Raw genomic sequence first — 42,373 nt, forward strand, 5'->3', positions numbered from 1 at the left:
ATCGCTCGATTGCTTCGGCTGTTGCCATCGCGGAGCGGGCCATGGAATAAAATAAAAAGCCGATAACGTCAGCGCTTTGCGGTTGTGAGCGCGTCCTTATCGGCTTTTTCATTTATTTTTTCGCTGCCAGCCATGCCGCCAATCCGGCGATTTGTTCATCCGTCAGCCGATCCTTATACCCCTTCATCGTGCCGTTATTCGGCGAGCCCTCTTCAATTTGCTTGCGAATATCGGTTTCATTCATTCTTGCGCCGACCTTCTGCAAATTAGTCGCTTCGCCAATTCTTCCTTGCAGGTCGGAGCCGTGACAGCTGACGCAATTGGCTTTGTATACGGCTGCGGTATCGCCGGTGGCATCCATATGAGTCTTGGGAGCTGTGCTGCTGCCGCTTGGGCCTCCGCAACCTGCTAAAACGGCCGCTAAGGAAATGACAGCCATAATTGATACATATTTGAATATTTTATTGAAATTCACCGTATGCTCACCTTTTCCATATGATTTTTAACGACGAGTCTATATAATAGAATATGGTTTAATAAGATTATACAGGAGCAACAATGAAACCTACAAATGTACGAATTTTGCAGCATCAATTTACGCAATACCATGCTGAGGTCATCATGGCCGGGCAATCCGCATTTGCGGCGAGATGGTCGGACAAACGGTCCCAGCATAATTTTTTTCGCCTATGTTATATCGAGAAAGGCAGTGCCCGCTTGGTCATTGACGGTCAGACCCATACGCTGCATCCGGGAAAGCTTTATTTGCTGTGGCCGGAAGTCGAGCAATCGATCGTCAATACGGGAAAAGGAGCTTTGAACGCGTCCTGGTGCCATTTCCGCTTAACGAACCAGGATCAGCTTCCCGCTTACCGGATGCAGCTGCCGCTTAGTATTGATGTCCCGGATGAACAGCATGTTATTGACTTGTTTCGGAAAATGGTTGTGTCGCAAGCCTCTTTGACCTTGTCCAAGCAGCTGGTTATGCATGCTGCGCTGCTGGAACTGGTCGCCTGCTTTTTAGATGAGAGCATAAATGTATTCGATTCCATTAAGATCGCCCCTGATACGAAAAAGTGGCAGGAGGTTCTCGGCTATATCGACGAGAATTTGCACCGCAACATTCAGATTGAGGAATTAGCGAAGGTAGCCTACTTGCATCCCAATTATTTCATTACGGCATTCCGAAGTCTGATGGGCTGCTCGCCTATTCAATATGTAACGGAGCAGAGGCTGAGTTTAGCCAAGCAGCTGCTGGCCGATACGACGATGCCCATCGCCGATGTAGCTATTCGAGCGGGAATGCTCAATCATTATTTGTCGAGGCTGTTCAAGCGGCGGACCGGAATTACTCCGATGCAATACCGCCGGATTATGCAAAATCACAAGAAAGCTCAGATTAAGGATTTAACTGCAAAAGGAAGTGAAGGACGATGAGTAGCGTAGCAGAGCAGCATTTCAGCAGGGAGCTGTTGTCCTGGTACCGGGCGAACAAGCGAACGCTCCCATGGCGGGCGAACCGTGATCCTTACCGCATTTGGGTATCGGAAATTATGCTCCAGCAAACCCGGGTAGACACGGTTATTCCGTATTATGAGCGATTTATGGACCGTTTCCCGACGATCCGCGCGCTGGCTGAAGCGCCCGAACCCGAAGTGCTGAAATGCTGGGAAGGGCTCGGCTATTATTCTCGTGCCCGAAACCTGCAAGCAGGCGCTCGAATGGTGATGGAGCTGTACGGCGGCGAGGTGCCGGATGATAAAACGTCAGTTGCCGGACTTAAGGGTGTCGGTCCCTACACGAGCGGAGCGATAATGAGCATCGCCTTTAACCGTCCTGAGCCGGCTGTGGACGGCAATGTCATGCGGGTGTTGTCCCGTTATTTCTGCCTGGAGGAAGACATCGCCAAGCCCAAGACGCGTATTGGCATCGAGAAACTGGCCGTTTCGCTTATTCCGGAAGGGGCAGCTGGCGATTTCAATCAAGGGCTGATGGAGCTGGGGGCGCTCGTATGTACGCCAAAGTCGCCTAGCTGCTTGCTGTGTCCGGTGATGGAACACTGTGCCGGACGTATTGCGGGCAAAGAGCATGAGCTCCCTATCAAGACGAAGGCCAAGCCGCCGCGTCCTGAGCATCGTGTTGCGGCGATTATCTCCGGATCGGGAGCGAACACGGGCAAGGTGCTGGTTCGTCAACGGCCGGAAACCGGACTGCTGGCGCAAATGTGGGAGCTGCCGCATTTGCTGCTGTCCAAAGAGCAAACCTATCTGCTCGCTATTGACGGAGCTGCTGCAAGTGAGCAGGCAGCTGCCGGCGAGCTGCTGACGAAAGCAGTAGAAGCGGAAACTGGACTGCTGATCCGTCCCCGCAAATGGTTTATGGATGCAGAGCATGTATTTAGCCATATACATTGGACGATGCGTTTTTATCTCGCTGATCTCGGTGCAGAAGATTACAGTCTGGCGGCAGAATCGGCAGCAGCTTATGAGGCAGTCGGCGAAGCTTCTTCAGAGGCCGTACAGCAGCCATACCGCTGGATTGGGCCGGAGGATATGGAGACACTCGCTTTTCCAAATTTATTTTTACGTATTTTGCGAGAATATTGGGATTAAAGAGTGAAGGAAGCGGGGGAGCGTAATGACAACGGGAAGTATGCTGGAGCAACTGCTGGAGCATAAAATCGTCGCGATTCTTCGCGGCATTGAGGACCGGCATGCAGATGCAGCCGGACAAGCGCTAATTGACGGCGGTATCCGTTTAATGGAGATTACGATGAATACGCCGGGAGCAAGCGTCATGATTGAGCGCTGGCGTACTCTATTCGACGGCAAAGCATTCATCGGCGCGGGAACCGTGCTTGACTTGGAGATGGCGAAGATCGCCGTAGACGCCGGTGCACAATATTTGATTACGCCGAATTTAGATGAAGCAGTTGTGGCTTACGGCCGTGAGCGCGGTCTGTCGGTATGGCCGGGCGTAATGACGCCAACGGAAATTGTGAAGGCTTGGAAGGCAGGCGCAGATGCGGTAAAGATTTTCCCAATGGGGACACTGGGCACAAAATACTTAAGCGAAATTCGCGGGCCGCTTGATCAGATTCCGATGATGGCGACGGGCGGAGCAGACCTCAGCAATCTCGCTGAATATTTCAAGGCAGGCGCCAACGCTGTAGGCTTAGGCAGTAAGTTAGTGAACCTGGAATGGATTCGCGAAGGGAAATTTGATCAGGTGACGGAGCGGGCGCGGCAGTTTGTCGATGCCGTTCGGGACCTGTAAGAAAGAAGGGCGCGAGCGATGGCGGGAGCGGCAATTATCGGCGCTGGAGTAGCAATAGCGCTGGCGGGCGCAGCAGCGGCAGGGATATGGCGGGTCGGGGCTCGGAGTCAGAGCCCGAAGCGCAAAGAGGTGACGGGAATTGTGGATTCCCGGCTGATCGTGGACGATGTTGCTTTTGAAAGCGCGGGTTCGAAGCTGGCCGGCTGGCTGATTCGTCTGCCTTCTGCCGATGCGGATCGTCCGCTGCCGGTAGTCATCGTTGCTCACGGCTGGGGCTCGAACCGTTCGAGGGTGCTGCGGTATGCGAAGCCCCTGTATGAAGCGGGCTATGGTGTTTTCTTATACGATGCGCGAAGCCATGGCGACAGCGAAGACATTAAAGCGCCGTCGGCTCTTATGTTCCGCGATGATGTGCTTGCAGCTGTACAAGCTGTAAGCACGCTTCCTGGGATCGATAGGGACCGGATCGTGGTGCTAGGCCATTCATTGGGCGGATTTGGTGCCGTGTTATCGCTTGCGCAAGGGATGAAGGTTCGAGCTGTCGTAACGGATTCCATGCCGGTTCATTTCGATACAATGGTCCGGTCGCAGCTCAAGGCTAAGGGACTGCCGTTCTTCCCGCTGGGTTATTTCATTCCTGCGATATGGCTGCTTCGCGCCAAAATTCCCCGTGCCGTCGTGCGGGAGGCTAATGTCCCCGATATATTGCGGCAATATGCCGGGGCATCTGAAGCGGCGGCTTTACATAAAACGCCAGTCTATATGGTTCACTCGTTAGGCGACAGCTTTATTCCCGCCCAGGATTTGCAGAAGCTGAAGGATACGCTCGCTCCGGGCACAATTGATACGCTGTTCGTTCAATCTGATGGACACAGCGCTTCAGAGCAGGATCCGAAGTTTTGGGAGCATGTGCTGCCTTTCATTGAGCGCTCTATGAAATGACAAATGACCCTATACAAACAAAGGTGCCTGCAGCACGAAGCCGCAGGCGCAAGAGAGAATATATAATAAAGGGGGGTCATGTGTCTATTATAGAAGCGCAAGATGAAGCCAAGCTGAGTGGAATGTTACAATTGGATTACAAACTTTGCAGCGCTTTCAATTGAGAGTGATTCCGGTACAGCGATTTGCATCCTCGTAGGTAAATCAGGCAGGCTTGTATTCTAAACGCTAATGAGCCTGAATAAACTATACCGAACAGAATACTCCTCATGGGAGAGGCGGGTCCGGATGAAGAGTCATCTTATCAGGATCGGAGGAGATAGCATGAGCTTTCTGGAAATTGTTGCATTGCTCACGCTTCTATTAAAGATCATTGAGCTGACTCAGAAAAAGGACTAATTATTTTGTTCGAAAAATGGAGGGGCTTACAAGAGCGCCCTCCATTTTTAATTTGCACAGGCCGTCATTCATTACGATGAAGGCCTGTTTGCCGTTTCATCGGCTGCCGTCACTCTTACCCGCAGCAATGGAGGTAAACCAATCAAATAGGTAGTGCTGACGACGATCGTGCACAGGCCGAGAATATAATGGAGCCAGGTGATCGTGATGAAAGCAGGGAAGGCGAGTGCGACAAAACCAAGCGCCAGGGAATGGCCGAGCATCATGACCGGCTCGATCAGCGCATTGACTTTCCCGATGTTCTGCGGCGTAACGAGCTCGGGCATCCAGCTTCCGAGCGCTATATTGACTGGAGCAATCGTTATGCCAGCGAGCAGCACGATCGGCAGGTAGAACCAGATCCCGTTCGTAGAACCAAGCGTGATAATGATGATACTGGACATAAACAGTCCGGCGATCAGAACGTTGGCCCGTGAGAACCGCTTGATAAATAAAGGCCCGATGATGCTGCCGATTAAAAAACCGATGCCCAGAAAAATCGTAATGAGCGAGGAATGAACGATGTAGTTGTCCGGGCTAAGCTTATATTTCATTGTAAAGATGGGGAGTACGGAAAAAACGCCGTTGATGATGCCGAAGAAAAGAAAGCCGGAGACGAGCATGAGGAGCAGCTTGAACTTGATGATATAATCCAGCCCTTGCCGAAAATCTTTGATCACCATCGCGAACCGCAAATCACGGAGCCGTTTCTTTCCGTTTGGCATTAGCGCTGTCTCCGGAAACTGGCAGAGAGACAATAGAATGCCAGAAAGAATAAAGCTTAAGCAGTCGACGATAATTGCGCCTTCGATTCCTAAATAATAGTAAGCCATTCCCCCGAGGCTCATGCCAAACAGCAGGAACACGCCTGTAATCATCTGGTTGAGCCCTGACGCCTGAACGTATTGCTCCGTTCTGATACTGCCTTGCAGAAGCCCCATCTCGGCAGGGCCGAAAAATTTCGACACTGCGCTGCGCAGGAACAGGATGAGGAAGCACATGAAGATGACATCATAGTGTACAAACAAGAGGAGCAGCAGTGTCAGCCCTGCGCGAATCCAATCACTATTGACAGCAATCCATTTCCGGTTGATCAAATCCGCGATCACGCCCACAATCCAGAACACAGCCAGAGTAGGCAAAGAATACATCAGCTCTGCCATCGTCGCTAAGGAGGGGCGTGTACTGAACCGGTCCACTAAGTAATAAGCGAAAGCCATGTTTCCAACGACGGTACCTAACTGGGACAGGAAATTTGCTGCAAACAGCTTCGAAAAGGTAGGGTTGCGAAATAGCGCAATCATATTCGGATTTCCTCCTCTATGTATCATTTCATTAGCGGACTTGCAGCAGCTGTTTTAAATACTTGAGCATCTCACTTAGTTGAAGCTTCGTATCGGCGATTTCCGTACCAACTGCAATTGCATGCATCATAATGCCTTCCTGAAAGGAAGCGATTAACCGAACGATGGCATTCACAGGCAAAACAGGGGTAAACTCGCCGCGGTCAATGCCCAGCTGCAGCAATTTTGCCAGCCTTTCAATACCGTTCTCAAACCGAGTAGTCAAAATTTCTCTTCGTGCAGCATCACGCCATCCCGTCAGAAAATATTCGTAGAAAGGGGGAAGGAAGCTGTCTGTAACGGAAATAAGCGGCTCCATCTGCTGCGGCGAGTAGACCTCCAATAAGACATCCCATATGGAAGCATGGCGGGCCATAAGCTCTTCCAAATACCGTTCATAATCCGAGTCCGACTGCTGAAGCAGCGCTTCGAATATTTCTTCCTTGGTCTGAAAATATAAATAAATCCATCCCCGGCTCATGCCGGTTTCTTCCACGATATCCTTCAAGGTAGCAGGCTCATAGCCTTTTTGAACAAAAACCCGTTTGGCAGCTTGTAAAATTTCTTGTCTTCGCTGCTCTTTTTGCTGTTTGGAAATACGGGGCGACACGATGATCTCCTCCTTTTTCTGTAAAATGAACCGTGTGTCATTTTAAATTATAATGACATGCGGTTCATTTTACAATAGCGAAAAGAAAAATCTACCACAGCCAATAGGGCTGGGATACAATATGACAAGATAGGATGATATTTTGCATTGCGGGAGCTAGTGAAGATGAACAAAAGCTGGATGATTAAAATAGCGGTTATGCTGCTCGCGGTTAGCTTGCCAGGCTATTTGCTGGTTCAATTTGCGATGACCGGCGCCAATTCGAAGGTTGAAGCGAAGGAAGGCTTGCTGGATTTAAGCCATTGGAGCTTCGAGCAGGAAGGCAGTGTCGAGCTGAAAGGCGAGTGGGCCTTCTATTGGAACCAGCTGCTTACGCCAGACAATGTGGAAGCCGGGTCTGCTGCGCAGACCATGATCCAGGTGCCGGACAAATGGAACGGCTATTTGCAGGAAGTCGAGGGGGTTGACCGGGCAACCGGATACGCGACTTATCGTCTCAAAATCAAATTAAGCGAGGATCAGGCCGGCATATACGGCCTTCGGACTTCGAACATTCGGATGGCCAACCGCATATTCGTAAACGGCCAAGAAATCGGAGCCAGCGGATCACCTTCTGTAATTGAGAGAGAGAGCAAGCAGGGGAACGTGCCCTACACCCGGTTTTTCCCGCTAACAGGGGGGACGGCCGATATTTTGGTCCAGGTGTCGAATACGATGTATTCCAGTGGAGGGATGATTTATCCCATTACCTTCGGGGATCAGGCTTCCATACTAAACATAAGAGATCATGCCGTGTTTAAGGAAGCCATTATGATTACCGGTTTTTTAATACCGGCTGCTTATTTTCTAATTCTGTACAAGCTCAGGCGGCAGGAGCGGGGCATGCTGTATTTGGGGCTTTACTGCCTTGTCGTTCTGCTCTACATTCTAACGCATGGAGAGAAACTGCTTGCGTTGCTCATTCCTTCTTTTTCCTATGTGCTATTGATGAAGCTGCAGTTTATCTCTTCAACACTCAGCTACTATTTTCTGCTTCTGGCTGCCGCTGCGCTTAATCCTAGAGCTGTACATAAGAAGGCGATGCTGTTCTTCCATTCGCTGGCTGCTCTGCTGATGACGTGCGGCATATTCCTTCCTACGATGATTTTGTCCGTATGGGAGCTAGAGCTGATTGGCGCCGGCTTTTTAATGCTGCTGTTTTTGATGTATGTAATGATCAGAGGAATGCGGGGCAGCAAAGCGGACGCCCTATTCATGCTTATGAGCATGCAAAGCGTGGTGGCCGTTATTGTCGTCAGCGTGCTGCAGGTGCTTGGCATTTATAACGATCAAGTGCTTATTCCGTACGAAATGCTCGTATTCGTTGTCGCGCAAGCCCTGTTGCTTGCCCAGCGCTTTACAGGCTCTATCCGTGCAGTTGAAGAGCTGTCAAGCAGGCTGATGACTCTGGACGGGTTAAAGGATGAATTTATGGCCAATACGTCGCATGAATTGCGGACACCGCTGCATGGCATGATCAATATCGCCCAATCGATGCTGGAGGGGGCTGCCGGAGCTGTCGGAAGCCAGAAGCATAAGGACAATTTGGCCATGATCGTTACGACGGGCAAACAGCTGTCCCTGTTGATCAATGACATTCTGGACTTCTCCAAGCTGAAGAACGGCGAGATTGAGCTGCAGAGACGTGCAGTACATTTGCCTTCCGTTGCTCAATCCGTACTGGAGGTCATTCCTTATTTGCTGAAAAAAAAGGAGATCGTGATCGTTCAGCATTGGCCGGAGCCGTTGTCTCTTCTAGATACGGATGAGGACCGGCTGAGACAAATTTTGTACAACCTGCTGGGTAATGCTGCAAAGTTCACAAACAAGGGGCAAATTACGCTTTCAGCCCGGGAAGCGGGCGGCTTCATTACGATAACGGTTGAGGATACCGGGATCGGCATTGCGGCTGATCGTCTGGAGTCGATATTTAACGCGTTTGATCAAGGGGGCTCCGCTGCTCATCGCGAATATGCGGGAACGGGACTTGGACTCAGCATTACGAAGAAGCTGATCGAGTTGAACGGAGGGCGGATCAAGGTAGAGTCAGTGCTTGGTCATGGCTCCAGCTTTACTTTCACCTTGCCGGTTGCGAAGCTGTCAGCGCTGCCTGCTCCGGCGCATGCCGAAATGTTGCAGCAGGCGGCTGAGACTGCTCTAGGGGCCATACCGCAGCAAGCTGGACTTACCCATAATAATGACGAATCGGATCACTCTATTCGAAGCCGGAGCCATGAAGGGTTCCGGGTGCTGGTCGTCGATGATGATCCGGTCAATTTGCAGGTGCTCATTAACTTGCTCACATTGGAGCAATATGAGGTGACGGCGGTAAGCGGTGCGGAGGAGGCGCTGGCGTCTCTGGCGGGCGCTCAGACTTATGATCTGGTCATTACCGATTGGATGATGCCGGGCATGTCGGGGCTGGAGCTGTCCCGCGCTATTCGCGAGCGGTTTATGCTGTCAGAGCTTCCCGTCCTGCTGCTGACTGCAAGAAGCCGGCCGGATGATATCCGCACAGGCTTTGAAGCGGGAATCAACGATTATTTAAGCAAGCCGGTAGACGCTGGAGAGCTGAAAGCGAGAGTCCGGACGCTGCTGGAGCTGCGCCAATCGGTTCGGATAGCGGTGCAGTCCGAGCTCGCATTCTTGCAGGCACAGATCAAGCCTCATTTTTTATACAATGCATTGAACACGATTATTGCCTTTTGTCCGACGGAGCCTTATAAAGCAATGGATTTGCTGATCGAGCTAAGCCAGTATTTGCGCAGCAGCTTCGACTTCCGCAATCGCGACCGTCTGATTTCCTTGGATAAGGAGCTGGAGCTGGTCCAATCTTACTTGACGCTTGAAAAGGCGAGATTCGATGAGAGGCTGAAGGTAGAGCTGGATCTGGAGGGAGATATGCATACACGGATACCTCCGTTATGCATTCAGCCGCTAGTGGAGAATGCGATTAATCATGGCGTTATGAAAAAAGAACGTGGCGGTACAGTTACAATAAAGGTTCGCCAGACGGAAAGCATCATTAACATTGAGGTTGCCGACGACGGGGTAGGGGTAGACGCGGAACGGCTGTCCCGTGCTCTATCGGATGGGGGAAGGGTTGGGCTTAAAAATATTAATCGCCGGCTGCGTATGCTGTATGGCGAGGAATTGCATGTGGACAGCCAGCCGATGAAGGGGACGACAGTCAGCTTCGGGATTCCCAAGACACATAGGCATTAAAAGCGGCTGCGCGATTGGACGGGAAGAAGCATCTCCCGTTCTCCCTGTGAGCCACTGAGTTATGCCGCTATTATGCTGCGATGCTCCCGACCGCATTTTCCGCATTGTGAAGGCTGTAAAAGGTGCTTGGTACTGTCGTGTTAATGCCGGTTACAGAGCTGCCGTCTTTGATAGGCGTGACGTCGGTCATAAATTCCGTATCCGCATTATCGGTGACGGCTGCGCCGGGATCTGCAGTTTCGGCTCCGTACTTTACCAATCGTTCCATAGAGCCGTTTAGTGACATAACAGGCTTTTTGGTGTCTGGGGCTAAGCCCTCATTGTATTCTGGGGCCGCCACGATGTTGTTGCCGCGAGAAAAGTAGGCTTTGCCATTCGGTAAAAAAGCAATTGAGTTCAGCGAAGAAATCGGCGAGCTGCTCTTCCTCGTGATCTGACTGCCGTCTGGTTTTACTGTGTAGAGGTGCAGATCATTCTCGCCAACGATGTAAATCATACCGTTAGGATCAACGCTTAAGCCGTATAAAGGCGTGCTGAACTGATCTATAAGTTTAGTGGCTTGGCCTTGTCCTGGCGTGAGCTTATAAATGCCTTTACTGGCATAGTCGGTAAAATATAAATTGTCCGCTGCATCAAAGCTGATTCCATAAACGTAGCTTAAGTTGGTTGCGTAATAATTTGTGCTTACAGCAGCTGCGGCGGAGGAAGAGAGCGGCAGGCTGGCCAGATCGCTTTTAGCGATTTTTTTGATAACCGCGTTGTTATCATCGACTGTATAGAATAAATCTCCCGCTTGATTGAGAGCGACGGACATCGTCCTGTTTAACTCCAGCACTTTAGTCACAATCCCGGTATGGATGTCTGCCCGGTAAATGCCGCCTGGATTGTCTCTTTGTGCTGCGTAGATATAGCCGTCATGGTAAGTGATAGCTCTCGCGCCGGTGAGTTGTACGCTATTGAATTCGCCGCCTGCAGTTGTCGACGGATCAGGTGCCGCTAAAGCGCCGGACAGCGGAAATGCTCCGGTGAGCATGAACACGATCAATAGTACAGCTGTTATTCTTTTCATGCCAAGTAACCCACTCCTACTCGTCGTTGTTAAACAGAAACGAATCTATCGTATACAACAACGCTGAACCAATTCTGAGCAATTTCGACATCATTCAACGTTTTTTCGCCTAATAAAAAGTCCGGCAGCGGGATCAGACCTCGCACTGCCGGACTTTTTGTTAGGACAAATCTAATTTTGTATGAGTGCTTGATAGAGAGCTGTCGTTTCCTGATCAGGCTCTGTGCCAAGCTCCTTGTTCAGCAGATTGACGAATGACCGGTAATGGCGCTGTACCGCTTCCGCATCATTCAGTTTGGCGCTAGCCTCTAACAGATGACGGCAAATTTCTTCCGAGTAGGGATCCCTTTGCTGGGCGGACAATAGCCGGGTTATCGCATGCGTCTCGCGGCCTGCGCTTGTTTCCTGTCTGGCAATTGCGAGTACAAACTCCATGTATTGCCGCCGCAGCTGCTCCTGCCGCGGCTTGGCCCACCAATAATCATTTTCCTCCAGATAATGGCCGGTATAGAGACGCAATATGCTGTCATAATGGGGGTGTGCGGCTGCCAAAAAGGCAGAATCGCCAACGGGCGCACTGGTTTCTGCAATAGCCCTCTCGAACAGCTCGACATCCGTAAAGGCGTCTTCGCTTGTAAGCGACAGCCGGTAGCAATCTTGCGAGAAATCAATGACGGCCTCTTCACTCCACTCCCGCAGCAGCTTGCGAATTTGATAGATAGAAGTATGCAAGTGGGTCATCCCTTTATCGGGAGCATAGTCGGGCCACAAGCAATCCAGCAATTGTTCCTTGCTGATCCATTGCTCCTTCAGATGCAGCAGATAGGCGAACAGCTCTTGTGCTTTAGAGGTCCGCCACTTCAGCTTGGAGCTCGGCGTTTTGCCGGTGCGAAGCTCCAGCCGGCGAAAGCAGACGATTGCTGGCTCATTCTCGATCCGGGCAACCGGCTCTGGCAGCTGCCTTTTATAATTCGACAGCTCGATCATGCGGTTGACTGTTTTGGAGAAGCGGGCCGAGCTGACCGGCTTTAGCAAATAATCGAGCGCATTAAGCTCGAAGGCCTCAATGGCATGTTCGGAGAAGGCCGTGACAAAGATAATGCGGATGTCAGGATCTGTCTGCAAAATATATTCAGCGGCAGTCAAGCCGCTCATTTCAGGCATGCCGATATCGAGGAAGACGAAGTCGGTTTTGGACGTGCGCAAATGCTCCAGGCTTTCTCTAACTGTCGTATAGGCCCCAGTTACTTCGATCCGTCCGTCGTCCTTGATTAATCGTTCCATCTGGATCAACGCTGCTTTCTCATCATCAATTAATAGGGCTTTCATTTGTCTGAAGGAAGCTCCTTCCATGAAGGGATAGTTTATTTATTCATAATTGCATTTTAATCCTGCTTTTGTCCAGAAATGGTTCATTGACTTTTTGTATACTAGGAAAAATGAACGAAGGCGTGGAGGCTGAAGCTATGGCGAACATTGTAATTGCCGATCACTCGATTGAAACCCGGATGATGCTGAGAAACCTGCTGGAGCATGACAATCACCTGATCGTTGGCGAAGCTGCCGACGGAGAAGAAGCATATAGAGAATACGAACGGACAAAGCCGGATTTAATTATACTGGACATTCCCGGCTTAGACGGAATGGCTGTTCTGCGTAAAATTTTATATTATTATCCTCACGCACACATCCTTATGATCAGCACAGATAATGATACGAACACAGTGCTGCGGGCCATTCGGCTTGGAGTGAAGCAGTTTCTAGTCAAACCGCTTGAAGCCGAATCACTGAGCAGAGCGGTGCAAGAAACGCTGGAGCAGCTGGCGCAGTTAGAGCAGCGGCAGGCCAAGGTGGTGGAATCCAAGCTGGCTGCCTTTTTGAACAGTTTGGATTAGACCGGACTGCAGCTAGCTGTCAGATCAAAAGCGAGAAACAAAGGCGTCAACCTGCGGGTTGGCGCCTTTCAGTTGTTCGCCAAAGCGAATATCAAATGCAATGTGCATTTCAAAGTGAAGGATTATGGAAGCTTGCAGCAGCGGCTGCCGCCATCTGGACATTCTCTCTTGCGGAGCGGGAAGACTAGTTAGCATCTTGATTAATCGGGTAGAATAGATTAAGAAGAGTATGTTTTCCAGTTTGCCATCGTTAATGGTGAAAGGGGGCGGCACATGCGAAAACACGGAGGCAAGCTGCTTGTCTTGACGCTTGTCGTAATTATTGCGTTCAGCTTGGAGAAAAAGCTGGATTTGTTCTCGGTTCTGGCCGATGCCGGTCAAAGCTCGACGATGGATCAGCTGGGGTCTGCGATGGCGAAGCAATTCCAGAGCCGGTCGGAGCATTTTACACTGCAATATGCAGGGGATAAAAAGCAGCTTTCCGACACGCTGCAGACGACGATTCGCAGTTCTCTTGCCGAGGATGACTATACGGCTTATATTCTCGATTCCTATCTGTATACCATTCGCAGCTGGGGAGACCGTTCTACGATAAAGATTGAGGCAAGATACAGGGAGACGCCGGAGCAGACGGCGCAGGTTGACGAGACAGTCAAGCAAGCGCTGGCCGGATTGCTGACGCCTTCTATGAATGACCACCAGAAGGTGAAGGTTATCCATGACTGGATTGTTACCAGATTGGATTACGATCAATCCTTAACCCGTTATACCGCTTATGAGGCTTTAGCCACAGGGAAGGCGGTATGTCAGGGCTATTCACTGCTTGGTTATAAAATGCTGAAGGAAGCCGGCATTCCCGTATTGATAGCGGAAGGTTCGGTCAAAACAGGCGATCATGCCTGGAACATGGTGCAGTTGGACGGCGAGTGGTACCATCTCGATCTGACGTGGGATGATCCCGTCGTACAAGGCACGGAGCAAGCCGGAAGCGCTTCCTCGCGACTGCAGCCGATCCGGTACACCTACTATTTGAAGACAGACAAAGAAATGAAGGCTGATCATGATTGGGTCAAAAGCTATCCGGCTGCAACAGCGAGCTACAGTGAAAAGCTGCAGAAGCTGGGAAGCGGGGACGCGGCTGAAGCGAAGGCATTCGTCCAGTTGAAAGAGGACTTAGGGCTAGGATGGCTTGAAGCCGGCCGGACGATTGCTGATCGTAAAGCGCTGTCTCAGGCTGTATCGAAGCAGCTTGCGGTGAAAAACGACAAGTTCCAGTTCCGTTACATCCCCGGCGATCTATTGTCGGAAGATCTGAAGGATGCATTCCTCGAAGCGGGCATCCCCGTCGGGTATTCCGCCAGCTATGAGCCGTACGGCAATGACGGCTCGATGCTCGTCAGTGTTGAGGTGAGTTATAGTAACTGAGTGGTCAAAATGTAAAAGTACATTTTGATTAGCCTCATATGGCGGGAAAAAGCGTTCAAAATGCAAAAGTGCAGTTGAAATCGCTCGATTTCACTCTTTAAGGGCATTCTAGGCCGATCAAACTGCATATTTGCATTTTGATGCGAGAATTCGCCCGAAAAGCACGTTTCTACATGTATTTTTGCATTTTGATTGGTTGCACTCTATATAGCAAGCGAGGCGTGGCTTGTCGACAGGGGCGGCGAGGCAGGAGCGGGAACATCTCGGTAGACCTTAAAAGCAGCGGTTAAGAGAAACTGTCGAGCTTATAAAAATCGGCAGTAAAAAGCCCGGCACGATGGATGTGCCGGGCTTTGTTTGTGAAAGAGCGGCTAGTGTGCAGCGTTGAAGCTATAGCTAGCTAATTGCTATTGCTGCTCGCGTGCGCGGGCTGCGGTCATTTGCTGCCATACCGAACCGGCGGCTTCTTCGCCGCGTTCGATCCGCTCCAGCGCCATTTGCGCTTGAAGCTGAATTTCGAACTCCGTGTCCTGTGCTGCTGTACGAAGCGCCTCAATCGCACTTTCGTCGCCCACTTCATATAGGAAACGGGCAGCACGCCAGCGGACAAGCTTATTCGTATCACGGAGCGCTTCGATCATCGGGCCGGTTGCCGCAGCGTTGCCCCAATCGGACAACGTGTCGCCGGCTGTACGGCGGACAGCCGCAGATTTGTCGCGCAACGCCTCGATCATGTAAGGCATTGCCTCCGGCGTATCGCGAAGGTCGCCGAGATAGACGACGGAGAGCCTGCGCACGGACATATTGTCATCGCGCAGCGCTTGCGCGAGAACAGGAAGCAGCTCCGGCTCGGCATTGCCAATGCGCTCGAGAGCGGCATAGCGGACCTGCCATTCCGGCGATTGCAGCCGTTCCGCGATTTCTTCTGCGGACAGCGGCGCAGGTCTTTCCGGGACAACAGTCTCCTCGCCGGGACCAAGCGCTTGCGCTGCTTCAATCAGGGCGCGTAGCCGCTCATCTGTATAAGCTGCGTCCAGTTCCTTCACAATATCGGCAGCGATTTCTTCCAACTCGCCGTAGCGTATGCCAAGCTCCTCCAGCCGCCGTTCGCGAATCATAGAGGCGCCAGCCGCCTCCGCTACTGCCTCACCGAATTTCGGCGGCAGGGCGGAGCGGGCTTCGCGCTCGCCGGTTTTGACCCGGACCTGCATCGGAATGCCGCGGAACATTTGGACGAATACATGCGCTTCGCCGTAGCTTTCCGCAGAAGGCACGGCAGCGTCGGCTTCGGCACCCGCTTCGCCGCCAGAGAGCAGCGTACGGGCTTCAGCGAGAATCCGCGCCCAATCCGCGTTGCTTACGCGGTCCAGCGCGATGAAATCGGCTGTGCGGAACACGCTCCGCACGCCTTCGATCGCAAGAAGGCTGCGCAGCGGCTCAGGAGCGCTGTCAGCTTCCTTTTTCGTATACGATTGCTGCAAGCCGCGCGGAAGCGGCTCGTCAACATTAAGTTTCATGGAATTAGGACTTGGCGTTGGTTCAATCGAAATTAGCTTCATAGCTCGTTGATGACCTCCCATTCAATAAGCGATATGCATATAAATACTGTACACAAATAGTGTACATGAAATCGCGCTTCGATGCGAATGGCGATTGCTCTGGAGAATTGCAGTTTTTGATCGTCTTGTTGCTTCTGTCTGGCGTAGTTGATATCTTTACAGTATAGCTTTTTTCTGTAAACAAATATTCCGTCAAAGATATGATGAACATCCACAACTACGCATACGAAGCGAGGGATGCAGCATTGAGGCCTAAGAAGTTTGTAAATATCGAGCCGATCGAGCAGCACAATTCGTTCAAACAATTTTCGAGATGGCGTCAGGAACGAATGAGCCGGGTTAAACAGAAGGATTACTCGTATACTGTGCCTAACGTTGAGCCGGAGCTTTCCTTTCTGCATAATTGCCGCAGCCATAAACAGCCTTCCATTACATGGGTGGGTCATTCGACTTTTCTCCTGCAAGTGGCAGGGCTTAATTTGATTACCGATCCGGTGTGGTCGGGACAGATGGCTTTTCAAAAAAGACTGGCGCCGCCGGGCATTCCGATTGAGGATGTGCCTCCGATTGACGTTGTCTTAATTTCGCACTCCCATTATGACCATTTGAATATTCAATCACTCCGCCGTCTTGGCGGTCGCAAGCAGCTGCTCGTCCCGGCAGGACTGAGCTCCAAGCTCAAGCTGAAGGGATTTACGAATGTCAAAGAGCTGCACTGGTGGGAATCCGTCCATATCCATGGCGTCAAATTCACATTCGTCCCTTCGCAGCATTGGACCCGCCGCAATCCTTGGGATGCGAACAGCTCCCACTGGGGCGGTTGGGTAATCGAGCCTTATGCCTCGTCTATGCCGAATTCGGCGGGTCCATCTCAAGGGACCACGACAGTTCAAACAGATGGAAAAACGGGAAGGCCGATCGTTTGCGAGGCGCCGACGATTTATTTTGCCGGGGACAGCGGTTATTTCCAAGGGTTTAAGGAAATCGGCCGGCGGTTCGATATCGATGTGGCACTAATGCCAATCGGCGCGTATGAGCCTGAATGGTTTATGGGACCGCAGCATGTTACGCCGGAGGAGGCGCTGCAAGCTTTCGAAGATACGGGGGCAAAATGGTTCGTGCCGATGCATTATGGTGCGTTCAAGCTTGCTGACGACACACCGCGCGAAGCGCTTGACCGGCTCGAAGCAGAGCGTACCGCCCGTGCAATTGATGAGGAGCGGGTTGTCGTTCTTCCGCATGGGGAGACATGGAAGCTTGCTGGCGGTCAAGGACCCCAGCCGAAATGACAAATATGAACAAAGCCGAGCCAAATGCGTTCAATGACAAGCGGTTTGGAGAGCGATATACTAACAGCAATAGCAGTTATTATTAGGGAGGTTTTTTCATACTATGAGTCAACCTATTCGTCTTGGCATAATTGGAGCAGGAGCCATTGGCAATGTTCATCTGACGACTTTTGCTAAAGTAGATACAGCGGACATCGTTGCTGTAACCGACGCTTATTTGCCGCTTGCGCAGCAGCGTGCGGAGGAGCACGGCATTTCGGTCGTTCATGACAGCCCTCAAGCTTTGCTTGATGATCCGACATTGGATGCGGTTATTATCGCAGTACCGAATCAATTCCATGCTTCGCTTGCGATTGAAGCTTTGAAGCAGGGCAAGCATGTACTGCTGGAAAAACCGATGGCGATTGATTCAGCCTCGGCCCGCGCCATTGTCGATGCGGTGGAGCAGTCCGGCAAAGTGCTTATGATGGCTCATCAAATGCGCTGGAGCGGGCTCGGACGAGCGATTAAAGCCCGTATCGACAACGGCGATCTCGGCAGCATCTATAATGTGAAAACCGGCTGGATGCGTAAAAAAGGCATTCCGGGCTGGGGCTCGTGGTTTACCCGCTCCGACCAATCCGGCGGCGGCCCGCTTATCGATATCGGCGTTCATATGCTGGACCTGTCGCTTTACTTGATGGGCAATCCGAAGCCGGTATCCGTCTACGGCTCCACTTACGCGGAGTTTGGCCCGAAAAAAGAAGGAATCGGCAGCTGGGGCACGCCAAACTGGGAAGGCTACTATGACGTTGAGGACTTGGCGTCTGCATTGATTAAGCTCGACAACGGCGCGACGCTGTCGCTCGATGTTAGCTGGGCAGCCCATTCTGCTGCGCTGAGTGAGGATCCGTTCATTCACCTGATGGGAACGGAAGGCGGCGTATCGCTAGTTGGCGAAGCCGGATCTTATGTGACGCATCAGGACAATGAAGTGGTGAAGACGGATATTGAGCCGCTGGACGGCGAAGAGGACCGTGTTCTGCTGAGCAAGCATTTTGTGGAATGCGTCATTGAAGGCAAACAGCCGATTGCCCCTGCGCTTTCCGGCTACACAAACATGCGTATTCTCGATGCGATCTACGAATCTTCCCGCACTGGAAATGAGGTTAAGCTGAACTGGGACTAACGTTTCATTTCGTTCCTTTAATTTAATGAGCAGTATAGTAACAAATTAAATAAATAAATAAATAAAGTCATAAGAAAGCTCTCACTTACGCGAAAAGAAATGATGCGAAGCGGGAGCTTTTTTGCTGGCGTTCAGCGCCAATCTTCGCTAACCTCCATACCACTTGCTCCCAAAACGCAGAAAGCAACTAGTTAGTCGGCTGTAAAAGTAACATCGTCTTTGTATGGTTTGGTTAGAGGAACTTTGCAATGTTGGTTAGGCTGTAGGACGATGCAGAGAGGTTAGGCTGTCTCCAGCGAAGCAAGTTCGTAAAACAGCGAAAATAGATTCGCAATTGGAGGGTGCGGCAAGGTGCAGCTGTCTCGAACGAAGCTGTTTCGCAAAATAGCGAATCTGGTTTCGTTGTATATGTGGTGCAGGGAGGCTCGGCTGTCTCCAGCGAAGCAGGTTCGCAAAATAGCGAACCTAACTTCGTTGGCGTAAGTGTACAGGAAGCAGGTATTGCATACAGCGAAGCAAACTTCGCAATCCGCGAACCAAGGTTCATGAGTAGCGAAGTTTGCTTCGCTAATGGAGAGAGCCGTCTCTGAACTGGTGCAAACAGCGAAATTTCCTTCGCAAAATAGCGAATCAGCTTCGCTTAACTCCATACCGCTCCCTCCCAAACGCAGAAAGTAACTAGTTAGCCGGCTGTAAAAGTAACATCGTCTTTGTCTTGTTTGGTTAGAGGAACTTAGCGAAGTTGGGTTGGTTGTGTAGGAAGGTGCAGCGAGGCTCGGCTGCCTCGAACGAAGCAGGTTCGCAAAACAGCGAATCTGGTTTCGCTGGAGATATGGTGCAGCGAGGTTTGTCTGTCTCCAGCGAAGTTAGGTTCGCAAAATAGCGAACCTAACTTCGTTCGAGTAAGTATAGAGGAAGCAGCTATTGCATACAGCGAAGCAAGCTTCGCAATCCGCGAACCAAGGTTCACGAGTAGCGAAGTTTGCTTCGCTAATGGAGAAAAGCATCCCTGAACTAGTGCAAATAGCGAAATCCTCTTCACAAAATAGCGAAACAGCTTCGCTAATGAAGTGAATCACCTTGAACGGGGCAAAACAGCGAACCTGCTTCGCTAACCTCCAGACCGCTGACTCACCCCACGCAGAAAGTAACTAGTTAGTCGGCTGTAAAAGTAACATCGTCTTTGTCTTGTTCGGTTAGAGGAGCTTAGCAATGCTCATTGGTTTAGAGGATACAGCGAAGCAGGCCCCGTTAAAGAACCAGCGAACGGCAGCTCCCTATCCGCCAGCGCAACGAAGCGGCCGGGACAGACGCTGCGGCCGCGAAAGCGGCTTGTACAGCGGAAATGTCTGCATTTTTCAGCCTGAAAATCCGATTGCGGCGTTCGTTTCCGGTGTAGACTGTGTTATAATGGTTCGAGATATTGAGTATGGAAGAGAAGGACGGGTTGCGAACAATGATTAGTACAAGTGGCATAACGCTTCGCTACGGGAAGCGCGCGCTTTTTGAAGATGTTAGTATTAAGTTTACGCCAGGCAACTGCTACGGTCTGATCGGAGCGAACGGCGCTGGCAAGTCTACGTTTCTGAAAATTTTGTCCGGTGAAGTCGAGCAGTCGCATGGCGAAGTGCATATTACACCGGGTGAACGTCTGGCCGTACTGAAGCAGAACCATTATGAATATGATGAGTTCGCGGTACTGGAGACGGTTATTATGGGCCATAAACAGCTGTATGACGTGATGAAGGAGAAGGATACGCTTTATGCCAAAGCGGACTTCACCGATGAGGACGGCATGCGTGCAGGCGAGCTTGAAGCTGAATTCGCTGAAATGAACGGCTGGGAAGCGGAATCGCAAGCGGCAGAGATGCTGAACGGCCTTGGCATTACGACGGATCTGCATGATAAGAAAATGGCGGAGCTGGGCGGCAACGAGAAGGTTCGCGTCCTGCTGGCGCAAGCCTTGTTTGGTGAGCCGAACATTCTGCTCCTCGATGAGCCTACCAACCATTTGGACATTGAATCGATCCGTTGGCTGGAAGATTTCTTGTCCCGCTATGAAGGCACCGTTGTCGTAGTCAGCCACGACAGGCACTTCCTGAATACGGTATGTACGCACATTGCGGACATCGACTTCGGCAAAATCCAGATGTACGTCGGCAACTACGACTTCTGGTACGAGTCCAGCCAGCTGGCGCTTCAATTGCAGCGCGGCGAGAACAAGAAGAAGGAAGACAAGATTAAGGAGCTTCAAGCGTTTATTCAACGCTTCAGCGCCAACAAATCGAAGTCCAAGCAAGCTACTTCCCGTAAGAAGCTGCTTGATAAAATTACGCTCGACGACATTCGTCCGTCGAATCGTAAATATCCGTTCATCCTGTTCAAAGGCGAGCGCGAAGCCGGCAAATCGCTTCTGCTTGTTGAAGGGCTGACGAAAACGATCGATGGCGAAAAGGTAATCGACAACTTGACGCTGACGATCAACAAAGGCGACAAAATCGCTTTCGTTGGACCAAACGGTCTGCCGAAGACGGCATTGTTCCAATTGCTTATGGGTGAGATGGAGCCTGACGCTGGTTCTTACCAATGGGGTGTAACGACGACTCAAGGCTACTTCCCGAAAGACAATGCTCCTTACTTCGACGGCGTTGACCTCAACCTCGTAGAATGGCTGCGTCAATATTCGAAAGATCCGGACGAAACCTTCATCCGCGGTTTCCTTGGCCGTATGCTGTTCTCGGGCGACGATGCGATGAAGAAAGCAAGCGTATTGTCCGGCGGCGAGAAAGTCCGCTGCATGTTGTCCAAAATCATGCTCAGCGGCGCGAACACGTTCATTCTCGACGAGCCTACCAACCACTTGGATCTCGAATCCATTACAGCATTGAACAACGGTCTGACTGATACGGACTGCACCGTACTGTTCACATCGCATGACCATCAGTTCGTACAGACGATTGCGAACCGCATCATGGAAATTACGCCTAACGGCCTGATTGACCGGATGATGACTTATGATGAGTACCTTGAGAGCGAAGAAGTTAAAGCGCTCCGCGAGCGTATGTACGCTGTCTAATAAACAGTAATAAGAAAGAGGCTTGGCAACCGTGCCAAGCCTCTTTCTATTGCCCCTAATCGGTATCTTATACCTTGAAGCGGCCGATAAGTGTCTTTAACTGCTGGGACATTAACCTTATCGACTCGGAAGAGGCGCTGACTTCTTGCATGGCCTGCAGCTGCGCATTGGAGGAAGCGGCGATCTCCTTGAACCGGTCGGCAAATTGCCGGGAGATGTTCTCCATATCTTCCACTGACGCCGATACTTCCTCAGATCCTGCAGAGAGCTGCTCGGATGCAGCGGATACGTCATGCAGCCTCTCATTGATCGTCTCCAGACCGCTTCGAATAATGAGGAAAGAATCGCCGGCCTGCTTCACTGTCTCCATGCCGGCTTGTATATCCTGCGTGCTTGCCTTCATCGTAATCGACAGCTCGGCCGTTTGCCGGACTACCGCCTCGATAAGCTCGGCGACCTGTTTGGATGATTGTTCCGACTGGTAGGCAAGCTTTCGCACTTCCTCAGCTACAATAGCGAAGCCGCGTCCGTGTTCTCCTGCTCTCGCCGCTTCAATGCCGGCATTGAGCGCCAGCAAATTCGTCTGTGTTGCAATTCCGGACATCATCGAGACGATCCCGCCAATTTGCTCGGAATAGCCTTCTAAAGCGTGAGCTACACCGGCTGCTTTGCCGGAGGAGGTGTAAATGGATTCCATTCGTTCTACCGCTGCTGTAATGGATGATGTGCCTTCGGAAGCGTTGTTGGTCGTCTGCTGTGATACATCGGCAACGACAGCTGCGGATTGTGCGATATGCTGCATGCTGCTCGTAATCTCTTCCATAGCCGAGGCAACCTCCGTCGAACGCAGTACCTGCCCGGCTGCCCCTCGTGACGCTTCCTGGATGCTGCTGGAGATGGCAGTGCTTGCTCCGGCAGTCTCTCCTGCATGAAGCGAGACGCCTTCCGCGGTCGCCAGCAGCTTGCTTGAGCTGTCGCTAATGCCCTGAATAACCGTTCTCGTATCGAAGACGAGCTGCTGGAATGCGCCTGCAAGCTGTCCAATCTCATCGCGGCGTTTAACGTCTGGCATATTAACCAATGTAAGATCGCCGTCGCCGACCCTCGCAACCTGAGCTTTCAGTTTTTTCAGCGGATTGGTCAAGTAGCGCGCCAGCGCGTATATAAGCAGCATGCTGGCAAGCAGAATGGCCAGCGAGATCCAGATCATATTGGTCCGGCTTGATTTGATAAGATCATAAATGGCGGTCGCATCCAGATCGGCGCCAATGACGCCGATTAGCGCGCCATCGCCAGCTACAATCGGCACATAGGCTGAAATCGTTGCTCCGTAGTCGTCGTTAGTCAGATCGCCGATCTGTGCCTTTCCTTCCGCAAAAGCCCGGATCATGCCTTGATACGGATTCTCTTCCGTGGTGCCGATGGGCGAAAAATCATCTTCGGCAACATCGGGAGGAGCTCCGTCTACAACATAGAAATAGCCTTCTTGCTCGCTGTAACCGAGCGTATATAAATATTTCAAACCATTTGCCGCTCGTACATCATTTAATTGCTGTCTCAATTGATTGTAGTAAGCGGTTTCACCTGAGTCGGGGCCAAGCTCGGTATAGGCATCTGTAGAAATCAGTGTTAGAGCCCTTTCAGCGACGGCCTTTGCTTGCAGGCCCATTGAATCTTCGACCAGCTTGGTTGAAGAATGATAGATCGTTAAGCCAAGCACGGCTCCGCCCAACAGCAGAATGCCGGAAAAAAAGACAAACATTTTCGCAACCAAATGGTTCATGAACATGAGACAACCCCTCTTTATCTATAGACCGTGTATAAAGCTGCGAGTCATATTATACCATTTTTGAGAAGCGGACACGCGGAGTATTTTTACGAAAGTGTTGCATTTATGCATAAAAGCAAGACTGAGGTAAACACTGTTTCTCTAGACCCACTCGATTTTGGTCGGTTATGATACCGTTATAAAAGAAATGGAAATGAGGGAAGGAAACTGGTTCAATACGAGGATATTAAGCAGGGCGAGAAGGGGGCCTGGGTCAGCATCACGGCCTATCTTGTCTTATCGGCGTTGAAGCTGGGAGCAGGCTATTGGTTTGTCTCAGGAGCACTCGTTGCGGACGGATTCAATAACCTTACGGATATTGTTGCTTCCGTTGCCGTGTTAATCGGGCTCCGTATTTCACAAAAGCCGCCGGATAAAGACCATCCCTATGGACATTTCAGGGCGGAAACGATTGCAGCACTTATCGCTTCCTTCATTATGGCAACTGTAGGCATTCAGGTGCTGATTAGTGCGGCCGGTGATCTGATTTCGGGCAAGGGGCATGTGCCTTCACTAATAACCGCATGGGTTGCGCTGTTTGCAGCCGTCTGTATGGCTGGCGTATATATGTATAACCGGCGGCTGGCGAAGCGGATTAACAATCAGGCGCTTATGGCTGCAGCGAAAGATAATCTTTCGGATGCACTGGTTAGTACCGGCGCCGCAATCGGCATCATCGGTGCTCAATTTGGACTGCCTTGGCTCGACCCGGTTGCAGCATTCGCTGTAGGCTGTATTATATGCTGGACGGCTTGGGGGATTTTTTACAGTTCAACACATGCGTTGACGGACGGATTTGATGCGAATGAGCTTTCATCGTTACGGACGACGGTGGAGAGCACAAACGGAGTTAAGTCGATTAAAGATATTAAAGCGCGTGTACATGGCAGCAACGTATTAATCGACGTGATTGTGCAAGTGGATCCGCAGCTGTCTCTGATTGAAAGTCATCGAATTAGCGACGAGATTGAGAAGCGTCTGGTGCGGCGAAGCAATATTATGAGCGTGCATGTACATGTGGAGCCTTTAGAACTGCCCGATAACTAGAAGCCGGCGAAAAGTTGCAGAATTTACATCCTATGGGGACATGTAAATGTTGGTAATCGAACCATACGGAGAATAAATTGGTTCTAAAGGCTCAGTCATCCATGGCAAGGTTATCCTTGTTGCTGCCGAGACATAGAATCTGTCTCAAATGCAGTGAAGGCAACGGGTTCAGCATATCCCGATTTAGAAGCGTTCCTCCCGGGGAACGCTTCTTGGCGTTTATTTACAACCGTCCTCTGAAACCTTGTGCCTAAATGGGTGAGAGCGCCAATTAGGAATATCGGTCGATGCTCGATGAGCAGACCGATTCTACAATGGGAACAGCGGCATGCGAGAAGGCCGCAAACAAGGAGGCGTACAACTATGAACAACAGGATTCGGGCAAGGCTCGTAACGACAACTCTTTCAGCTGCGTTATTGCTCAGCGCTGTCTCGGTTTCAATCCCGGCTGCATGGAACGCACAAACGGCTTCGGCCGCAGCTAGCACTACCGTATCGGCAGGACAAGCTTTAATCAAGGCTTCCGTATCATTCCGGACATCCCCTTCAACATCGGCATCGCGCATTAAATATTTGAAAGCAGGCGAGCTGGTAACTGTACTTTCTCAGCCGAACAGCTATTGGTATCAAGTGAAGGATTCGAGCGGTACAACCGGCTATGTCAGTTCGCAGGATCAATATATTACAGTTGGCTCCGTTCCGTCCAGCGGCGGAAACTCCGGCAATAACGGGGGCTCCGGCAGCGGTTCTGCTTCAACCTCAGCTTCTGTTGAGAAGGTCATTGCAGCAGGATTGCGTTATTTGGGGACACCTTACGAATACGGCTCAGACCGCAATACAACAACGACTTTTGACTGCTCGGACTTTGTCCGGCAAGCATTTATGGATGGCGTAGGCCTTAAGCTTCCTGCGGATTCGCGCGGGCAAGGAAGCTATGTGAAAAACAAAGGCAATGCAGTGACCGACTGGCGGAAGCTGAAACGCGGCGATATCATGTTCTTTATGTCCTATAAAGGAACGAAAGCATCAGCCTATTCCGGAGTAAACAAGTCAACAGCGGCCATTACCCATGACGGTATCTACTTGGGAGACGGTAAAATTCTACATACGTATTCTAAAGAGAGCGGCGGCGTCACGATCAGCAGCATCGAGGGAACGCACTGGGAATACCGCTTCCTGTACGGTGGAAGCGCGCTGAATTAATTGAAAAAGGGATGTGTCCGCACCAGCGGGCACATCCCTTTTTCATAATTAACGATTAGTGAAATTTACGAAGCGATTCCAGAAATTTATTGCCTGTAATTTTCGGAGACCCGGCATTGATGCGGAATACTTCATCCGATCCGGCTTTGTTGATGCCTGGCCTTGTCGTGAAGAACAAGGAGACGCCTTGCTCCTTCTGAAGCTTTTTCACTGTAGAATTGAAGGAACCAAACGGGAACGCGATCATTTGGTACTTGTTGTCCAGCTCATCCTTCAGCTTGCCTTCGATCAAGGAAATATCCTCTTTGACTCTGGCGATATATTCCGCTTTCGTCTCCAGACGCTTCTCGTCTTTCAAATAAATGCGGTTGCTCAGCATTGGGCCTTTTTTGCTGCCGCTTTCGTTCAGCGCCGCATAATTATGCAGATCGTAAGTATGGCTGTAAAAGCTGAAGCCTTCTTCTTTCAGCTTGCGCATCGTATCCCAGGACAAGTGCTTCGTGTGTACGTTTTGTTTGTCGCTGCTTGCGCCGATGATGAAATGGGTAGCTACAAAATTATACTTTTTCATAATCGGAACCGCGTACTGATTGAAGCTTTCATAGCCGTCATCAAACGTAATGACAACTGCATTGTCAGGAACCGTCCCCTTCTTTTGCATGAAATCGGCAAACTGCTCCACACTGATTACGTTATAGCCATGTTCTTTCAGCAGCTTCATATGCGTGCCGAAACGGCTTGGCGAAATGGTGGCTCCGCTTTCTTTGGTATCAATGTGATGGTACATCAGCACGATGACCTTGTTCTTGTAGTAGGAAGAGGAAGCATTCAACTGGCTGGCAGATACCGGCCAGACGACTGCAAGTGCAATAACTAAAAGTGCGGCAATAGCTTTCATTTTCAAAAGTAATCCCTCGCTATCGTGAAATATATAAGCCTAGGCGTCCAGCTGCCTTTCCGTTACGGATGGAGAAGCAGGTTGTTTCTTCGGCTTCGGAAGATTTCCGAAGATGACCCATGAGAATGGGATGAAACGGGCGACAAGTGAGACGACGATCCACGATGCAATAAGAGCGAGCAGGAAGCCTCCCAAATACCATAAGTGCAGTAACCAGGCTTTGCCCGTATGCAGCGGATATAGCCGGTATACGAGCAAGAAGAACGGATGAATCAAATAGATGCCGAATGATAGAGCGCCAAGTCTTGCAAGCAGTTGAGGCAGCTTGAACGGCAGCTTCCGGTATAGAAGATGAGCGAGCTGCAGCAGGACAAGCGCCGTAAGCAAGGCGTGTATGTTCCAAATCAGGTCAAACAGCGTCGTGTTCGCTGTATAAATATGTTTGCGGTTCAAATAGTAGATATAAACATGCGACAACCCTGCAGCCAGCCAGAGCACCCATAGCGATAACCATACGATAACACGGCCAGTTGTTGCATTTTCCTTCGCCATTACGATCCAGGCTTTCAGCTTCGGATAATAGATGCCGAGCGCTGCGCCAAGCAAGTAGTAGGAGAAGTAAGCAAGAGCCCAGCTGCCCCGGTTCGGAACAGGTGTCTCAAGCACATACTTGTTCATAAGAATGAATGCCCATTGAATCAGAATGCCGGCTGGAATCGCCAGCTTGACGAGTATGGGAAACTTCTTCATCAACCATAGGAAAAGCGGAAACAGTATGTAAAATTGAATGCTTATGTATACAAAGTAGAGATGCGTATAAGCTTTGCCGGTTATGACCTTGCTCCAGAAGCTCTCTAGTGTTGCAGATAACGAGCGGTCCGGGTAATAGAGATAATGCAGGACGGCAAAGTAAAAGACTGAAAATACTAGATATGGAATGATAATGTAAAGCAATCGTTTTTTGTAAAACCCGCCTATCAGCTGGCCTGTCAATGGACGTGAATAATAGTTGTAAAATAAGACAAAGCTGCTTAAAAAGATAAAGGTTGTCGTTCCGAACTTCATAAAAATATTAAAGAAGTTATAAAGGAAAAAATAATTGGAATTGACCATATCAATGGTGGCGAATGAGGTCGAGTGGACCGAAAGCACGCCAATGATCGCAATTGCCCGAACGAGCTGCAGTTCAGGGATATTCTCCTTTTTTTGTAATGCGGCATTAGCCATTAGCAGGGAACACCTTCTTCAGTTTTTATTAAATCTATGAAACTAGCAACCTAGCCATTATAGTATAAACGTCCTCCTTGGCACAATATGTATTAAAATCCCAAACATGAGCAATTGGCTTTCATCCCTTGCGGGGTAAGGAAAGCCAATTGCTTCACGCTGGGAAATTTTTTTCCAAATGATGATAAAGCAGGTTTAATCACGCGTTTTTCGTCTAGCGACTCCGCTTTGTCTAGCTGCCTGCATGACCCGGCGGCGTACTTCTTCCACAATACGGGTATTGAATACGCTTGGAATAATATATAAGCGGTTCAACTCGTCTTCACTGATCACCGATGCGATCGCTTCGGCTGCCGCCAGCTTCATTTCTTCATTAATAGTAGTTGCTCTGCTATCCAGTGCTCCCCGAAAAATACCCGGAAAGCAAAGGACGTTATTAATCTGGTTCGGATAGTCCGACCGCCCGGTTGCGAATACCGCAACGATATCTTCTACGAGCTCTGGCCGGATCTCGGGCTCGGGATTGGCCATGGCGAATACAATGGGGTCAGCGGCCATCGATTCGATATGCGCTCTCGTCAGTATTCCGCCGGCGGATACGCCAATGAATACGTCCGCCTGCTGCATAGCTTCTGCAAGTCCGCCGCTTGCGCGTTCCGGATTTGTATGCTCTGCGTACCATTGCCACATTGGATTGCTGTAAGTACGGTCGGCGGTCAGAATGCCTTCCCGGTCGACGCCGACAATATGTTTCGCTCCGCCGGCAAGCAGCATCTTTGTGCAAGCAGTGCCTGCTGCTCCGATACCACATATGACGATTTTTGCCTCGGATAGGTTGCGATTCGTTAACTTAAGCGCGTTGAGCAGACCGGCATACAAGACGACGGCTGTTCCATGCTGATCATCGTGAAAGACCGGGATGTCGAGCTCGTCGCGCAGACGCTTCTCGATCTCGAAGCAGCGGGGGGCAGAGATATCCTCCAGATTAATGCCGCCAAAAGCAGGCGAGAGCTGCTTGACTGCGGCGATAAGCTGCTCTGTGTCCTGCGTATCGAGGCAGATGGGAAAGGCGTCGACGTCGGCGAACTGCTTGAAGAGCATCGCTTTGCCTTCCATAACGGGCATAGCCGCGTAAGGGCCGATATTGCCAAGCCCAAGCACGGCGCTGCCGTCCGAGACGACAGCGACGGTGTTGCGCTTTATCGTCAGCGTATAAGCTTTGGACGGGTCCTCGTGAATAGCCTGGCACACACGGGCCACCTCGGGCGTATAGACACGGGAGAGGTCATCGCGGTTCTGGATGGGCGTTTTGGGCTGAATTGCAATTTTGCCGCCCAGGTGAAGCAAGAAGGTACGGTCGGATAAATGCTGAAGCCGTACGCCAGGCACCGCCTGAAGCGCTTTGGTTAAGCTGTCTGCCGTGCCTGCCGCAGTTGTCTTCACTGTTAAGTCGCGAACGCTGTAGTTTTTGTCAGTATGGATAACGTCGATAGCGATTATGTCGCCGCCGGCAGCTTCAATCGCTGTAGCTGCCTTCCCGAACTGGGCCTGCTTCGTATCAATTTCCAGCCGGAGTATGAGTGTCTTGCCATCCATGCTTCCTTCCTTCATGGCGATCCGCTCCCTTTGTATTTCATATGGTCTAACTATATCCTATATCGGGCTTTGCTATTCGAGTACCGAATGGTACAGGGGGAGGGTGGCAATAAAAACACCGTCACTGCATAAGGCGCAGGACGGCGTTAGGGCAACTCTTCGGATCATATTGCTGATTGCGCTTCGTAAGAAGCTGGCTGCGGAATTGGCCCGAGGTATAGGGCTCCTGGATGAGGTTGAACCACTTTTCCACGACGGCAGTGGAGTCCAGCATTTCTCCAAAACCATTCTGTATAAAGTATTCGCAGTTTTCTTCCTCTTGGCCGGGAATCGGCTCGTAGAACAGCATCGGAATGCCTTTGCTCATGCCTTCTGTGCAGGTCATGCCTCCAGGCTTGGTAACGAGCACATCGGCTACATCCATTAATTTGCTGATTTCCTTCGTGAAACCGAGAACGCGAATGTTGTCATGCTGGAATAAAGGATGGGCCAGCATTTTATCGCGAACCTTCTCATTATTGCCTACACAGAAAATGAGCTGGACGGTTTCACGCCATTTCGTCATATATTCGAGCAGATGATCCTCGATGAGTCCCCAGCCGCCGCCCATAATTAGAACGGTAGGCAAGGCCCGAAGCTGAAACTGCTGGCGAATTTCTTCCTTATCATAAGTTGTCCAAAAATTCGGATGGACGGGGATGCCGGTTACTTCGATGCGGTCTGCGGCTACGCCGCGATCGGTCAGCTTTTTCTTCACAAGGGAAGTGGACACCAGATATTTGTTGACTTCCTTGTTCACCCAAGAGCCGTGGGCATCGTAATCGGTAATAATTGTACATATTTTCAAATCGAGACCAAGCCGTTTGATTCGGCTGACGACAGCGTTCGGTACCGGATGGGTGCATACGATGAGATCCGGCTTAAGCTGTGTAATCACCTGCGCAGTATGGGTGTAGAACATCCGGTGAAGCGCAAGCTGCGCGAAGCGGTTGAGCGATTTTTTATAATTGCTGCGATACATCAGTCCAACCACCTTGGGTTGTTTGCTGACGGTCTTACGATAGGCGGAAATAATTAAAGGCCCTAGTATCGGATTAAGAAAACTGCCCAGCTCAATGACTTTGGTCTGTATACTGTGATCCAGCTGACGCAGGCCTACCGCTAACGCATATGCGGCTTGCGTGTGCCCCGACCCGAACCCCTCGGAGAGAAGGAGCACTCTTTTCTTACGCATAATGTCACCTACTTTTCTAATTCCATATTACGACGCAAGTGAGGTTTACACAAGTTATTCCAACATGCTTTACGGCAGCCTCTCTCTATTTTATTAAGAACACCGGCAATTTAAGACCAGGGCGTGTCTAAAAACTCGTTCAGTGGCACCTTTCACCGCCTTTCCGCCCCCTGCTTCGTTCCGTTTGCTTGACGTACCCCCTGGTACACCTTCACAAACGCGCCTTGCATGGAACGAAAATTCGGCAAAATTTGCTGCCCTCAGAGTTCTCAGACACACCTAGCTTGCTTCTTTCAGGAAATTTAATTTATGCTGAAGGCAGTAAAAAGGTCCGCTTGATTAGAAGTCTCTTTATTATAGTAATAAGACGTGAAATTCATGAGGTTGCAATCGCTGTAAGTATTTTAACACAATTGGAAGGAATAGGTGAGACAAAATGGAGCAGGATACGAAAAAAACACCGTCATATGAAGTCGGAGACATTGTACAGGCTGAAGTGAGATCGGGACATTATGTAGCAGAAGTGATGGAACTGAACGGTCCACGTGCGCTGGTGAAAATATTAGCAGTGATGAAGCATCCGGAGCAGGGAGACCTCCATTCGCCATACAACCCTGATGTACCGATGTTCCACGAACGGAGGGCACTAAGCTACACGGAAAAAACGACCGTATTGCTTCGCGCATTGTCGGCATACGGACGCAGCACGGTTCCCGATTATAAGCAATCGCTGCTTGCGGCCGCGGAAACGGCGGCGGAATCGCTCGATCAGTTGAAGCGGTGGGCGGAAAAAAGTTTAATTTTAATGAAAGAGCTTGAAATGGATTATAACAAGTGATAAACTGAACGCATGAACAAATGACCGAAACGTTATTTTGGTCAGTTTTGCGGAAAGGAGGGAATGCAAATGGCAGCGGAACGCAAGCCGATCGACCGCAGAAAGCAAATAATTGACGCTGCGTCGAAATCATTCGCAATGTTCGGCTATAAGGCGACGACGATGGAGCTTGTTGCGAAGCTGGGCGGTGTCGGCAAAGGAACAATCTATACGTTTTTCGCGACCAAAGAAGTGTTGTTCGAGGAGATCGTCAAGCAGATGACGGCGGAAATGAAGGCGATAGCCAATGCAAGCATCGACCGGAAGAAGCCTTTTTTCGAGAATTTGAATAAAGCGCTCCACGGTGTACTGCAGTTCAGAGAGCAGCATGAGCTGTTCGTTAAGCTGAACCAGGAGCTATGGGAAGTTAGAACGCCAACGGTTCAGGACGGCTTGGCGCAGATCGAGAGGGCGGTCGTCAACTTTATCGAGCAAGAGGTGCGCATCGGCATCCAGCAAGGCGAGCTGCAAAGCGATAATCCCGAGCTGACTGCTTATTTGATCTTCAGGACGTACATTGCGTTAGCGGTCGAGTGGGGCAGAACGCGTGAGCCATTGAGCAGGGAAGCCGTGAGCGACCAAATGACGACGCTGTTCCGGTACGGTTTGAGCGGAGGCCCTGAAGCGACTACTTAATGAAGCAATACGATGAATGTCAGCAGTAGAGCGGAGTAAATTGTGAGGAATAAGAATGAATGACCGTTTATCGGCGCTCCGGCGGATGACGGTTATTATTTTCGAATGAATTGACCAAATGACTATTATGGTTAAATAGTCATAACAAACAAGAGAGATGTTTACGATATGAAGGAGTGGCTGAGATGAAAGGGTTGCGTCAATTCGGCAGCGAGCTGTCTGCCATCATTAAAAACCGTAAAGTGCTTATTCCGGTTATCGCCATATTAATGGTACCGGTGCTTTACAGCGGATTGTTCCTGGGGGCATTCTGGGATCCGTACAGTAAAATGGATGAGTTGCCGGTAGCCGTCGTGAATTCCGACGCGGGTGCTGAGCTAAACGGCAAGCAGCTTGCGATCGGCGAGCAGTTTATTAATAAGCTGAAGGATAATCCGAGGTTCAAATGGGATTTTGTCGATAAAGAAGCGGCAGAGCAGGGCTTGAAAGATAACCGCTATTATATGGCGATCGAGATACCGGAGAATTTCTCCGCACAAGCAGCGACCTTGACCTCCGACAAACCCGCACCAGCGGTCATCCGCTATTTGCCGAACGAGAGCTTGAACTTCCTCTCGGCGCAAATCGGGAATACGGCCATCGAAACGATGAAGGCTCAGCTAAATAAAGAAGTTACGAAAGAATATGCACGTACCGTATTCGAGCAAGTGTCGGTGCTTGCGGACGGACTTGGGGCAGCTAGCGACGGCGCAACGAAAATTAACGACGGAACGCTGACAGCCAAGAACGGCGCTGCTACGATAGCGGCAAATCTGGCTAAGCTTAGCGACGGTTCCCTGTCGGTTAAAAACGGCGTCAATCAACTGGTTGCGGGAAGCTCCGATCTGGAAAAAGGAGCAAAGGATCTGAACAAGGGCGCAAGCTCGCTGAGCTCAGGCCTGAACCAGCTGGCAGGCGCAAGCGGTCAGCTGCAGGATGGTGCTGCTAAGGCAGATAAAGGAGCTAAACAACTGGAACAAGGTCTTAAACAATCGGCTGCCGGGTCTGCACAAGTAGCGGCAGGAGCAGAGCAGCTGTCTCACGCGCTTGAGCAGTATGCGGCGGCTGTACCGGGGCTGGCAGACGATGCAAACTTCAAGCAAATGGTAGAGCAAAGCAAGAAGCTGGCTGCAGGCGCCAAAGCATCGGCGGACGGGCAGCAGCAATTGAGCGGCGGCGCGGCATCGTTGACCAGCGGATTGGATACTTTGGCTGCGGGAATGGATACGTTTGGCTCGAAGCTGAAAGAGGCGTCGGCAGGCGGGCAGAAGCTGGCAGCAGGATCCGGCTCGCTGCAAGCGGGAGCAACGAAACTGCATGGCGGCTTGAATCAGCTGTCAGCAGGGGTAGCTACGGTTGCGGACGGCTCCAGCCAGCTCGCGACGGGGGCGAATCAGCTTAGCAGCGGTTTGGTTCAATTGACGGATGGTACAGGTGAATTGTCCAGCAAGCTGAGCGAAGCGGCAAACAAAACTTCATCGCTTCATGCCGGTGACGATATGTTTGATATGTTTGCAAGTCCGATTGACGTCGAGACCGTTGTTCATGACAGCGTTCCGAACTACGGTACCGGCTTTGCGCCATACTTTATTTCCCTTGGCCTGTTTGTCGGCGCTTTGCTGCTGACGATCGTGTTTGCAGTAAGAGAGCCGGCTGTTCAACCTGCCAGCGGCTGGAGCTGGTTCGTCAGCAAGCTGCTCGTAATGGTAGGAGTTGGCCTTATTCAGACTGTCATTGTTGATGCGGTATTGTTGTACGGTTTAGATCTTCATGTTCAAAATGTAGGCCAGTTCTTCCTGTTCAGCTTTATTACCAGCATCACCTTCATGAGCCTGATTCAATTTCTGGTTACGGTATTCGATCAGCCGGGCCGTTTCATCGCCATCGTTGTTCTGATCTTCCAGCTGACAACTTCGGCCGGCACGTTCCCGCTGGAATTGATTCCTGGCTGGATGCAATCCTTTAACGCTTGGCTTCCGATGAGCTATTCCGTTTCGGGCTTTAAAGCGGTAATCTCGAGCGGCGACACTTCGGTATTGTGGTCGAACACAGGCGTGCTTCTGCTGTTCTTTGCAATCTTCAGTGTGCTGACGCTCGCATACTTTGTTATCGTTCATCGCAAACAAGCAGGCAACACTGAATTGACGGCTGCGTGACTATAAAAAACGTCTGGAGTAAATGTTAACTCCAGACGTTTTTTTTGTGAAACGGTGCTTGTTTGTATGATTTCACATATAAAGGCATGGAAAATCGCTGCAATGTGACAAATGATGCAAATATAACGCCAAATCGTACATGGACGCATCGGTTTGTTTTTAGCATAATGGTGTTTAAAAACATTCGAATCGGATGTGCAATCTATTTATTGATAAATACCGTTTGCAGCGGCTCCCTGTATACGACCTGAAGACCAAGCGAATCGGATAGGGCGGCAAGCGGCAAATAAGTCTTTCCCGCACTTTCTTTCACGTCGCTTAGAAATGCCGGAGGACCTTTGAGCTCGGTGCGGATTCCGTCTACAACAATGTATTTCGAACCGATGGCAATGACAGCGCGATGCCCGTTATAGTCAAAGGTTGCGGTTTGCGAGGACGAGCTCCAGCTCAGCTTGGCACCCAGCGCATCTGCAATATCGCGCATGGCGACAAAGGTGCGGCCGTCCCGGATAATCGGTTTGGAGGCGTTCGCCGGCAGTTCTTTTCCCGCTGCGACTACCGAGATGGACACATCCGCCGCCCGAGGCCGGACCGTACGATAGCTGCCCCAGACCGCTTTGGAGAATGCGCGGCCGATAGCCGCATAACCTTGACGGTTCGGATGAACATCTCCGTCTGCGATGGAAGTAAGCTTCGTCTCGCTCCCGAGAAACGGTGCGCTAATATTGACTGCTATGGCATGGGCGCCTTCTTTGTTCAGTCTGGCAACGATGCTGTTCAGACGATCATGAAGCTGCCCCAAGCCTTTCAGCAAAAACTGGCGCTGGTATTCCGGGAAAAGCGGGATCGTAAACGAGCCGACCTTCAGAGGGGCTGGAACAGGCAAGTATTGATCGGCTATGGCGATCTTTGCATCTGGATTCAGCTTGACGATTATTCGCAGCGCTGCTTCCAGTTCTTGCTCATAAGTATTCAACAGGTCTTCCAGCAGTGCATTGGCTTCTTCAATTGGCGATTTTTGCTGGAGCTTGACCATCACGTCAAAAAGGTCGTTGCCGCCGATCGTCATGACGATCAAGTCGGCCTGCTTCAGGGAAGTGTTCAGTTCCTTCGTCCGGGAGACGATATCCTTCGCTCTCGGATCGGGCAGCTTCTTCTGAATGTCATCGGGGCTTGCGGTCCGTCCATCAGCGGCTGCTTGAACAAGCGCATGCAAGCCTGTCGTCCGCAAGCCAAGTATTCCATAATTCGTATAAGCCGTCCGATTGCCAAGAAAGAGAGATTGCTCAAAAATATGCTCCACATAGCCGTACGGAACTGAATGTTCGGAAAATCCGTATTCATACCCTGCGGTTATCGAATCGCCAAGGGCGGCAATCCGGTAATATCCGGATGACTGAGCTGCTTTGCCGGCAGTATTGCCTTGAGCGGCAGCAGGTTCGGAAAAGCCTGTCCAAGCTGTTATTGACAGTGCAGCACAAGCGAGTAAAAGTATGGCGGGCCTGATGAACTTATCCCTATATTTTCTATACAACATGGTCACGTCCTTTTGTTAAAATAATTGAAGAAGAGGTGAATAACCGAACAATAAGGTGCGAACTAAACTTTATCACAATCATAAAAAATATTAAATTGCTAACGTTTTGGCATGGTGATAAGATAAATTACAAGCTGAAATGGCAGGATACCGCTCGGGAAAAGGTCAACCCTGGTCGATATCGGCGTAATAATGACATTTCAATACAATACGAACAATATCCTTTGTTTGGCAGGAAAAAGTTTGGATTCACGTTGAAAGGCTGAATATTCGCGCGATTTCGACAAGAATTATTCATGAACGGCTTTACGGCTCGCCGAAGCGCCTCGCCTGCACCGTTCAACGCAATCGTCAATAAGTCCATTTATAGCGCACCGTTCGCTCGAAGAAATGGCTTGGTTTCACAATGCTTGCCCAAAAATCTTCTGTAAGAGAGGTAGCACAGGATGAAAGAGAAAATTTTTGGATTACCGCCGAAGCAAGGACTTTATGATCCGCGATTTGAGAAAGACGCATGCGGCATGGGATTTGTAGCAAACATCAAAGGTAAAAAATCGCATACCGTCATTCGCCAAGCGCTTACGCTTCTGGAGAACATGGAGCATCGCGGCGGTCAAGGCAGCGAACCAAACACGGGGGATGGCGCGGGAATTTTGCTTCAAATTCCGCATGACTTTTTCGCACGGGAATTGAAGAAGCAAGAGATTCAGCTGCCGCAAGAGGGAGAATATGCCGTTGGCATGCTCTTTATGCCGCATGATGAGCAAATCCGCAGCGCTTTCGAGCGCGACCTGGAAAACATTATTAAAGAGGAAGGCCAATCGGTAGTGGGCTGGCGTACTGTTCCAACAGATGACAGCAAGCTCGGCGAATCGGCGCTTTCCGTTAAACCATATGTGCGTCAAGTATTTATCGGAAAAAACGAGAGCTTGAAGGATGTTCTCGCTTTTGAACGCAAGCTGTACGTTATCCGCAAACGCGCGGAGCTTGCGATTCGTTATTCCGGCAAGGAAGGCGGAGAGATGTTCTACTTCCCTAGCTTGTCGAGCAAAAAGATCGTATATAAAGGGATGCTTACGACGGAGCAGGTTCGCTCCTTCTACCAGGAGCTGAACGACGAGTCTGTCGTATCGGCTATGGCGCTCGTTCACTCCCGTTTCAGCACGAACACGTTCCCAAGCTGGGAGCGCGCGCATCCGTTCCACTATTTGATTCACAATGGCGAGATCAACACGCTCCGCGGCAACGTTAACTGGATGCATGCCCGCCAGACGCTGTTCGAAACCGAACTATTCGGTGAGGATATGGACAAAGTGAAGCCTGTTATTAATCCGGACGGTTCGGACACAGCGATGTTCGACAACTCGCTTGAATTCCTGTTCCTGTCGGGCCGCTCACTGCCGCATGTGGCGATGATGATGGTACCGGAGCCTTGGTCGAATGACGAGGGCATGGACGATGATAAAAAAGCGTTCTACGAATATCACAGCACGCTCATGGAGCCATGGGACGGACCGGCTGCAATGGCGATTACGGACGGCTCCAAAATCTGTGCCTACCTTGACCGGAACGGACTTCGTCCTGCACGTTACTATGTAACGAAGGACGATCACATTATTCTTGGTTCTGAAGCAGGTACAGTTGATATTCCAGCCGAGGATATTTTGTACAAAGATCGTTTGCGTCCAGGCAAAATGCTTCTGATCGACACGGAAGAGGGCCGCATCATTCCGGATGAGGAAGTAAAAGCGCAGGTTGCTTTCGAACATCCTTACCGCGAATGGCTCGACGAGCACCTCGTTGGTCTGGATGAGCTTCCTGATGCGCCTGAGCTGCCAGAGCCGGCTCATGAGACGGTGCAGCAGCGTCAGCAAGCGTTCGGCTATACATTTGAAGACGTACGCAAAGTGCTGGAGCCGATGGCGAGCAGCGGTCAAGAGCCGATCTCGTCGATGGGCTACGATGCTCCGCTTGCGATTTTGTCGGAGCGCCCTCAGCGCTTGTACAACTACTTCAAGCAGCTGTTTGCGCAAGTAACGAACCCGCCGATCGATGCGATCCGCGAAGAAATTATTACAGCTGTCGGCACGACAATCGGACCGGAGCGCAACCTGCTCAAGCCGGAGCCTGAGAGTGCGCGCCACATTAAGCTGGATACGCCGATCTTGTCCAACGAGCAGTTCGCGAAGCTGCGTCATGTTCGCCGTGAGGGCTTCAAGTCCATCACGCTGCCGATCTTCTTCACAGCATCCGAAGGCGAAGAAGGACTTCGTTCCGCGCTTGATCTCATGTGCGAAGCGGCAGACCGCGTCATCGACAAAGGCCATAACATTCTGATCTTGTCTGACCGCGGCATTGATCGTGAAAATGCAGCGATTCCGGCATTGCTTGCTGTATCTGCGCTGCATCACCATTTGATTCGCCAAGGTACACGTACGAAGGTTGCTATCCTGCTTGAATCCGGCGATCCGCGTGAAGTGCATCACTACGCGCTGCTTTTGGGCTACGGCGTAAGCGCGGTTAATCCGTACTTGGCGTTCGAATCGCTTGACGATATGATCCGCCAGGGCTTGCTGCGCAATATTTCGCACGAGAAAGCGGTCAAAAACTATATTAAAGCGGCGACGAAGGGCGTAACGAAGGTATTGTCCAAAATGGGCATTTCGACGGTTCAATCGTATCGCGGCGCACAAATTTTCGAGGCAGTTGGCTTGAAGGAAGAGCTGATTGACCAATACTTCACTTGGACTCCGTCCCGTATTGGCGGCATCGGTCTTGACGTTATCGCCGAAGAGGCGCTGAAATACCATGATAAAGCGTTCGCTGAGCAAGAGGGCGGCGAGAAGGAGCTCGACTCCGGCGGCGAATATCAATGGCGGAAAGACGGCGAAGAGCATTTGTTCAGCCCGCAGACGATTCATACGCTACAAATGGCTTCCCGCGCCAACGATTACAAGCTGTACAAAAAATTCTCGGCTCTCGTACAAGGCGAAGACAAGAAGCACACGATGCTTCGCTCGCTGTTGAAATTCAAGGATGGACTGCAATCTGTTCCGCTTGAGGAAGTGGAATCGGTCGAATCGATTCTGAAACGGTTCAAGACGGGCGCCATGTCCTTCGGTTCAATCAGCAAGGAAGCGCATGAGAGCCTTGCAATCGCGATGAACCGGATTGGCGGCAAGTCCAATACAGGTGAAGGCGGCGAGGATCCGGCGCGTTTCATTCCAGATGCGAATGGCGATTCCCGCCGAAGCTCCATCAAGCAGGTTGCATCCGGCCGTTTCGGCGTAACGAGCAACTACTTGGTTAACGCGGATGAGATTCAGATCAAAATGGCGCAAGGCGCTAAGCCTGGTGAAGGCGGACAGCTGCCTGGCCGCAAGGTTTACCCTTGGGTAGCTGAGGTTCGCGGCTCTACGCCTGGCGTAGGCTTGATCTCGCCGCCTCCGCATCACGATATTTATTCGATCGAGGATTTGGCCGAGCTGATTCATGACCTGAAAAACGCGAATCCGCGCGCCCGTATCAACGTGAAGCTTGTTTCCGAGGTTGGCGTTGGTACGATTGCAGCAGGTGTTGCAAAAGCACGCGCTGACGTTATTATGGTCAGCGGCTATGATGGCGGCACGGGCGCATCGCCGATGAACTCTATCCGCCATGCAGGTCTGCCATGGGAGCTGGGTCTGGCTGAGACGCATCAAACGCTGATGATCAACAACCTGCGTGACCGCGTCGTTATTGAAACAGACGGCAAAATGATGAATGGCCGCGACGTTGCAATCGCTGTGCTGCTCGGTGCCGAAGAATACGGCTTCTCGACAGCTCCGCTCGTTGTACTCGGCTGCGTCATGATGCGTGTCTGCCAGCTGGATACTTGTCCGGTCGGCGTCGCTACGCAAAACCCTGAGCTTCGCGCGAAATTCATGGGCGATCCGAGCCATGTCGTGAACTACTTGAAATTCGTTGCAGCAGAGCTGCGTGAAATTATGGCGGAGCTTGGCTTCCGTACCATTCAAGAGATGGTGGGACGTGTTGACGTTCTGGAGACGAAGCAGCTTCTGAACCATTACAAAGCGAAAGGTCTGGATCTTTCACCGCTGCTTCACCAGCCGGAAGTACCGCAAGATGCTGCACGCCATAATGTACAGCAGCAAAATCACGGCCTGGAGCTCTCGCTTGACGTTCAACAGCTGGTTCCTGCAGCGCAATCGGCGCTGGAGAGCGGCGAGCGCGTACGCGGCTCGTTCCCGATCTGCAACACGAACCGCGTTGTCGGTACAGTGCTTGGCAGCGAAGTAACACGCCGTTACGGCGCGAAAGGCCTGCCAGAGGATACGATCTCGTTCCACTTTGTCGGCTCTGCCGGCCAAAGCTTTGGCGCATTCGTACCGAAAGGCATTACGCTCTCGCTTGAAGGCGACTCCAATGACTATGTCGGCAAAGGTCTTTCCGGCGGCAAGCTGATCGTTGCTCCATCGCCAAAAGCGACTTTCATTGCCGAAGACAACGTCATTATTGGCAACACGGCGCTTTACGGCGGCACCGACGGTGAAGCTTACATCCGCGGTATTGCCGGCGAACGCTTTGCCGTCCGCAACAGCGGCGTCAAAGTCGTTGTTGAGGGCGTGGGCGACCATGGCTGTGAATACATGACTGGCGGCCGCGTAGTTGTACTAGGCAGCACGGGACGCAACTTTGCAGCCGGCATGTCCGGCGGTATCGCCTACGTCTATGACGCTAACGGTGACTTCTATAAGAACTGCAACATCGAGATGGTGCTGCTGGAGCGCGTAGAGGAAGAGGCGGACGTTGCCGAGCTGAAAGGCTTGCTTGAGAAGCATGTCTTGTATACAGAGAGCGGACTCGCTTCCCGTGTGCTGAACGATTGGGATGCATCGCTTAATAAATTCGTCAAAATCATTCCGAAGGATTACAAAAAAATGCTGGAGCACATCCGCAAAGCCGAAGATTCCGGCCTTGCAGACGACGCAGCGCTTCTCGCCGCGTTCGAAGCCAGCATGAAAGATCTCGCCCGTACAGGCGGCTAATGGAGTGATAAGTGAAAGGACTGTCCCGGGTGCCGGGACAGTCCTTTTTTTTGCGTTAGAAGGGCGGTGAGGCGTTCTAGGGCTGTGTGAGGTGGTATAAGTATGGTAGCCGCAAGATACTCCGTATGGCAGGAGTACAGACAAGTGTTGCGCTAATTGAATGTATATATACATCTCTTGAACGTCGCTGCGGTGCCTCAATCCGAATGAGATCATGTGCCGCCCATAATGTGCTGAATTTGCTCCTTAACGTATGGTTGCAACAGAAGTAATATCCTTCACAACTAGCAGAGCTTACACGCCGAATGGCGCGTTTACGTTGTTATCTGTGCATATAGTTAAACTAACTAATTTCTGAATAGTAGTACTAGTACGTCGGATGGTGGATTTATGCTGTTACCTCTGCATTATAGGCGAAGGTATTAATTAGCTAATCTGATATCGATGTTGAAACTAATTAATTCTCACACGGACTGCTCAAGCTACTAAATTAATCACCTCTAACTGTGGCTATTGGTTTCTAGTAACTAGAGAAAATAATTTCTCTACAAACTCCACTTTTTTCTATATATTTTTATCCTCAGGGGAATTTAAGCCGATTTGGAGCAGATAAGTACACTTTTTTCTTTATTGCGAAATTAGATTCCGCTCTCGTGAACTTTCTTACACTAAGTCAACGAAATGTGGTGATGGACAGAAAATAGAGAAATTTTATACCGGAGTAGCGAAATTGCAAATCACAATGTCTATACAATTAACAGTACTCATACGCCAGATGGTGTCTTTAGCAGTTACCTGTGTTGCATATGATCGATGTTTTAACTAACTAATCTGATCTGGACTATGCGAGCATAGTTACTAATCAACTCTAGCTGCTGCTATTTGCTTCTAGTAACTAGAGAAGTGAATTACGCTATAAACATCACTTTTTTCTCTATATTTACGTCCTGAATGGAATTTCAGCTGATTTCGGGCAGATAAGTACACTTTTTTCTTTATTGCGAAATCAAATTCCGCTCGAGTGAACTTTCTTACACTAAGCCAACGAAATTTGATAATGACCAGGGAATAGAGAAATTTTATGCTGGAATAGCGAAATTGCATGCGACAGATTAAGTGGAGCTGAAGGGGAATAGTCACAAGCATTTCAAAGTGTAAGAATGAAGCGAGCGCATGCACTTGATCTTGAACAGCAACATGAGGAACTGAAAATGTGTGAGAGCGGAGCGCCACGAGTTCAGTCTGACTTTTCGAAGGTTCCCATCATCCAGTTCGCGGAGCCGAACGTTAAGATGGAATCAAGAACGGCAGAATGAACCGTGACGCACAGCGAGCGCATGCCTTTGAACTTCCACTCCGCCAAAAAAGCGGAGGAGGCATTTTGCGCAGTGAAAAAGGTGTGAGAGCGGAGCGTAACGAGTTCAGTCTGACTTTTCGAAGGTTCCCATCATCCAGTTCGCGGAGCCGAACGTTAAGATGGAATCAAGAACGGCAGAATGAACCATGATGCGCAGCGAGCGCATGCCTTTGAACTTCCACTCCGCCAAAAAAGCGGAGGAGGCATTTTGCGCAGTGAAAAAGGTGTGAGAGCGGAGTGGCACGAGTTCAGTCTGACTTTTCGAAGGTTCCCATCATCCAGTTCGCGGAGCCGAACGTTAAGATGGAATCAAGAACGGCAGAATGAACCGTGATG

General features: G+C 50.6%; 32 protein-coding genes (1 of these 32 cut by a window edge). 18 read left to right on the forward strand and 14 right to left on the reverse strand.

Features of this window, described 5'->3' with window-relative positions; translation table 11 throughout:
- A protein-coding gene (gene acpS, locus ACFVVF_RS14175) for a holo-ACP synthase (RefSeq protein WP_387810369.1) crosses the window boundary here: on the forward strand, window positions 1–50 show its final stretch. 349 nt of this gene lie to the left of the window's left edge; the window shows 50 of its 399 coding nt (coding positions 350–399); its start codon lies off the left edge, out of view; the stop codon is at window positions 48–50.
- A gap of 62 nt (window positions 51–112) precedes the next feature.
- Here acpS and ACFVVF_RS14180 read toward each other — a convergent pair whose 3' ends face one another.
- Complete coding sequence (locus ACFVVF_RS14180; protein ID WP_387810372.1) at window positions 113–475, reverse strand: c-type cytochrome; 363 nt, start codon at window positions 473–475, stop codon at window positions 113–115.
- Between the two features lie 83 nt (window positions 476–558).
- Between ACFVVF_RS14180 and ACFVVF_RS14185 the strand changes: the two genes are divergently transcribed.
- Genes ACFVVF_RS14185 through ACFVVF_RS14200 form a run of 4 tightly spaced genes read left to right on the forward strand, consistent with a single transcriptional unit; the run spans window position 559 to window position 4,218 of the window.
- Window positions 559–1,437 carry a helix-turn-helix transcriptional regulator gene (locus tag ACFVVF_RS14185; protein ID WP_387810375.1) on the forward strand — a complete coding sequence of 293 codons (879 nt, stop codon included), beginning with the start codon at window positions 559–561 and terminating at the stop codon, window positions 1,435–1,437.
- Entirely contained in the window at window positions 1,434–2,612 is a 1,179-nt protein-coding gene (gene mutY, locus ACFVVF_RS14190) for an A/G-specific adenine glycosylase (RefSeq protein ID WP_387810378.1), read from the forward strand. Before ACFVVF_RS14185 ends, mutY begins: the two co-directional genes overlap by 4 nt.
- Window positions 2,613–2,637: 25 nt before the next feature.
- Complete coding sequence (locus tag ACFVVF_RS14195) at window positions 2,638–3,276, forward strand: bifunctional 4-hydroxy-2-oxoglutarate aldolase/2-dehydro-3-deoxy-phosphogluconate aldolase (RefSeq protein ID WP_387810381.1); 639 nt, start codon at window positions 2,638–2,640, stop codon at window positions 3,274–3,276.
- Between the two features lie 18 nt (window positions 3,277–3,294).
- The gene (locus ACFVVF_RS14200) at window positions 3,295–4,218 is read left to right on the forward strand and encodes an alpha/beta hydrolase (RefSeq protein WP_387810384.1); all 924 of its coding nucleotides are present in this window, start codon (window positions 3,295–3,297) and stop codon (window positions 4,216–4,218) included.
- A 470-nt stretch (window positions 4,219–4,688) separates the two neighbouring features.
- Here ACFVVF_RS14200 and ACFVVF_RS14205 read toward each other — a convergent pair whose 3' ends face one another.
- Window positions 4,689–5,960, reverse strand: a complete 1,272-nt coding sequence (locus ACFVVF_RS14205; protein WP_387810387.1) for an MFS transporter — start codon at window positions 5,958–5,960, stop codon at window positions 4,689–4,691.
- 31 nt (window positions 5,961–5,991) lie between these two features.
- The gene (locus ACFVVF_RS14210) at window positions 5,992–6,609 is read right to left on the reverse strand and encodes a TetR/AcrR family transcriptional regulator (RefSeq protein WP_387810390.1); all 618 of its coding nucleotides are present in this window, start codon (window positions 6,607–6,609) and stop codon (window positions 5,992–5,994) included.
- A gap of 165 nt (window positions 6,610–6,774) precedes the next feature.
- Between ACFVVF_RS14210 and ACFVVF_RS14215 the strand changes: the two genes are divergently transcribed.
- Complete coding sequence (locus ACFVVF_RS14215) at window positions 6,775–9,873, forward strand: hybrid sensor histidine kinase/response regulator (RefSeq protein WP_387810393.1); 3,099 nt, start codon at window positions 6,775–6,777, stop codon at window positions 9,871–9,873.
- A gap of 70 nt (window positions 9,874–9,943) precedes the next feature.
- Here the strand turns inward: ACFVVF_RS14215 and ACFVVF_RS14220 are convergent, their stop codons facing one another.
- Both ACFVVF_RS14220 and ACFVVF_RS14225 read right to left on the reverse strand, forming a co-directional pair.
- Window positions 9,944–10,942 carry an NHL repeat-containing protein gene (locus tag ACFVVF_RS14220; RefSeq protein WP_387810396.1) on the reverse strand — a complete coding sequence of 333 codons (999 nt, stop codon included), beginning with the start codon at window positions 10,940–10,942 and terminating at the stop codon, window positions 9,944–9,946.
- Between the two features lie 171 nt (window positions 10,943–11,113).
- A complete protein-coding gene (locus ACFVVF_RS14225; protein WP_387810399.1) occupies window positions 11,114–12,271 on the reverse strand; it encodes a response regulator in 1,158 nt (385 codons plus the stop codon).
- A gap of 137 nt (window positions 12,272–12,408) precedes the next feature.
- Between ACFVVF_RS14225 and ACFVVF_RS14230 the strand changes: the two genes are divergently transcribed.
- Complete coding sequence (locus ACFVVF_RS14230) at window positions 12,409–12,837, forward strand: response regulator (RefSeq protein WP_387810402.1); 429 nt, start codon at window positions 12,409–12,411, stop codon at window positions 12,835–12,837.
- Window positions 12,838–12,861: 24 nt separating this feature from the next.
- Here the strand turns inward: ACFVVF_RS14230 and ACFVVF_RS14235 are convergent, their stop codons facing one another.
- Window positions 12,862–12,999, reverse strand: a complete 138-nt coding sequence (locus ACFVVF_RS14235; RefSeq protein WP_387810405.1) for a hypothetical protein — start codon at window positions 12,997–12,999, stop codon at window positions 12,862–12,864.
- A gap of 111 nt (window positions 13,000–13,110) precedes the next feature.
- Between ACFVVF_RS14235 and ACFVVF_RS14240 the strand changes: the two genes are divergently transcribed.
- Window positions 13,111–14,262 (forward strand): transglutaminase domain-containing protein, encoded by a 1,152-nt coding sequence (locus ACFVVF_RS14240; RefSeq protein WP_387810408.1) that lies wholly within the window; start codon window positions 13,111–13,113, stop codon window positions 14,260–14,262.
- 407 nt (window positions 14,263–14,669) lie between these two features.
- Here the strand turns inward: ACFVVF_RS14240 and ACFVVF_RS14245 are convergent, their stop codons facing one another.
- Window positions 14,670–15,821 (reverse strand): virulence factor, encoded by a 1,152-nt coding sequence (locus ACFVVF_RS14245; RefSeq protein ID WP_387810411.1) that lies wholly within the window; start codon window positions 15,819–15,821, stop codon window positions 14,670–14,672.
- Window positions 15,822–16,066: 245 nt separating this feature from the next.
- On the opposite strand from ACFVVF_RS14245, the gene ACFVVF_RS14250 reads away from it, so the two are divergent.
- The 4 genes from ACFVVF_RS14250 (at window position 16,067) to ACFVVF_RS14265 (ending at window position 21,354) form a co-directional block, all read left to right on the forward strand.
- Window positions 16,067–17,110, forward strand: a complete 1,044-nt coding sequence (locus ACFVVF_RS14250; protein ID WP_387810414.1) for an MBL fold metallo-hydrolase — start codon at window positions 16,067–16,069, stop codon at window positions 17,108–17,110.
- Between the two features lie 103 nt (window positions 17,111–17,213).
- Window positions 17,214–18,278 carry a Gfo/Idh/MocA family protein gene (locus ACFVVF_RS14255; RefSeq protein ID WP_387810417.1) on the forward strand — a complete coding sequence of 355 codons (1,065 nt, stop codon included), beginning with the start codon at window positions 17,214–17,216 and terminating at the stop codon, window positions 18,276–18,278.
- Between the two features lie 1,212 nt (window positions 18,279–19,490).
- The gene (locus ACFVVF_RS14260) at window positions 19,491–19,742 is read left to right on the forward strand and encodes a hypothetical protein (protein ID WP_387810420.1); all 252 of its coding nucleotides are present in this window, start codon (window positions 19,491–19,493) and stop codon (window positions 19,740–19,742) included.
- A complete protein-coding gene (locus ACFVVF_RS14265) occupies window positions 19,735–21,354 on the forward strand; it encodes an ABC-F family ATP-binding cassette domain-containing protein (protein ID WP_387810423.1) in 1,620 nt (539 codons plus the stop codon). Before ACFVVF_RS14260 ends, ACFVVF_RS14265 begins: the two co-directional genes overlap by 8 nt.
- 67 nt (window positions 21,355–21,421) lie before the next feature.
- Here the strand turns inward: ACFVVF_RS14265 and ACFVVF_RS14270 are convergent, their stop codons facing one another.
- Entirely contained in the window at window positions 21,422–23,137 is a 1,716-nt protein-coding gene (locus tag ACFVVF_RS14270; RefSeq protein ID WP_387810426.1) for a methyl-accepting chemotaxis protein, read from the reverse strand.
- A 213-nt stretch (window positions 23,138–23,350) separates the two neighbouring features.
- Between ACFVVF_RS14270 and ACFVVF_RS14275 the strand changes: the two genes are divergently transcribed.
- Together ACFVVF_RS14275 and ACFVVF_RS14280 are read left to right on the forward strand one after the other, a co-directional pair.
- Window positions 23,351–24,229, forward strand: a complete 879-nt coding sequence (locus ACFVVF_RS14275; RefSeq protein ID WP_387811481.1) for a cation diffusion facilitator family transporter — start codon at window positions 23,351–23,353, stop codon at window positions 24,227–24,229.
- 363 nt (window positions 24,230–24,592) lie between these two features.
- Entirely contained in the window at window positions 24,593–25,432 is an 840-nt protein-coding gene (locus tag ACFVVF_RS14280; protein ID WP_387810428.1) for a C40 family peptidase, read from the forward strand.
- A 55-nt stretch (window positions 25,433–25,487) separates the two neighbouring features.
- Here ACFVVF_RS14280 and ACFVVF_RS14285 read toward each other — a convergent pair whose 3' ends face one another.
- The 4 genes from ACFVVF_RS14285 to ACFVVF_RS14300 all read right to left on the reverse strand — a co-directional run bounded on the left by ACFVVF_RS14285 (window position 25,488) and on the right by ACFVVF_RS14300 (window position 30,387).
- Window positions 25,488–26,330 carry a polysaccharide deacetylase family protein gene (locus tag ACFVVF_RS14285; protein ID WP_387811484.1) on the reverse strand — a complete coding sequence of 281 codons (843 nt, stop codon included), beginning with the start codon at window positions 26,328–26,330 and terminating at the stop codon, window positions 25,488–25,490.
- A 39-nt stretch (window positions 26,331–26,369) separates the two neighbouring features.
- Entirely contained in the window at window positions 26,370–27,557 is a 1,188-nt protein-coding gene (locus ACFVVF_RS14290; RefSeq protein ID WP_387810431.1) for an acyltransferase, read from the reverse strand.
- Between the two features lie 195 nt (window positions 27,558–27,752).
- On the reverse strand, window positions 27,753–29,168 hold the full coding sequence (locus ACFVVF_RS14295; protein WP_387810434.1) for an NAD-dependent malic enzyme: 1,416 nt from the start codon (window positions 29,166–29,168) through the stop codon (window positions 27,753–27,755).
- A 106-nt stretch (window positions 29,169–29,274) separates the two neighbouring features.
- On the reverse strand, window positions 29,275–30,387 hold the full coding sequence (locus tag ACFVVF_RS14300; protein WP_387810437.1) for an MGDG synthase family glycosyltransferase: 1,113 nt from the start codon (window positions 30,385–30,387) through the stop codon (window positions 29,275–29,277).
- Window positions 30,388–30,823: 436 nt separating this feature from the next.
- Here ACFVVF_RS14300 and kapB point away from each other — a divergent pair, with 436 nt between their 5' ends.
- The 3 genes from kapB (at window position 30,824) to ACFVVF_RS14315 (ending at window position 34,095) form a co-directional block, all read left to right on the forward strand.
- Window positions 30,824–31,225 carry a sporulation phosphorelay system protein KapB gene (gene kapB, locus ACFVVF_RS14305; RefSeq protein WP_387810440.1) on the forward strand — a complete coding sequence of 134 codons (402 nt, stop codon included), beginning with the start codon at window positions 30,824–30,826 and terminating at the stop codon, window positions 31,223–31,225.
- A gap of 69 nt (window positions 31,226–31,294) precedes the next feature.
- The gene (locus ACFVVF_RS14310) at window positions 31,295–31,900 is read left to right on the forward strand and encodes a TetR/AcrR family transcriptional regulator (RefSeq protein ID WP_387810443.1); all 606 of its coding nucleotides are present in this window, start codon (window positions 31,295–31,297) and stop codon (window positions 31,898–31,900) included.
- Between the two features lie 185 nt (window positions 31,901–32,085).
- Window positions 32,086–34,095, forward strand: a complete 2,010-nt coding sequence (locus tag ACFVVF_RS14315) for a YhgE/Pip family protein (RefSeq protein WP_387810446.1) — start codon at window positions 32,086–32,088, stop codon at window positions 34,093–34,095.
- A 202-nt stretch (window positions 34,096–34,297) separates the two neighbouring features.
- Here the strand turns inward: ACFVVF_RS14315 and ACFVVF_RS14320 are convergent, their stop codons facing one another.
- Entirely contained in the window at window positions 34,298–35,632 is a 1,335-nt protein-coding gene (locus tag ACFVVF_RS14320; RefSeq protein WP_387810449.1) for a stalk domain-containing protein, read from the reverse strand.
- 446 nt (window positions 35,633–36,078) lie between these two features.
- On the opposite strand from ACFVVF_RS14320, the gene gltB reads away from it, so the two are divergent.
- Complete coding sequence (gene gltB / locus ACFVVF_RS14325) at window positions 36,079–40,680, forward strand: glutamate synthase large subunit (protein WP_387810452.1); 4,602 nt, start codon at window positions 36,079–36,081, stop codon at window positions 40,678–40,680.
- A 1,421-nt stretch (window positions 40,681–42,101) separates the two neighbouring features.
- On the opposite strand, the gene ACFVVF_RS14330 is transcribed toward gltB, so the two are convergent.
- The gene (locus ACFVVF_RS14330) at window positions 42,102–42,281 is read right to left on the reverse strand and encodes a hypothetical protein (protein ID WP_387810455.1); all 180 of its coding nucleotides are present in this window, start codon (window positions 42,279–42,281) and stop codon (window positions 42,102–42,104) included.
- Window positions 42,282–42,373 lie beyond the last annotated feature (92 nt).

It is taken from the genome of Paenibacillus sp. NPDC058174, assembly GCF_042883865.1.
GTDB lineage: Bacteria > Bacillota > Bacilli > Paenibacillales > Paenibacillaceae > Pristimantibacillus.

Bases quoted from the DNA above. Each gene is read 5' to 3' on its own strand.
- ACFVVF_RS14290 (WP_387810431.1), bottom strand. From the start codon at position 27,557: ATGGCTAATGCCGCATTACAAAAAAAGGAGAATATCCCTGAACTGCAG.
- mutY (WP_387810378.1), top strand. From the start codon at position 1,434: ATGAGTAGCGTAGCAGAGCAGCATTTCAGCAGGGAGCTGTTGTCCTGG.
- ACFVVF_RS14295 (WP_387810434.1), bottom strand. From the start codon at position 29,168: ATGAAGGAAGGAAGCATGGATGGCAAGACACTCATACTCCGGCTGGAA.
- ACFVVF_RS14310 (WP_387810443.1), top strand. From the start codon at position 31,295: ATGGCAGCGGAACGCAAGCCGATCGACCGCAGAAAGCAAATAATTGAC.
- ACFVVF_RS14230 (WP_387810402.1), top strand. From the start codon at position 12,409: ATGGCGAACATTGTAATTGCCGATCACTCGATTGAAACCCGGATGATG.
- ACFVVF_RS14285 (WP_387811484.1), bottom strand. From the start codon at position 26,330: ATGAAAGCTATTGCCGCACTTTTAGTTATTGCACTTGCAGTCGTCTGG.
- ACFVVF_RS14235 (WP_387810405.1), bottom strand. From the start codon at position 12,999: ATGTCCAGATGGCGGCAGCCGCTGCTGCAAGCTTCCATAATCCTTCAC.
- ACFVVF_RS14315 (WP_387810446.1), top strand. From the start codon at position 32,086: ATGAAAGGGTTGCGTCAATTCGGCAGCGAGCTGTCTGCCATCATTAAA.
- ACFVVF_RS14195 (WP_387810381.1), top strand. From the start codon at position 2,638: ATGACAACGGGAAGTATGCTGGAGCAACTGCTGGAGCATAAAATCGTC.
- ACFVVF_RS14270 (WP_387810426.1), bottom strand. From the start codon at position 23,137: ATGAACCATTTGGTTGCGAAAATGTTTGTCTTTTTTTCCGGCATTCTG.
- ACFVVF_RS14265 (WP_387810423.1), top strand. From the start codon at position 19,735: ATGATTAGTACAAGTGGCATAACGCTTCGCTACGGGAAGCGCGCGCTT.
- ACFVVF_RS14225 (WP_387810399.1), bottom strand. From the start codon at position 12,271: ATGAAAGCCCTATTAATTGATGATGAGAAAGCAGCGTTGATCCAGATG.
- ACFVVF_RS14260 (WP_387810420.1), top strand. From the start codon at position 19,491: ATGCTCATTGGTTTAGAGGATACAGCGAAGCAGGCCCCGTTAAAGAAC.
- ACFVVF_RS14205 (WP_387810387.1), bottom strand. From the start codon at position 5,960: ATGATTGCGCTATTTCGCAACCCTACCTTTTCGAAGCTGTTTGCAGCA.
- ACFVVF_RS14220 (WP_387810396.1), bottom strand. From the start codon at position 10,942: ATGAAAAGAATAACAGCTGTACTATTGATCGTGTTCATGCTCACCGGA.
- gltB (WP_387810452.1), top strand. From the start codon at position 36,079: ATGAAAGAGAAAATTTTTGGATTACCGCCGAAGCAAGGACTTTATGAT.
- kapB (WP_387810440.1), top strand. From the start codon at position 30,824: ATGGAGCAGGATACGAAAAAAACACCGTCATATGAAGTCGGAGACATT.
- ACFVVF_RS14300 (WP_387810437.1), bottom strand. From the start codon at position 30,387: ATGCGTAAGAAAAGAGTGCTCCTTCTCTCCGAGGGGTTCGGGTCGGGG.
- ACFVVF_RS14185 (WP_387810375.1), top strand. From the start codon at position 559: ATGAAACCTACAAATGTACGAATTTTGCAGCATCAATTTACGCAATAC.
- ACFVVF_RS14320 (WP_387810449.1), bottom strand. From the start codon at position 35,632: ATGTTGTATAGAAAATATAGGGATAAGTTCATCAGGCCCGCCATACTT.
- ACFVVF_RS14200 (WP_387810384.1), top strand. From the start codon at position 3,295: ATGGCGGGAGCGGCAATTATCGGCGCTGGAGTAGCAATAGCGCTGGCG.
- ACFVVF_RS14215 (WP_387810393.1), top strand. From the start codon at position 6,775: ATGAACAAAAGCTGGATGATTAAAATAGCGGTTATGCTGCTCGCGGTT.
- ACFVVF_RS14255 (WP_387810417.1), top strand. From the start codon at position 17,214: ATGAGTCAACCTATTCGTCTTGGCATAATTGGAGCAGGAGCCATTGGC.
- ACFVVF_RS14240 (WP_387810408.1), top strand. From the start codon at position 13,111: ATGCGAAAACACGGAGGCAAGCTGCTTGTCTTGACGCTTGTCGTAATT.
- ACFVVF_RS14245 (WP_387810411.1), bottom strand. From the start codon at position 15,821: ATGAAGCTAATTTCGATTGAACCAACGCCAAGTCCTAATTCCATGAAA.
- ACFVVF_RS14280 (WP_387810428.1), top strand. From the start codon at position 24,593: ATGAACAACAGGATTCGGGCAAGGCTCGTAACGACAACTCTTTCAGCT.